Source organism: Pantanalinema rosaneae CENA516 (genome assembly GCF_050753385.1).
GTDB lineage: Bacteria > Cyanobacteriota > Cyanobacteriia > Leptolyngbyales > Leptolyngbyaceae > Pantanalinema > Pantanalinema rosaneae.
Map to the genome: position 1 here is coordinate 1 of NZ_JBLZFZ010000042.1, position 57,541 is coordinate 57,541.

The following is a 57,541-nucleotide window of genomic DNA, read 5'->3' on the forward strand; positions in this document are numbered from 1 at the left end:
AGATGTGTATAAGAGACAGCCCCCACCCTCCCACCACCTCTGTTTCTCCATCCTCGACACTGGCATCGGCATTGCCCCCGAGGATATTGACAAACTGTTCCAGGCATTTGTCCAGATTGATAGTAGTTTAAGCCGTCAGTATACGGGGACAGGATTAGGGCTGGCACTGGTGCAACAAATTACCACCCTGCATGGCGGCAGCGTCTCGGTCGAAAGTGCGGTAGGACAGGGCAGTTGTTTTACAGTGCGCCTCCCGTACCATGCCCATCCTGAGGTCAACCAGATCGCAACAGTGCTTCCTCCCAGTCATATCCTATCTTCACAGGGAAATCACTTATCCTGCGAAGATGCTGTTGCAGTTTCCAAGCCTATTGATCCTTCCCTGAGTGATCTTGGCATGACATCGCCGCCTGACTCAAAGGCTCCCCTAATTTTGCTCACAGAAGACAATCAAGCCAATATTGATACAATTTCCGGCTATCTGGAAAGTCGGGGCTATCGGTTAATTCTGGCAACCAGTGGGCAGCAAGCCGTAGAACTTGCTCGATCGCAACAGCCGAATTTGATTCTGATGGATATCCAAATGCCGGGAATGGATGGATTAGCTGCCATCCAGCAGATCCGCGCCAATGGACAAACTCAAGTTCCGATCGTCGCCTTAACCGCGTTAGCCATGCCCAGCGATCGGCAAAGATGCTTAGACGCGGGAGCTACCGAATACCTGACAAAACCGATTAAGCTGAAGCAACTAGCTGTAACGATTCAACACCTTTTGTTGCCCAGGAGTGAAACGTTGCTATGAATTCTCAAGCATCTATTTTAGTCATTGATGATGAACCTGATAACTTTGATGTGATTGAAACGCTCTTGCATAGTGCTGGCTATCAATTACACTATGTACCCAGTGGGCAGAAGGCGATTCGATATTTGCCAAGTTTCCAACCAGATGTGATTTTGCTAGATGTGATGATGCCGGATTTAGATGGCATCCAAGTTTGCCAGCAGATTAAAGCCGATCCGCAATGGCGGGCAGTCCCCATTATTATGACCACTGCGTTGACAGCCAAAGAGGATTTAGCTCGCTGTTTAGCCGCCGGAGCCGATGATTTCATCAGTAAACCTGTAAATGGCTTGGAGTTACGGGCACGAGTACATTCCATGTTGCGGATTAAACAACAGTATGACAATGTGCAAACCTTGCTGCAATTGCGGGAAGACATGGTGAATATGTTGGTGCATGATCTCCGCAATCCGCTCTCCAGTATTCTGCTCGCCACCCATATTCTCAAGTCGCCAGGATTTCCGATCGACAAGCAACTAGAAAAAATTGATCACGTTGCGATCGCGGCAAGCCAAATGGAAACGATGATCGATAGCTTGTTGATCATGGCAAAGTTGGAATCGGGCAAGCTGATACTGAATTATACCGACGTAGATCTCTATGCGATCTGTAGTTCAGCGTTGTCGAATGCCGAAGCGATCGCCACCCAAAAGCATCTAAACCTGCTGAGTCAGTTGCCTGAACCCGGTGGCATGATTCAGGTGGATGCGGCGATCCTGCGCCGAGTGCTGGATAATTTGCTCTCCAATGCCATTAAGTTCTCACCATCCCATAGCCAGGTGATGCTGCAAGCCGAGTATTTACCCACTGGGGGAGCCAAGATCCAAATTGCGGATTCTGGCCCAGGAGTACGGGCAGATCTCCAGCAACAGATTTTTGAGAAGTATGAGATCGGGACATTGATCCAGAATGTGTCGCAAATTGGACTCGGGTTAGCCTTTTGCAAACTGGCGATCGATGCCCACCAAGGCAGCATCACTGTTACCGACAATGTTCCCAAAGGCACGATCTTTACCGTTACCCTACACAATCCTGCGCAGGCATAACCGAGGGTCACTCCAGCCCCCAACCCACCTTAGAACAATATTTTATTAATCACTTAAAAGCTTTATAAGCATAAAACTATATTATGATCAAACGCATTAAACGATCGATGATCCACTGCAATCCTCTAACTCCTACACCAGTGACGGGATTGCATGGAGGCAGATGCCTCGTTTTTGAGTAAAAAAGTTTGGCTAACCCATCGCCGCAGCCCCCTAACCTCGCGATCGGTGCAGTTATGTTAAGTTATGAAAACCTTTAATCATTAAATTACCCAATAGCTATAAAGTGCTTAATAGACTTTTGGTTGAAGGAAGCTATGCCTGCAAAATGATTTCGCTGCACAGTGTCCCAACAGGCATCGCCGAACGCACTATTTCTAATGAGGTGACTAAACATGAGTCAAGATTTAGCCCAACGACTGCGCGAAGGAACCAAACACTCTCACACGGCTGCCGAAAACACTGCCTTCATGAAATGCTTCCTCAAAGGCATCGTTGAGCGGGAACCCTTCCGGAAGCTATTGGCAAATTTGTATTTGGTCTACAGTGCTTTGGAAGATGAACTGCGGCGGCATCAAAATGACCCCGTGGTAGGAGCGATGTACTTCCCAGAGTTAAATCGCACTGCCAACCTGGAGCAGGATCTGGCATTTTATTATGGTGACAACTGGCGGGAGCAGATTACCGCCTTACCCGCCGGTAAAATCTATGTCGATCGCATTCATGAAGTTGCCAATACCGATCCTGTGCTGCTGATTGCCCATGCCTATACCCGTTACATGGGTGATCTTTCCGGTGGTCAGGCGTTGAAAAATATTATCCGTTCCGCGATGAACCTACCGCCGGATCAGGGCACCGGACTGCATGAGTTTGAGCAGATTCCCACGGTAGAAGCCAAGCGGGCATTTAAGGAAAAATATCGCGACACTCTGAATGGTCTACCCCTTGATGACGCGACAATCGATCGCATTATTGATGAAGCGAACCGAGCCTTTACTTTAAATCGGGATGTCGTTCACGAACTAGAAGATGAGGTGAAAGCCGCGATCGGGGAGCATGTATTTGATCTGCTCACCCGCCAAGAAATTCCCGGTGCCACTGAGCGTCCTCCCCACGGAGCCGCTAAACCGGATGCTGCCCTGCAATATAGCATCTAGGCGCAAGTTGAGCGATCCTCCCTCGCCCTCCTGATTAACAAGGCTACCGTGTACACATCTTCTCTGCAACCTAGAAACCCTGCATTCTGCCCCCCTAGCCCCCCAATTCTGGGGGGAATTAGAACTTTCAAAGTCCCCCAGAATTGGGGGATTTAGGGGGCGGGACAGGCTTAATCATCCAACAGACAACTTGTGTGTACACCGTAACCTTAATCAGGAGGGAACCGTTCGCGAAGTGTGTGCGAAGCACATACTAAGAAGTCCGAAAGTCCCCCTTAGAAAAGGGGATTTAGGGGGATCGAACTAAAATTTGCTACTCTTCAACCCAACTTTTTCCATCATTCCTAAATCTATCCAAGAGGAAACTAGTTCTCCATGAGCTTCTCGCTGCCTACCGTTGAATTTGACCCTAAGTTGCTGCGTCAATACGATCAACCCGTTCCCCGTTACACCAGCTACCCCCCAGCCACCGAACTCAAACCGGAATTTGAAGAAGTTGACTTCCGGGCAGCGATCGCGGTGAGTAACTATAAAAAAACACCTTTATCGCTGTATTGTCATATCCCCTTTTGTGACAGTGCCTGTTATTTCTGTGGCTGCAATACCGTCATTACTCAGCGTAAGGAAATCGCTGAACCTTATTTAGAATATTTAATTCGGGATATTCAGCAGACGGGGGCATTAGTCGATCGCAATCGCTTAGTCCAACAACTGCATTGGGGTGGTGGCACACCGAATTATCTCTCGATGCCACAGGTAGAACGGCTATGGACAGCATTGCAGGAACAGTTTAGCTTTGCGCCTGATGCCGAGATTTCGATCGAAGTGAATCCCCGATCGCTCGATCGAGACTACATCTTCTTCCTGCGGCAACTTGGATTTAACCGGATTAGCTTTGGTATTCAAGACTTTAATCCAGAGGTACAACAGGCAATTAACCGAGTCCAAACGGAAGCCATGTTGTTCAATGTCATGGAGTGGACACGGGAAGCTAAGTTTGACAGTGTGAATGTGGATTTAATCTACGGCTTACCGTACCAAACCCTGGAAACTTTCAAACATACGATCGAGAAAACAATCGAACTTGATCCCGACCGGATCGCGGTATTCAACTTTGCCTACATGCCCTGGCTAAAACCCGTACAACGCCGGATTCCAGAAGCCGCGCTACCCGAACCAACCGAGAAACTCGATATTTTGAAAATGACGATCGAGGATCTCACCAAGAACGGGTATGTCTTCATTGGCATGGATCACTTTGCCAAGCCGAATGACGAACTGGCGATCGCCCAGCATGAAGGGCAACTGCACCGCAACTTCCAGGGCTATACCACCAAACCAGAATCCGATCTGCTGGGGTTTGGCATGACCTCGATCAGTATGCTGCACGATGTGTATGTGCAAAACCACAAGCGATTGAAGGATTACTACAACGCGATCGATGCAGGTATGTTACCGATCGAACGCGGGGTGTCACTGAATCAAGACGATGTGATTCGTCGCACCGTGATCATGGAATTAATGTGTCAATTCCGATTGTCGAAAGACGCATTAGAAGAGAAGTATCATCTCAGTTTTGATCAGGACTTTGATGAATATTTTGCTGATGCCCGGTTTACTTTGAAACGTTTGGCAGCCGATGGTTTAGTCGAACTCTTACCAAATCAAATTCAGGTGACTCCGGCGGGACGCTTGTTAATCCGCAATATCGCGGCAGCATTCGATGCTTACCTGAAAGAACGGGCGGGAACTAGCTTCTCTAAAGCGGTTTAATTGACTGCGATTGATTGGTGATGTTGTAGAGGCGATCGCCACTTGCCTCTACAGCCATTTGTTGCCTGAACACTACATTGGTTTTATTCGCTGGGAGACAGGTTTATGCGGATCCTGATGATTCAACCCAACTATCACTCTGGCGGGGCAGAGATCGCCGGGAATTGGCCTCCGAGTTGGGTGCCCTATGTCGGCGGAGCATTAAAAACAGCAGGCTTCACCGAAGTTCGCTTCATTGATGCCATGAGTAACGACATTGATGATGTCTCCCTGGCGGCACAAATTCAGTCCTATCAACCGGATGTGGTGTTGGCAACGGCGATCACCCCCATGATCTACAAGTCCCAAGCCACATTAAAGTTGGCAAAAACGGTTTGCCCGAATATCAAAGCAATTATGGGCGGGGTACATCCAACCTATATGTACCGGGAGGTACTGCATGAGGCTCCGTGGGTGGATTACATTATCCGAGGCGAGGGCGAGGAGATTACCGTCAATCTGCTGCGATCGATCGCCAATGGCACCGATCAACACGATCGCCGCGAGATTTTGGGGATCGCCTTCCTGGAAGAGGGAAAAGTGGTGGCAACCCCAGCCCATCCACCGATCAAGGATCTGAATACTCTGACTCCCGATTGGACGCTATTGGACTGGAGCAAATACATCTACACCCCATTGAATACGCGGGTCGCTGTGCCCAACTATTCACGGGGCTGTCCGTTCCGCTGTCGCTTCTGCTCCCAATGGAAATTCTGGCGCAAGTACCGTTCCCGTTCGCCTAAACATTTTGTTGATGAAATTGAACGGTTGGTGAAAGATCATCAGATCGGCTTTTTCATTCTGGCAGACGAGGAACCGACGATTAACAAGTCGCGGTTTGTGGCGCTTTGTCATGAACTGATCGATCGCAATCTGGGTGTCCACTGGGGGATTAACACCCGTGTAACTGACATTCTGCGGGACGAAAAGGAATTACCCCTGTATCGCCAAGCCGGTTTAGTGCATGTGTCTCTGGGCACAGAAGCCGCCGCCCAACTGAACCTGAATCTATTCCGCAAAGAAACAACGATCGCGGATAACAAACGGGCGGTGCAACTGCTCCGCCAAAACGGCATTCTGGCAGAAGTGCAATTCATTATGGGTCTGCCCAGCGAAACGCCCGAAACCATTGAGGAAACCTACCGGATGGCGCGGGACTGGAAAGCGGATATGACCAACTGGAATATGTATACGCCCTGGCCGTTTGCGGAACTGTTTCAGGATTTAGCCGACAAAGTCGAAATTCGCGACTACTCGCACTACAACTTTGTCACTCCCATCATCAAACCGGATAACATGACGCGGGAAGCAGTGCTGAAAGGCGTACTGCATAACTATGCTCGCTTCTATTCCTGGAAGTTTCTAGAATATTGGTTTGAGAAAGATCCGTTTAAGCGGCGGTATCTATTAGGTTGTCTCTGGGCATTTGTCAAAACGACCTGGAATAAACGCTTCTATAACTTGAAGCGGGTGAAGCAGAAAGGTTTACATACCGAGATTGAGTTTGGCTTCGATCAATCGAAGATTCTAACGCCAGAACAAATGGCACAGTTGAAGCAAAAAACTCAAAAGACTTCGGCAGATACCGATTTTATTGGTACAATTTCTGCTTGCGGCCCATCGGCAACGTTGCCCACGATCGACATTGAATCCGAAGTGCAATCCCATCAGTATTATGATGAAGTGCAGGTGGCTGTAATTGAAGCGGATCAACAAACTCGGGTTGATCTTCGGGTGGCGCTGCGGGCACAGGAAGGGATTGAAGTCGCCAGCGAAGCCACTAATGCAGAAACTGGATTAGTGCTACTAGAATCGATCGATGTCGAAGTCGCCGTAGTAGACAGTACCCTACCGGATATGGATCTGATCAAGTTCATCCGCATGGCGCGGAAAGTCCAAGCCAATTCCTATGTGGTGCCATCCAAAATTCTGATCTTGGTGACTCCCGACCAACAGGATTTGTTAGCTGCCGCTTTAGAAGTTGGAGTAGATGCCTTTTGCTTGAAGAATGCCCCGATCGAACATCTGGCGGAAGCGGTGCGAACCACCTATCTTAAAGGGTCATACCATGATCCCGCGATCGAACTTCCCGTTTCGTCTGTGATGTCCGTGAGCTAATGTTGCCCAATTCTAAAGTTGATGTGTAGGGAGATCATTGATCATCTTCCCAGCGTCTAAACTATATCTGTTGTTTGTGTGGTTGAGGAAATAGGAATGACCATTGATAATTCACCAACAGCACCACAAGCACCATTGAAGCTTGATTGGGTGTCTGTGATCTTTTTTAGCATCGTTCATGCCTTAGCATTGCTAGCTCCCTGGTTTTTCTCCTGGTCAGCTTTGGGCGTGTTATTAGTATTGCATTGGTTATTTGGCAGTATTGGCATTTGCCTGGGCTACCATCGTTTACTGAGTCACCGCAGTTTTCAAGTCCCGAAGTGGCTGGAGTATACGATCGCGGTCATTGGAGCCTTAGCCCTACAGGGAGGCCCGATTTTCTGGGCAGCCGGACACCGCTTGCACCATGCCTTTACGGAGGATGAGGAGAAAGATCCCTATTCGGCACGACGCGGCTTTTGGTGGAGCCACATGCTGTGGTTGTTCTATCCCAAATCGGAGTTTTTTAACTACGACGAATATCAACGATATGCCCCGGATCTGGTGCGTGATCCGTTCTACCGTTGGTTGAATCGGAACTTCCTCTGGCTGCAATTGCCTCTGGGGATACTGCTCTATGTTCTGGGCGGTTGGTCGTTTGTTGTGTATGGCATGTTTGTGAGAGCCGTCCTGCTATGGCATAGCACCTGGTTTATTAACTCAGTAACTCACATGTGGGGTTATCGGACTTTTGAGACGAACGATAATTCCCGCAATCTCTGGTGGGCAGCGATTTTCACCTATGGCGAAGGTTGGCATAATAACCATCACGCCTATCCGAATGTGGCAAAAGCCGGTTGGCGTTGGTGGGAATATGATGTTACCTGGTGGGCAATTTGGGTACTGAAAGTCACCGGATTAGCCCGGAAAGTGGTGATGCCACCGGAACAAGCGATCGCGAATCAATAGCGCGGATCATTCATCGTTCAATGTCTGTATAGGGGTGGGTCTAGCCGCTCGCTGAACTTAACCCGCCGTAGCATTAGCGGCAAAACTCACCCTTACTTTCTTCCTCTAATCCCATTTTTCCTATAATCGCCCATCGAAATGACATCATCCTTTACAGCACTGCCGGAAATTGATTTTCAAAGTGAATCGTACAAAGATGCCTACAGTCGCATCAATGCGATCGCAATTGTCGGCGAACAACTTGCCTTTGAAAATTTTTTACAGCTTGCCCAATTACTGCCTCAGTACGACAAGCCATTATTACAACTAGCCAAAGTAGAAAATCGGCATAAAAAGAGTTTTCAAACCTGTGGTAAAAATCTCAACGTCATTCCAGATCTCCACTTTGCCTGGAATTTCTTTGCCGCCTTACACCACAACTTTCAGGGCGCTGTCGATCGCGGACAGGTGGTTACGTGTTTGTTGATTCAATCCTTAATCATTGAATGTTTCGCGATCGCGGCTTACAGCACTTACCTGCCGGTGGCAGATGATTTTGCTCGGCGGATTACCGAAACGGTGATTCAGGATGAACAGGCTCACCTGACCTTTGGCGAGACATGGCTAAAGCGAAATTTTGCCACGTCCCGATCTGAACTGAAACATGCGAACCAGGCTAACTTACCGTTAATCTGGGAAATGTTGAATCAGGTGGAAGCCGATGTGCAAACGATTGGCATTGATAAAGCCGCGATTGTGGAAACTTTTATGATGCATTATGGGGAAGCGTTAGGCAACATTGGCTTCAGTACCCGCGAAATTCTACAACTCTCTGCCCACGGTCTAGCTACACCAAAGAATGACCCAAGCGAAGAAATTCATTAAACCTGGGACAGTGCAATAGCGATTGACTTAAACCTTACAGTGTACCTCAATTTAAAATTGAATGGTACATATTTCTTTATTGAGGCAAATCTGTAATTATACCCTTGTGAAAGCTTTAACAATAGCCAATGAGCAAAACAGGGTGGCGAAATCAGAACTCCTCTTTTCCGCGATCGTTGTCTGGAACCACAACAGCCTTTTGGCACCATCTGTGGAATCAAGCTGATTCGGGATTGCTGACAAGCCAGCGATCGCGCACTAGCCTGTTTGTTATTGGCATTATACTGCTGCTCGGATTCGGCGGTTGGGGCAATTATCGGCAAGTCTCGGATCGCCAAGTTGCCGATCGCTGGACTCAAGCCATCACCCAACTTAAAGCATTGAGTGTTGCCAAACGTCTATCGGGCATTGCTGCGCTCGAAACGGTGATGGTAGATGCTGCGGATAGACATTGGGCAGGCTTGGAAGTTTTAACCGCCTTTATTCGGCAAGACTCCCCCAGAGTAGAAACGCCAACAGCCCAGAAACAGCAGAGTAATCAAGTGTTGCCCGACATCCAGGCGGCATTAGCTGTGATTCGGCACCGGAATCCCCATCGCGATCCCCCCGATCGATCGCTGAATTTGCGTAGTACAGCACTCCGACAGGCAGATCTGCATGGAGCCAGCTTGAATGGAGCCGACCTGCGTAAGTCTGACCTCAGTCGAGCCAACCTGAATTTTTCCAACCTGTATCAAGCCGATCTGCGGCGGGCTGTTTTATTTAAAGCCAGGTTAGAAGGTGCCAACCTGGAAACGGCTAACTTAGGAGCGGCTAACCTGTATGGCAGTATCTTGCGGAGTGCGACTCTCAACGGGGCGAATTTGTCTGGTTCGATCTTAGAAGGGGCTGACTTGCGGGGAGCCGTGTTGAACAAAGTAAACCTCAGTAAAGCCAACCTGAGTCGAGCCATTCTGAGCAGGGCGCGTGTGAGTAAAGTTGACTTGCAGGGCGCTAACTTAAGTCGCGCTAACCTGTATGGGGCAAATTTACATGGGGCAATCTTCAGGGGCGCTACCCTCAATCAAGCCGATTTGCGGAATGTCAGTTTGCATGAAGCGGATCTGCGAGGAGCGGCTTTACATCAAGTTGATCTGCGGGGAGCCACCCTTAACTTCGCGATTCTAGATGATGATGCCCTGCGGACAGCCGTACTATGCAATACGATTATGCCCAATGGTTGGCTGAGCAATCGCGACTGTAACTCTCCTGGACGTTAACTAAGATCGGGCAATATTTAGCTTAGAGCTAAATCTATAATGTTCATTCAGCTACTTCATTCACTGCACTCTATGTAGTTTAAACAACAGAGGTATGCGGATTGTAATATTAATCAGCAATTTGCAAAACTACTTCTATCTTGTTATAAGTGAGAGGCTGGGATTTAATGAATAACCTGAGCTAAATGATCCAGGTGTAAATAATTCTAGCCTTTAAACATGCTTGAATTATTCTCCTATAATAGGAATAAATCTCTCGAATCACCTATTTTAAGGTGATTACTTTGCTCTGAATTCACAATGAGCACAGCAGCTTTGGCAAGTTTGCAAGACCAAATGACATTGGGTTAGCGAAGTCCATTACAACGCGAGCGACCTATGAATCAACGCGTCAACGGTAAACTGACCGCTGAATTTGAGGCTAGATCTCAGCCGCCGCTAAACTACTCCGCTTGGCTTAAACTATTCTCCTCTGAACACAAAGACGTAGCTGAACAGCTAGCCTATGAATCTGAGGTACTTAACTATGATCTAGGAGATACAGTCAAAATTTACGATACTCCTAATCTAACCCTTCAATCTGTTTGCAATGGACATCTTAAGGGAGATTTTTATATTGTTTGCCATGGACAGGTTCGGTTACTGAGTCATCACAATCCCCCACTGAAACCATCCTCTGTCGCCGTTTTGGTAGAGGGAGAAACCTTCGGTGCTGACCATCTATTCTGTGCCACTCCATTACCCTACAAAGCGATCGCAGCCAGTCCGCAGGTACAGGTTGTTCGGATTGCGATCGCGACTTTAGTCCCCTGGCTAGAACAACTACCCACCCTGAAAGAACAACTACAACACCATGCTGTACAGCGTGAGCAATTAATCTTCTTCAAAACGCTGACCAACCTGAAGGTCGTTCCCAGCCGCCTGATTCACGGATTTCTTTCCTACCTGGTAGAAGTCTCTGTTCCCGCCAACACTCTACTGACAACCTCAGAGCCATATCAATCTGGGTACTTTTGGCTGCGGCAAGGCGAGATCCAGAGTTTAGATCATGCCACAATGCTGCCGGAGGTGGGTAGCGGCTGGTACTATCCTGAGCCGCCTTCTACGGAATGGATCGCGGCTACGGATGTCCGACTCTATCATCTGCCTGCGGAGCATTGGAGTGTTGCGACTGCCCTGTTTCCACACCTGTTTACCACCCTACTAAGTTCATCCGAACCAAATGGTGAGTCGTTGGCAGCAAACACTAATTCGCCCATATCGTCACAACTACAGACCTATCGCCAGTCTTTGCTTGCCGCCAAACCTCAACGGCTTAGCCGTGACCCGCTACCGACCCCACCAGGTTCTGGTGCGGAGTTGGTTGCTCCGTCAGCAACTGAGATCAACTTTCCTCGACCTAAACCGCACCGACGACTGCGCCTCTGGCATCGGTATCCGTTGATTGAACAGCAAAGCTCATCTGACTGTGGGGTTGCCTGTCTGGCAATGATCGGACTGTACTGGGGTAAACGCTTAAGCCTCAATACTTTACGCACCCTGGCCGATGTTGGCAGATCAGGCGCGTCCTTAAAGAACCTGGCAAAAACGGCTGAAAGTATTGGGTTTCATGCCCGTCCGGTTCGAGCCAGCTTAAGTCGGTTAGTTGAGCAGAAACAGCCCTGGATTGCACATTGGCAAGGCGATCATTACATTGTGGTGTACTGGGTACGGGGCGATCGGGTGTTAGTGGCTGACCCTGCCCGTGGCAAACGGATCTGTTCTCGCCAGGAATTTCTCTCCCATTGGACGGGATATGCCCTTCTGTTAGAAGCAACGCAAGAGTTAAAAGCGGTAGAAGCAAAACCCGCTCAATCCCTGTGGCGATTTTGGAGCCTCTTAATGCCCTATAGCTCAGTGCTATGGCAGATCATAGGCATTTCTTTATTGATGCAGGTATTTGGGTTATTCACTCCCTTGTTTACCCAGGTCATTCTGGATCAAGTCGTGGTGCAGAAAAGCCAGGATATGCTACTGGTATTTGCCTTGGGATTAGTGCTGTTTAGTGTCTGGCGGGTTGGCTTAACAGGAGTCCGACAATATTTACTGGATTACTTCTCGAATCGAGTTGATCTCACGTTAGTTAGTGGCTTTATTAGCCATACATTAAGACTACCGTTGAAATTCTTTGAGTCTCGCCAGGTGGGAGATATCCTTACCCGCATTCAGGAGAATCAGAAAATCCAATTATTTCTAGTTCGTCATGCGGTTTCAACCTGGTTAGATGCCCTGATGGCGATCGTCTATGCCGGACTGATGTTTTACTACAACTGGCAATTGGCATTATTAGTGCTGGGGTTAATTCCCCCCATTGTCTTGCTGACACTCTCCACTACACCATTTCTCAAGCGATTATCACGAGGGAACCTCGATTAATTGAGGTTTTACAAATTTCAAGTCTCATTCCAGTCTCAAAGTCGATTATCAGTCCTCTATGCCGTCAAATCTGCTGTGGATTCTCCGCTCCACTTGCTGCCATGCCGGATGTTGGATAGATCTATCCGTCAGCTTCAACCGGGCGTGTTTGCCAGAAGACCAAACGCAGGAAGTTGTAAGTCAAATTCTTCAACCCTAACTGCACCTTAGCCCGCTCCAGTCCAATCGAGCGTACCAGTTTGCCACCCATTTGCATCACCCAAGCCCCAAAGACATGCTCGACCTTGGCCCGGGTTTGAGAGCGCTCTCGGTTGGCGGCTTTTTGTTCCTCGCTTAAGGGGCGATTGCGATAGGCGCGTTCATGGATGTGACTGATGAAGGTTAAGACCACGAGCAACCCTTCGAGGGCGACGGAACGATAGGCACTGTCCGCCCACACCTCATCGCCTTCATTGTCAGCATCGAGCACTGCCGTGAAGGCTTGACTATCGTGCACGGCGGCATCGGTCACGGCATAGCGACGAATAAAGCCATGGTTGGCATCAATACTCAGGTGATCCTTATAGCCGAAGTAACTCTTGCCGTTTTTCTTCGTCCAGGTCGCATCGCCATCTTTTTGTGCCCCCTGATGCGGATTCTCTTGCCATTGGGGTGGCCTTTTTCCAGCCTCCAGATGGGCTTTTTCATCCTGGTCAAAGTGCTGTTTTGGCACCGGGATCAAGGTCGCATCAATAATTTGCCCCCCTTGGGCTTGATAGCCTTGCGCGCTTAAGTATTCTCCAAAGGACTCAAACAACGGCTCTACTAATTGATGCGCTTGCAACTGCTGACGAAATAACCACACTGTGGTCGCATCCGGCACCGAATCTTCAATTCCTAACCCCAAAAATCGCATGAACGAGAGTCGGTCTTTGACTTGATATTCCAACGCTTCGTCACTGATGTTGTACAACTGCTGTAACACTAACAGCTTAAACATCAAAATCACATCCATAGGCTTGCGTCCAGCGTTGCTTTTGCGCGGTTTGTCATGGATCACGGCAAGTTGTGCCCGAAACGATTCCCACGGAATTAACCGGTCTAAATCTTCTAAAGTGCTTTTCTTGGCGGCTAATTCTTGCTGGCGCTGTTCTAAATCCCAGAACCCTTGTTGTCCCATTGCTGTCCTTGGATGGCCTGACTGCTGCTATCTTATCTCTCTGATCTCAGAATGAGACATCCTTTTTTCGATTTTTCGAGGTGCCCACGAGAAATTTTTACTGAAGCGGCAGAACAAAATTCGTTGGTCGTCGAAATGATGACCGGAGTGGCAACGGTCAAAGCGGTGGCGGCGGAACAGGAGATTCGTTGGCGGTGGGAAGATCGCCTAACCAGTATGCTCAATGCCCGATTTAAGGGGCAGAAACTAGCCAATGGGCTGCAAATTGTCACCGGGTTGATTAATGCATTGGGTAGTGCGGCTCTACTCTGGTATGGGGCGACTCTCGTGATTCAGGATCAACTAACAATCGGTCAGTTTGTTGCCTTCAACATGCTGATTGGTAACGTGATTACGCCTGTCCTTTCAGTCATTGGCATTTGGGATGAACTACAGGAGGTTTTAATTTCTGTTGAACGATTGAATGATGTATTTTCGGCAGAACCAGAGGAACATCCCGGTAGCTCCATGCTGCTCCTGCCCCTCATTCGGGGACAGGTTGTGTTTGAGGATGTGACGTTTAACTACAGTCAGTCGGATGAGCGCAACACCTTACAGAATCTCTCATTTCAGGTTGAAGCGGGACAAACGATCGCCATCGTCGGACGCAGCGGTTCCGGTAAAACCACGTTAGTCAAGCTACTGCAAGCCTTTTACCACCCAAATCGCGGACGTATCCTAATTGATGGACATGACATTCGGCATGTTTCTCCCCATTCATTGCGATCGCAACTGGGGGTTGTACCGCAGGAATGTTTCCTGTTCTCCGGCACTATTCTGGAAAATATTCAAATCTACCGTCCCGAATTTACCTTGGATCAGGCAATTGAGGTCGCCAAGTTAGCTGAGGCTCATGCCTTTATTCAGGACTTGCCCCTGGGCTACAACACCAAAGTAGGAGAACGAGGCACAAATCTATCAGGTGGACAACGACAACGTATCGCGATCGCGCGAGCCTTGCTGGGTAATCCAGCGATTCTGCTGTTAGATGAAGCGACCAGTTCATTGGATACGGAATCAGAGCGTCGGTTTCAACAAAACCTGGCTCGGATCAGCCGTAACCGCACAACGTTTATCATTGCCCACCGATTATCTACTGTTCAACATGCCGATCGCATTTTAGTGCTGGATCAAGGTGTTTTAGTAGAACAAGGAACCCATTCAGAATTAATTGCTTTGCAGGGACTTTACTACCACTTAGCCCAACAACAACTTAGTTTATGAAGAACATTTTTAATCAGAAAACTGCCAAATTGGCAGAATTCAGCCATGTCAAACCTTATCATGGAGTCCAGACTGTTGTTTCAATTTTTTCTTTGATAGATCTCTTGTAAGCTCAATTTAGGTTTAATTCATTTACCCCTCTGTTTCCTGAACCATTCAGCCTCAGTTTGAACCATCGCTCCCTAACTAGAATTAGATAGCCTGGAATCGTCACTAAATGCCCCTATTTGAGGTTGCGATCGAGCACTTCCGATCTCTCACCTGCATTGTCCATTGACTTTGATTGTGAACGCCCCCTACACGAAAGCACTTGAGACAAGCTATGGCTTCTCTACCTGAACGTGGTACTCAAACTACCTCTGAACCTGCTTTAGCATCTGCAAAAACGCCCCATTGGTCTGCATCCCTACAAACCGTTTTAGATCAGCCCCCACCAAGCTTGCCATCTCGGTTGGCATTGGGAGGAACACTGTTTTTCCTCATCTTTGCCACATGGGCATGGTTTGGGCATATCGACGAGGTTGCTAAAGCCCCTGGCAAGTTAGTTCCTAAAGGTCAGGTTTACAAAATCAATCCCATTGAACTGGGAAAAGTCGTCAATATTGCCGTTAGAGAAGGGGAAACCGTTAAAGCGGGGCAGCTTCTGGTTGAGCTAGATACAGAGGTTGTTACGAAGGAAGTAGAACGGCTAGAAAAGGCGTTACTGGCAACTCAAATTGAGATTGTTCAAGCGGAGGGAATGTTGGATAAAAACCAACTTCAAGCAAAAACTCAAGCTGAGATTGCCCGAGCCGCTATTCAAGAACAACAGGTGACGATTAATCAGGCAAAACTGACTGCCGAAAATAACCGATCGATTGTTGCACAACTCCAAGAGGATGCAGCAGCCCAAAAACAACGGCTAGAACGTCTCAGACCCTTAAGAGAGATTGGGGCAATTCCTGCCGAACGCTTGTTTGAGGGGGAGCAAATGTTACGCGATCGCCAACGGACAATCACCGAAAGTCAGGGTAATCTTGAGCGAGCGGCAGCCGAAATGCAGCGTTTACAGGTGGGACTAGAAGAGCGCCGATCCAATGCTGAACGCGTCCGATTAGAAGCCCAACAAAACATTCAAGAACTAAAGGTAAAACTAACAGGGCTACAGGCGAAATACAGTGAAACCCAAGTGCTATTAGCAGCGGCTCGGGCAAAGCTAAAGCAACGTTACTTATATGCGCCTGCCGACGGAGTTATCCTTACTCTCAACGTTCATCGTCAGGGTGAAGTTGTGCAAGCCGGACAGGCGATCGCTGAAATTGCACCAACGGGTGAGCCATTAGTATTATCTGCCCTTCTTCCCAGCCAAGAGGCTGGTTTTGTGCGACCAGGGATGCCTGTGCAGATTAAACAGGATGCTTACCCATTTCAGGATTACGGGATGAGTCTGGGTCACGTCAGTTCCATTTCTCCAGACAGCAGACCAGATGAACAGTTAGGGCAGGTGTATCGGGTCGAAATTGATTTAGCCCAGGATTACATTAATGTCAAAGGAAACCCGATCCAATTTAAACCAGGACAAACTGCGATCGGTGAAATCATAACTCGGCGGCGGCGCATTGCAGATGTGTTACTCGATCCACTAAAGAAACTTCAAAGTAGTACAAGCTTATAACTTGCACTGATCACTTGTAGCAACGGGTCAATAGTACGTCATTTGAAGGAGAGAAGCATGGTTCATCAAGGAGTTAATTCCCGAGATCCACGTAGTCGTCTAGATCGCGTTATGGAACCTGAACAGTTTAACCAAGTGATTGAAGCAATTTTGGCAGGCAAATACTCTTGGGCATGTGTGTTGATCTTGCAATTTGGTGGCTACAATCCACTCCACTATATTCCCTACCGGACGTACAACCGAATTGTAAAGGATCAACGTCAAGCAGGACACCGAACGCGATCGTCGGATAGTTCATTAGAATTAGACAATTCTGAGTCTAAATCAGGTTCTAAGCGGCACGCACCCTCAACCCGAAACCGCCAACTCCAGGATTTAAATTATCTGGAAGTGGTTAACTCACCTGATTGCTCGATCGAGGGTGGAGTGTTAAGAAGAATGGAATACTGGCTAGACCAGAGGCTACAGGAATCGTATTCTTTGAATATCCGATTCAACAAATAGAGAACAAGCTTCAGAACCCCATTTTCATATCTCTCTTTAAGATTATCGTATACACACAGGGCTCCTAATGGTTAGTGAGACTGAGTAATAGCCTAATCACCTCTCACTTAATTTCTCCCAATTCTGGAAACCAGGGGAAACCATGGGTATACGGTAGTCTTTTTAAGAGGATTTAGAGACAAGCGAAAGACTTTAGTTCTCCCCAGCCTGAAGGATTTAGGGGGCAACTTCAGCTACCTTTAAACTAAGTAGTGTGTACATAATACAGCCTAAATCAAGAGCGAAAAGTAGTTTTTTATAGGCTTATATGAATAAAATCATCTAATAAATAAATCTAAAAAACTGCCAATTTGGCAACCTATTTATTGAGCAATCGTTAAATTAAATAAGCAGTGAATCTCAGGAGTAATTGTATGCAGGTTCAAGATCTATCACATTTTGAAATGCTCCATAATTCATCAGGCATTTATGGCAGTAGTCATGTAGGTAGTAGCCCACTCACTATCTCATTGGATCTGGGTGGCAGCCTAGTGATTAGCCATGGTGATGAACAGATCTATAGCACAACGTTAACCGGAATTCCCACGGGAATTATTCTAGCGTTAGATGGTATTTCTAGTGTGATTACTTCAACGACAACCCAATATCTCCATGGGTCTGCTCAGACTATTCTCGCGATCGGTTTAGGTGGCGGTCAAATTGGTACTTCAGTCTCTGCAACCACCTCAACGATCATATCCAGCCTCTAGGAGTAGATAGAAATACTTTCAACTGCGATATTGGGAGAAACATCAATCGCTCGCTTTTTGGAGAGAGTTGCTAATACTGTAAGAGCGCACTAAATGGTGCGCTTTTTAATTTTATGACAGGTCAGCCATATTAAAAAATAGTAGTTAGACCAGACTAAAACATTGCTAACTTATCTGCCATTATGGCAACCTCAAACAAATTACTAAGCCTAGAATTCTAATATCAACTGATAAAGGTTGATGCAAAAAAGAGTGTTCTTGAAGGAGAAACCCAATGCGTATTACTGACTTAAGCTACGTAGAAACTGTTGAGACAACTCACGTAAAAGGTGGATTAGGAAACTTCTTTAGCACTCAAATTAACTTTAGTGCTATCGGTCAAAGCTCTAATGCTAATGCTGGCAACTTTGCTGGGATTTCCGTCCTGAATCTGGCAGCTTCAGCAAATAATGCCACAGTAACTCAGGTCAATATCTAGTTCCTACATCCAGGAACAATCAAGCTTACCTCAAATCAAGTTCAACGTTTTCAAGGAGACTTCCAATGGTTATTTCTGATCTAAACTACCTAGAAACAGCTACTTCTTCCTCTGAAGTGAAAGGTGGAATCCTGAATTTTGCTTCATTCCAGGCTAATATTAGCCTCATTGGTCAAAGCTCCAATGCTAATGCTGGTAACGTTGCTCTCTTTTCGCTAGGGAATACAGCTCTTTCTGGCAACAATGCTACTGTTACTCAAGTAAACGCTTAGTTTTTGAGTAACGCATAAAAGTACCTTGAGGCAGATTAGTTATCATAACTAGCGATCGCATCGCTTGCTAATCTGCCTCTGAATCAGGTATTTTTTACTAGCACTTAAGTAGACACCAAATCTGAAAGTCTTGCTCAGACTGATGATGCTTTGCCAAACATTGGCAACTTAATGAAGGCTTGTTCCTTGTAAAAACAGATTACGATCGAGGAGAAAATGATGGTTATTGCTGATTTGAACTACCTTGAAAGCACTACTGAGCTCTCTAAAATTGAAGGTGGGAGAAGAGGACTTGTACGATTCAACACTAACCAATTCAATATTAGTTACCTTTCTCAGTCTGCTACCGCAAACGCTGGCAATAGTAGCGGTATTTCAATTGGCAATACAGCCATAGCGCTTAATATTGCAACCATCATTCAAATTAATGTTTAATCTGAACTAACAGTGCCTATGCAATGAGAATACGGCAATCTTTGATACGGTTTCAGAGATAGGCAACTGAGCAAAATGCTCTAGTTTTGAACGTGAATATGAGTTCTGAGTGAATCCATATTCACGTTTCGTTTTTGTAAAAAATATGTTTACACTTAGCAATAGAAACCTTTGATATTATGTGGTTAAAAAATATACAGTTCCTGTTAGACCTCTACACAAAGTGATATTGTATACAAGTAATTTTTTATACTCTCTAAAACCACTTAACTGTAGGTCTCTAACTTTAGATTTAAAGTATTAACTTTTAATATTTGCTTGTATATGCATTTAAACTTATTATTTAATCTATTGATGTAATCATGATATGAATTAATCATTAGGGCACCTCGAAAAATCGAAAAAAGGATGTCTCATTCTGAGATCAGAGAGATAAGATAGCAGCAGTCAGGCCATCCAAGGACAGCAATGGGACAACAAGGGTTCTGGGATTTAGAACAGCGCCAGCAAGAATTAGCCGCCAAGAAAAGCACTTTAGAAGATTTAGACCGGTTAATTCCGTGGGAATCGTTTCGGGCACAACTTGCCGTGATCCATGACAAACCGCGCAAAAGCAACGCTGGACGCAAGCCTATGGATGTGATTTTGATGTTTAAGCTGTTAGTGTTACAGCAGTTGTACAACATCAGTGACGAAGCGTTGGAATATCAAGTCAAAGACCGACTCTCGTTCATGCGATTTTTGGGGTTAGGAATTGAAGATTCGGTGCCGGATGCGACCACAGTGTGGTTATTTCGTCAGCAGTTGCAAGCGCATCAATTAGTAGAGCCGTTGTTTGAGTCCTTTGGAGAATACTTAAGCGCGCAAGGCTATCAAGCCCAAGGGGGGCAAATTATTGATGCGACCTTGATCCCGGTGCCAAAACAGCACTTTGACCAGGATGAAAAAGCCCATCTGGAGGCTGGAAAAAGGCCACCCCAATGGCAAGAGAATCCGCATCAGGGGGCACAAAAAGATGGCGATGCGACCTGGACGAAGAAAAACGGCAAGAGTTACTTCGGCTATAAGGATCACCTGAGTATTGATGCCAACCATGGCTTTATTCGTCGCTATGCCGTGACCGATGCCGCCGTGCACGATAGTCAAGCCTTCACGGCAGTGCTCGATGCTGACAATGAAGGCGATGAGGTGTGGGCGGACAGTGCCTATCGTTCCGTCGCCCTCGAAGGGTTGCTCGTGGTCTTAACCTTCATCAGTCACATCCATGAACGCGCCTATCGCAATCGCCCCTTAAGCGAGGAACAAAAAGCCGCCAACCGAGAGCGCTCTCAAACCCGGGCCAAGGTCGAGCATGTCTTTGGGGCTTGGGTGATGCAAATGGGTGGCAAACTGGTACGCTCGATTGGACTGGAGCGGGCTAAGGTGCAGTTAGGGTTGAAGAATTTGACTTACAACTTCCTGCGTTTGGTCTTCTGGCAAACACGCCCGGTTGAAGCTGACGGATAGATCTATCCAACATCCGGCATGGCAGCAAGTGGAGCGGAGAATCCACAGCAGATTTGACGGCATAGAGGACTGATAATCGACTTTGAGACTGGAATGAGACTTGAAATTTGTAAAACCTCAATTAATCGAGGTTCCCATTAGTAACTCCAACTTCATGCCGTTTACGAAATGAGCGATGGTTGACATTTCAGGGATAGCCGTTCTAGCAGAGGATATTCTATTTGCCTTGAAAAAGGACATGCTGTTGAAAGACGTATGCTACAAAGTTTTGGAACAGCGAGTGATTAATGAAGCGGCGCACAGCCGAGGAATTATCGTTACGGCGGAAGAGATCCAAGCAGAAGCCGATCGCTTACGCCATGAATTGCACTTACAAAAAGCATCGGATACTCTATCTTGGTTGGCAGGACAGTTGGTAACCGTAGAAGAATGGGAAGCCGGAATCCACGATCGGTTGCTGGCTCAGAAGCTGACTGAGGCTCTGTTCTCTGAAGAGGTAGAGCGCTTTTTTGCCCAACATCGCCTCGATTTTGAGCAGGTTTTACTCTATCAAATCATTATTCCCTATGAGCAAATCGCTCAAGAAGTGTACTACGAGATTGAGGAAGAAGAGATTAGTTTCTATCAAGCGGCTCACCTGTATGACATTGACGAGCAACGCCGATGTAAATGTGGATATGAAGGGAAAATTTATCGATGGAACCTCAAACCCGAATTCTCAGCAGTCATTTTTGCGGCAAATCCTAAATCTGTTTTAGGCCCAATTCAGACCGAGCAGGGGTTCCACCTATTTATGGTCGAGGAGTTTATTCCAGCCCAGTTAACCACAGAAGTGCGACAAGATATTTTACGGCGGTTATTTCAGGAGTGGCTACAGGCTGAGTTAAACCATGCTCTGCATCATCAAGATCAAGCAGGGGCGGACTTTACAGTAACCGAAATAATCTAGCAAGCATCGTCTAAAATTCAAGCAGACCTCTCTGACAGGACGATCGCCATGTTAGTGCTGAAGGCTGTGCAACCAACTTTTATCAAACGAGATCCCACGAAACAAGCGGCAAACCTGCCCCCTGAAGCCAAGTATTTTATGGCAGTGGGGGCGACGATCGAGGTTACGGGCGTTGTATTAGCCGCCAATCAGCATATTCAGGTGACACTGAAGCAACCATTAAATGGGTTCGTGACCTGGTTTGCCTTTAGCCCCCATGTGCAGGTCGTAGAACAAGTGGTTGATCCCCTGGAAGCCGCTAGAGATCGGCAAAAAGTGTTTAATGATTTCCTGGCGATCGAGGTACAGCAGGGAGCCAACCAGGACAGATTAGTGTTTCTAGATCGAGGCATCAAAGGTTCACTGATCGAAAATCAGATTGATGTCTATCCCGATCGCCTGCGGCAAGCCCCGGATGGTCGAACAGTAGTATCGTTAGGCGAAAAGCTTCAGCTATCAGGAAGTAGTCAGGTTGTCACGTTTAATTCATATCCCAAAGTTGGGACAGTTCCGTCGATCGATCAAGCCGCATTAACTTTTCTCCATCCAGATATTCAGGAAGCCTGTATTTGTGTCGGGAGTTATGTGAATGGGCAAATGCGATCGCGGTGGTTAGGTCGCAATGCCCTAACAAAAGGACAGTTTTGGAGTGCAACTAAAATTGTGCCAATTCTAAATGTGGTTTCCCAGGCAAACGCCAAAGCAATTACAACCCAGATTAAGAACTGCGTGATTCGGGATTCTCAAGGCAAAGTCAATGATTTAGCATTTACAGAAGCCGCGATCGATGTGATTAGTTATCGCAAAGATGACATTGCTAATGATATTTTGATTTCTAACCAGTTATCAGATACCTTCAAACGCTTTAGCTCCTTAGCAAATCTAGAAACATGGTTCAAGAATATTACTGGCAATCAGCCCCTGGAATTCCGAGGTTACTATAGCGGTAAACCGTTGATCACTGAACCCCTTTTACAAACAGGAAGCACCGTTTTGCTGCGATCGTCGGTCGCCGGAACCGCAGGCGAGAATTTAGTTTCTGCCTATGATTTAACGCGGATTGTCTCTATGTTGGGCTGGCACTTTCACATTCCTGCTGACGCGAAGCTACCCGCCGCCCAGTGGCATAGTTTAGAAACCGTAGTACGGGCAATGGGCTATGATTCAGCCCGGTATGTGGATGCCGCCCTTCAGGTTTTGGGATTGGAGAAGCGGGTGAGTGCTCCAGTAATTTTGTCCAAGTTAGGATTCGGACCCTCGCAACTGCGGCAACGCACCGAATTATGTTACACGGCACTGGTGCAGTTGATTGACGATCGCCCCAAAGCCAACGGACAACCGGCAAAATTACGCACGATCGCCATGACCTTACGCGCTGCTGTCCAAAAGCTGAATAGCTCCGGTAAACGAGATTTAGACGAAGAAGCCCGTTGGCTGGATGCCCGAATGGCAGCGGAAGTCACCGAAATTCTGCGGCGAATCATTACCGAAGAACTAGCTTAAATCGACGCATATTCCCTGGGAGCAATAAACCAAAATGGCCCCGTTTCGGTGCATTCTCCCCGGCAGGTATGGTCATAAACCACGATGCCCTGGCGGGTCAAAATTAAGGCTTCACCCAGATTGACAAAGGAAATAAAGGGTTCTAAATATTGCACCAGATCGCTTTGACGACAGGCCGGTAACACAGTGTTCACGAAGTATTCGTAACCCACATCTCGGACATCGTCATAGTAGCGAATGGTGAGTTCACTAAACGGGCGATCGGGAAAGCGTTGGTGAATCTTTTCCACTACAGGTTGCGGAATCGTTTGAGTTAAATCATGTGCCGTTTCAGATTGCATAAACGTTGCGCTCCTTGCTTCCTTAGCCAGGAAACCTCTGCAAACTAAACGTTGTCCAGCAAGTACATTGGTGTGGAGCAACCGATCTTGCTTCTGTCACTGTTACTGATGCAGTTGCTCAATCAAGGCATCCGCTAATTGGACTGACCAAGCCGCGATCTCCTGTACGTCCGCTGCGGGAGCTTCGCCATAGCCATAATGGGCAATTAACCCTTGCATCGCTAACGCCGCGAAGTGTTCTCGTTTCGTGATGCCCTGGCTCTCTAGCCCTGCGGCGGGAACCTCTTGGTTGTTAAGCGGATAGATCGGATTGTGGGGTTGACTTGGCATAGGACACCTCCCAAAGTTACCTGAACACCAAGCAATGTAGCGGCGGGAGCTTCGCTGCCTTCCTGAACCTTATAGCTCGATCGTACCGTGAAATCGAGTGATCCTAAAATTCTTGTAATAGGACGTAAGCAAACCAGCGATCGATATTCTCAAATGGGAATACGCTTCTTGCTTCGTTAGATCAGTTAAATCTTGTAGTGCTAAATCTCGTAGTGCCATACGTCGGTTTCTGACAACACAATTCGGCGGAGAGACAGCCGATGAATCAGTTTTTGCTGTTCTAGCTGGCTTAAGGTGCGAGTGACTGTAACCCGCGTTGACCCCAGGAGTTCTGAGAGATCTTGGTGGGTTAATCGCAAATCAATTAATTGACCCTGTTCCACAGATCGCCCAAAGCGTTGCGCTAACCAACTGAGTAGCTGAAGCAACATCACATCGATTTTCTTGTGGCTGCGAATTACCATTAATTCTTCTGCCTGTTGGAGGTGAGCCACCAACGCTTGGGTATAGAGCGGATCATGGGGGGCTAACGGAATTGACACAACCTCTACGGCGGTCAGGCACTCGATCGCGAAGTAATTTGAGCTTGGCATTAGTTGACCGACTAAATCGCCACTGCTCCAGATTCCGGTGGTAATCACTGTGCCATCCTCCAAGCAAATTAAGGTGCGGATGGTTCCCGTTTGAATCTGCCACAGGCGATCGCAGGTTAAGGGTAGGGTAGCCCGACTGGAAAAGTGGCGACTGGTGAGCGGTAGCGCCTCTGATGAAACGGGGTTGGCGGGAAGCGATGAGGTCAGCATGGGGGATGGAGCCACAAAAGCACCTAAGGCTTAAAATACGTTATCTCGATAGGTTAACCGTAGTTTACAAAAATGTCAAATTTTTCCAGTCCCAGCCCTGAGAATCCTCGGCGGGTGTTTAAACTTCCTGTTACAGTTCTTATAAAGACGTTAATTTTTCTGATATTGCGTCACGATCGCCTAAATTATCTTTGTGACCGTGGCGACCCGTTCCCTACACTCACCATCCCTTGCTCAGCCCAGCCGCCTAACCCCATGACCATTTTTTTACTCGCGTTGGCAAGTTTTATTGCCTGGTTTATCAGTAGTTTGGCTGGTGGGGGCAGTCCCTATATCATCATGCCGATGGTGAATCTGCTGTTGGATGCCCAGGCAATTCCGCCGATTGTGACGATCGGGATGTTGTTAGGGAATCTGCAACGCACCTGTGTTTACTGGGAGGATGTGGATTGGCGACTCACCGGATGGTATCTGCCAGGGGCGATCGTGGGGGCAGTGTTAGGCTCATTTGTGTTTACCCAGACCAAGCTGCAATGGTTGCAAGTGCTGCTAGGCGTGTTTTTGGTGGCTTCAGCCGTAGGCTTTTGGTACAGACCGAAACAAGCCTATTTACAAGTCAAAGGGTGGTTTTTCCTGCCAGCCGGGTTTGTTTATGCCTTCCTATCCGGGTTATTGGGTAGCATTGGCCCCATCCTGAATCCGTTTTATTTAAACTATGGCTTGGTGAAAGAGAACATGATCGGTACGAAGTCGGCTCACGTTCTGGTAGTTCACATTGCCAAACTGATCACGTACATGCTGTTAGGGGCAATGACCACCTCTTACCTGGGATATGGACTGGTGATTGGGCTAGCGGCAATTCCAGCCAACTGGTTAGGACAAATGGCGTTAAAGCGGATGAGTGAACAACAGTTTCGGCAATTTGTCTTAGCATTAGTCACCATTAGCGGTGTGTTCATTCTGTGGGATCAACGGGACTTTTTCGGACAATGGTAATCCACCCGTCAACGCCTCTGAGGATTAGCTGAGCGATCGCCAACGATTTAGCGCCGCTGCCAGTTCCAGACGACGAAAGTAGGCAAAATCGCCTGGAGGACAAAAGCTGAGGGCATCAAATCCGGCGGCAGCTAGATCGGCTAAAGTGTAGTCCAAAATTTCATCGATCGTATATTTGCCATCCAGATAGTGCTGTTGGAGATAAATTAAGGTTGCCGCGATCGCTTTTAGTTGAGCCGGATCGACCAGTTGTTCAACGGCGGCTAAATCAAGGTCTTCGTGTCCCAGGACGATCGTTTGCCGCTCCCGTACCTTCCACTTCAAGGGCGATCGGTCTTCGCTAGTTGGCGGTTGTCTTGATAGGTAACGGGGGGTCAACGTGCCAAAGTGCTGTCCTCCTTCCGGGGTGCGGTGAGTCGTATAGTCTTGGGCGATCGCCTGAGCTTGTTGGGTGACATCCTGGGGTTGAAACTCCTGCATGGCAATTACGGTATCGGCAACATCAAAATAATCACCACTACCCCCCATGACCAGAATGGTTGACACGCCATAGTCGGCATAAAGCTGGCGCACCTTATCGATAAACGGGGTGATCGGTTCTTGATCTTTGGCGATCAAGGCTTGCATCCGTTGATCGCGGATCATGAAGTTAGTGGCAGAAGTATCCTCATCGACTAACAACAACCGAGTTCCGGCTTCTAATGCCTCAATGATGTTTGCCGCTTGGGAAGTGCTGCCACTGGCATTGGGGGTCGAGAACTGTATGGTCGATCGTCCCAAGGGTAATTGATTAATAAACGGAGAAATATTGACATTGGTAACACTACGTCCATCTTCGGCACGAATTTTGACTGCCGTTGGCTCAGTGACAACAAATTCGCGCCCATCCCCCGGAATATGGTTATACACACCCAGCGCGATCGCCTTCAGCAACGTGGATTTACCGTGATAGCCGCCGCCGACAATCAGGGTAATCCCTGCTGGAATGCCCATGCCCGTAATTCGTCCCCGATTGGGACAGGTGAACTCTAGGCGCAGGGAAGCCGGAGACTGAAAGGGAATTGCTGCTGCCGTTAAGGGACGATCGTCTACACCACTCGATCGCGGTAACACTGCCCCATCAGGTATAAAGGCAACGAGATTGTGACGGGCTAATTGCTGCCGTAACCAATCCGCATCTTCCGCCGTTTCCACATGGGCTTGCAGTTCCTGGGCATCCAGCGCGGTATAGCGTAACGATCGATCGATCAAATCTGGCAAATCCTCCCCTAGCATCTCGATCGCCTGCAAACCAGCCACCCGGCGACCAAAGGCAGGCAACCCGACCACAAATCGCACTTCTACCCATTGATCAGTCACAAAGGCGGAGGTGCGCTCCAGAATGGTTTGTCCCGGTTGGGCGATCGCAATCAAACCACTCCTGCCACTGCCCCGCCGCTGTCGCAACTCCTGGGCAACACGATCGCATTGGCGAGTCAGGTAATCCCGGAGGGCAATGGTACGACTGGGCGAACGATAGAGGTCAGGCGGAAATCCGGCTTGAGTCTGGGGAATTTCTACCCGACACTGGCTGGGTGACGCGAAGGGATCTCCCTGAATCCGATCGAACCACAACGTAAAGCCCGGAAACTGATAACAGCGTTCCAGGTCTTTGTAGGCTTTATAACTTTGTTGATCGATCCGTTGCAGCAAGCGGCGCAGGTCAGTAGAGGTTGCCATAGAAAAACCTGTGATCACTCTAGAGGTGCGATCGTCGCATATTTAGGCCACCCAGGTTGGCAATTTATTTCACCAATTTTGGTACAAACATCGAGAAAATCATTGTTAGTTTTGGTAGATAAAACTATAATTAATCTACCTGTATTCTGAAACTAACGATTGTGTTTACAACTGTATTTTCTTCCTCTAAGGTGAATTTGCCGATCGATTTGTTTGACGCGATCGAGCAACTGAAACGGGAATTGAACGCGGTGATCCTGGCACATTACTACCAGGATCCAGATATTCAAGATGTGGCAGATTACCTGGGTGACTCACTGGGACTCTCGCAGCAGGCGGCACAAACCAATGCCGACGTGATCGTGTTTGCGGGAGTACATTTTATGGCGGAAACCGCTAAAATCCTCAATCCCGATAAGTTGGTGTTGCTGCCCGATCTAGATGCCGGATGTTCCTTAGCCGACAGTTGTCCACCAGAAGCCTTCGCTGATTTCAAGCGGCAATACCCGGATCATTTGGTAATTTCTTACATAAATTGTTCGGCAGAAATCAAAGCCATGAGTGACATTATTTGCACCAGTGCGAATGCCGTCAGGATTGTTAATCAAATTCCAGCCGACCAACCAATCATCTTTGCCCCCGATCGCAACTTAGGACGCTATGTGATGCAGCAAACCGGGCGGGACATGGTGCTGTGGCAGGGCAGTTGTATGGTGCATGAAACCTTCTCTGAGCAGAAGATGGTGCAATTAAAACTGCAACATCCCAATGCTGAAGCGATCGCCCATCCCGAGTGTGAGACTGCCGTATTACGTCATGCCAGCTATATTGGTTCCACCACGGCGTTGCTGAACTATGTCCAGAACAGTCAGAGTCAGTCCTTTATTGTGGCAACGGAACCGGGCATCATTCATCAGATGCAAAAAGCGGTACCCAACAAACAATTTATTCCCGCTCCCCCGGTGAATAACTGTGCCTGTAACGAGTGCCCCCACATGCGATTGAATACGTTAGAGAAACTGTATCTGTGTATGCAGCAGCGCACTCCAGAGATTACACTCCCCGAGGCAACTCGATTAGCGGCTTTGAAGCCCATTCAACGCATGTTAGCCATGAGTGCTTGACGATCGTCCAGCAAGTATTCCACTTCAGCCATGGGTTTGAGGTTCAAGCCGGCAATCGGTAATGGGGTGACAATGCCCAATTACCGATTGCCGTTAAACCATGAAGGAAGCTTGAGGTTGAGTTGCTTGCCACAGTTTGTAAACAAAGAACTCCGAGCGATCGCTAAATGCCGTGATAAAGGTTCCTTCTTCGGCATCGATCGTTTCAGCCAGCCAGCTTCCCTGCACACCCACTTCCAGACACTCCTGATCCACTGGAGCCACGCTAATGGTGTCGTTGTGTTCCAGTTTGAGGGCGAGTTCCAGTTGGACTAAACCGGGCGCATCATTCGGAATCAAAAAGGAAGCGCGACCCGGTTGCACAAACAGAGTTTTTCCGGCTCGCAGGGCAATGACAACTCGTTGGGCGACCAACACTTCCAGTGGGGCAGCCACACGTTCCATATACAGTCCAGATTCAGTGTAGTTCAGCTTTAGCATCCTGCTGCTCCTGCATGATCTAAATTTCGGCAAAAAATGACCCCCGCCTCTACATCCAGAAGCGGGGGTGGGAAGTCTCTAGTCGCTGGGTTCCCTATGTCAGTACAGACCGAAGTCGCCTATACCTCCCGCTCTGGATTAATCGATCTGGATTTTGTTCGCCTAAAATTGCGACACAAATTCCTACCCAAATTCCCTCAAGGGCTGTTCTACCGTTGGCTAGATTGCCACCAAAGGGTTTGCCGCTAAACCGGAAATTTATATCAGCTAACCCACCGACAAACGCCAATAGCGCCACTGCTGCCATCGAGCCACGACTGGGCTGGCAATGCAAAGCGCTACGGGAGTTCTGGGTGAGGTGCATGATCATTGAAGGTAGGGAGAATTAAACTCGACTGTTTACATACTACACATGTAGTATTTGATTGTCTAGCCCGTCGATCGACAGAGATGAATGAAATCACCCTGTCAATCTACAGTTAATCTGAACATGCCTACACCAGACAGAATTTAGATTCCGGAGGAATTACAGCAGTTTTCGCCCCCCTAGACCCCCAACTTTGGGGGGAACAGGAGCCAAAGTCCCCCAGAATTGGGGGATTTAGGGGGCTGACCGAATTGACAAGTGTGGTGCATTTATTTGAGAACGGCTGTAATTGAATTCAACCCAGTTAAAATGAATCTATTAAGAGTCCGCAGTGACGCAACGGGCTGTGCTCTAAACCCATCTATGCTGTATGAGCGATCGAGCTTGCAACGACGAAACCTTTCCCTGTGCCCTGGGACGTTGGGATCGAGGTCCCTACAATTTAAATAATGTTAATTTTACGGACACCCTGGCATTAACAGAAATGGGACTGGAAGCCCAGCATAATTCAGCCACGGGGATTGTCTATCGCACCTATATTCCTTACAGCAAAATCTTTGTGTTTCGGATTGATTTTCCGGTTCGGGATACCTTTGGCTATCGGATTGCCATTAATGATCCTCGAAATTATGGTGATGGCTATCGTATGGAGATTAGCCATTTAGATATTTTGTTTGCTCCGGGTAGTGTCGATAGTGTCAAGCGGATTGAGCAGGTCTTGAAAGCAAAAATTAGCTGACCCAAACTAACGCCAGAGAGCGGCGATCGTGGTAAACCACTGCTGTAATTCCGGTAAATGGCGGGCCGTCAGGACACCACCCATGCAACCAAATAAATGTCCCTGCCAGGAAATCCCCCGCCGAAAGGGGAGTACGCCCCAAATTAAAGGCCCGTACAACAATGCCACCAGCAGAGATAGTCCTGCCGAGACGACATCATATTCAAAGTAACTGCGGGACAGCAGAAAGCCAAAATAGCCAAACACTAAACCACTGGCACCAATATGCAGGGTGTTAGAGCCACCGAATAACCACACGCCCAAGCCGCTAATGATCCAGGTCATGACCGTCGCGATCGCAAACTGCTGCATCCCACCCAGCATGACTAACCAACCCAGTACCAGCAATGGCACCGTATTAGCGGATAGGTGTCCCCAGTTGCCATGTAATAACGGGGCAAATAGAATGCCACGTAAGCCCTGTTTGTGACGAGGACGAATTCCCAAGCGATTCAGGCGATTTTGCAACAGGAATTGATCAATGCCCTCCAATACCCAGAGCAACAGGACAAAGCCTCCGAGCAGCATAGCTTGGGTCTGAAAAGCATCTGGAATTGACGGCATTGCACTCATCCATAGCGATCGATTTAGAGCAATGGGCTAACTGGATTAGCACGACAGTAACTATCCAAAATAGTTGCCTCAGAGGCTCAAACTTGTTTATTTTAAGCCAGTTCAAAACTGGATTCGCTAGAGAAAAATTTAATTACAACACGCGAAAGGTTAAATTAATCCGAGGAGGAACGGGTCGCTTTGTTTTGGGAATGTGATGCTGCCAATACTGTTGGGTGGTGCCCTGCATCAAGAGAAAACTACCTGATGTTAGCTCCAATTGATGCTTCCAAGTTTTTTGCGATCGATGCCGCAATAAAAAGCGTCGCGTTCCTCCTAGACTAAGCGAACCAATCACCGGATTCTTGCCCAACTCAGGCTCATCATCACTGTGCCAGCCCATACTGTCATTACCATCCCGGTAAAGGTTCAGCAATACACTGTTGAAGCGGACATCCGTCACAGATTCTACGATCGCCTTCAGGTTTAATAGAAGATCTGTCCAGGGAGAGGGAACCATGGTAATGCCAGAGTAGGTATACACCTTACCTGGATCACCATACCAGGCGGTAAGTCTGGGTTGTAGCACCGATCGTCCGTAGATGGTAATGCGATCCTGCCGCCAGTCAATCGTCTGCGTTAGTTCTGTGAATGCCCGATTGCTGTAGACCTGATCCAGTAGGGTGGGGTAGAACTGAATATCAGCATCGGGTAATTGGAGCGGCAAGCACAGCATAGCAGGAACAAAAACAGCCAATCACGATCGCAGTTATTTTATGATGGCAAGCATTGATCGGTAATAGGTACTTCTAATGGCAAAGCTGGGCAAGCTCATGGCAATTGGACTGTTAGCCGCCCTAGGGATAGTTAGCTGGTTTTATTTCAGTCATTTCGTTGCGATCGTGGGGTCAACGGTCAGTTATGGCTTGAAGTTTTTTGTTGACCTGACCCAAATTGGTTTAATCGCGTTGATCTTTGCCGCCTTTTTAGCCCCTCTGGAAGCTCTGGGATGGTGGGCAGGGTGGTATGGCGATGCCGTAGAGGAGATGCAGAATCCGGGGGTAGTGGGACGATCGATCGCCCATCCGTGGGCAATCAACCGATTTGTGATTTATCTGGATGGAATTGGTCAAGCCACCACCAGCTATTTACCCGATGTCGAGGAATTTCTTAATCAGTTAGAGGATCGCTTACCCCACGATATTGTGCTGGTGCGGGGGATTATGCCCTACTCAGCGATTAATCGCACGTTAATTGATAGCGATCGCCCGTTGTCCTGGTTATGGCGGGCAGCAGATTATCTCCAAGTGTCCCACTATGGCAGCATTATGGGGACATTAACCAGTGTTATTATTAATATTCGTAATATTCTCTCAGTCGCCGTATCTGCCGATAAGCGGTATGGACCCATTTACAACCAGGGCATTGCTCAGGTGATCTACAACAGCCTGATGTATTACGGCTACGAACCGGAGAGCCGCACTCCCATTACCTTAATTGGGTTTAGTGGTGGGGCGCAAATGTCCTTAGGCGCAGTCCCCTTTTTGAAACAAACGTTGGGTTCTGCGATCGAAGTTGTTTCCATTGCTGGTGTATTCAGCGGTAGCACCAATGTCTTGGAATTAGATCATCTCTATCACTTTGTCGGCGATCGCGACATTATGGAACGGTTTGGGCCGATCATGTTTCCGAAACGCTGGAAAATCTTTTTTCTGTCTTATTGGAATCGGGCAAAACGCAAGGGCAAAGTCACCATTATGTCATTAGGAAAGGTGGGACATAATGGCTCCGGTAGCCCGATCGATGCCAGCCAGTTTTTACCGGATGGGCGGAGTTATTTACAACAAACCCTGGACTTAATCACGGCGATTTTACAAGAAGGTGAATTTACCCTGTTGCGTAAACCGATTCCCCGTAAACCTAGCCATTACGAACACTATTGGCAAGCTGCCTTTAATCGTCCCGATTACTATCCCATTCCCCACTCCCTTGACCCAGACTTGTACCATCCGATCGCACCCTGGATGGGACGATTGATTCTGCCCAGGTTAGCCCAACGCTACATGGTGCGGGGAATCTGGTTTGAGGTTTACCACACTCCCCCCGAACATCAGCATTTAATTGGACAAATTGTGCCGCTGCGATGGAACCGAACAGCCGCCGTTCAGGAGTATGTCCGTAGTGTTAAAACGGATATTTATTTCAATGCAGAGGCAGAATATAGCACTCAGCAGGGCATGATTCATCCCGATCGCTTGAATCGTTGGCGGCAGGTTGATCCATTAGAGTCCCTGGCTGGAACTAGACCCTATGACGATATGATTGTCAGCCTGGATGAACCATTAGTAGTGAAGCAAATTAATTCTGATGATAATGGTGATGCTGAAGCCACTCCAAGCTACTTCCTCTTGATTCACTGTGATCCAGTGCAAATTAGTGGACGATTTTATGCCTTAGTGCGATTTCTGGAACCCGTCGTTGATCCTGTCATTGAACGCATTGACACCGCTGAGAGCGATCGTTTTCGCGTAGTGCATTTCAATCCAGCCTCCCAGCAATTTGATGGCGTGGAAACGATCGTGCATCTACCCCAGGTCGTGGCGGATTCCACGGGGGTTTGTAATTCTACCAGCCGAGCGATCGCCCAATCCCCTCTGAATCAGCAGGGTTGGTACATCTATGGGGCACAGGATCAAGCTGGAACATTTGTGGTGCAGGCAATTGCCCCGCGATCGTTATTTCAATTATCCCCTGAACAAATTATTGTGGGTGAGCAGCCTGCCTTTCGCTATCTGAAACAGCAAGCCTGGTCAGACTCAGAAGTGTCCAAAGGTGGCATCAAATCCGTTCTTCTCTGTGCAGAAGGTCATCAGACCCCCTTGCCTGCAAATCCAGTAGCACTGTGGCAGGAGGGCGATCGGGCGTTAGTCGTGCATACCTACGGGGGGATTGGTGGCAAGAAAGCGGAACCGGCAACGCAAGGCCCAGTCTATTTTGGGCATTTTGCCTATGGATTAGCCCAGGTGATCCGAGAACCAATTACTCAAGAGTTACAATTTGACATTCGCTATTATCAAGTCTATACGCATAACTTAGAAGGAGTGGTTGCTGGAACGTTGCACTGGTCAAGGTTTTTGGGCGATCGCCAGTTTGGTTGGGTTGGAGTTCGCCCAACCTGCGATCTGCTAATTAAGCTGGATACGATCAGCGAACCTTACGATTTTGGCGACTTTCAACGATCGCCGTTAGATAGCTTGATCCATGAGTTAGAAATTATGACCGCTCGCTATCGCACTGGAGACGGTACAGGCGGCACGTATGTCGGTTTGGCCAATAACTGCACCCAAGACTCTAACCAAGCCCTCTATGCCAGCTTAAAACGCTTCCGACAACAGATTGAAGCCAATCCGAATGTCCTAAATTGGCTTCGCCAGGAACCTGCTCGTCGCGATCGGTTTCGGCGGTTAGTCAAATTGTCTCTAGCCCTACGGCGACAACTGATGCCCTTAGGAACGGCTCGGGCAGACTGGCAATCGAATGCCGAAATGCTAGGGCTAAGTTTGGAAGACGAACCGATCGAAAATATTCTACGGGGCTTAGTCAGTTGGCGGACGATTTTTCCCCGTGTGGCTAGCGATGCGATCGCCCATGTGGTGCTGAAACATGGCGGTTCAATCTGGGTCTTGCGGACGAATCAGATTGGCGGTGATGATCCCAATATCGCTCCCGTTGCGCCCATGACGTTCTAAGACAATCGAACCTCTGGGGGATGTAAGTTGCTGATGTCTCATCTATCTCTGAATAAAGTAGCTTTTAATGAAACCGATGGCGAATTTATTAGAGACGGTGGCAAAGAATCAACGATTGACAACTTTAATTTCGGCGGTAGAAACGGCGGAATTAACGGAAATGTTGCAAAGCCCAGGACCTTTTACCATTCTGGCTCCCTCCGATGAAGCCTTTGCGCGATTACCCGAAGGCACAATAGACGCATTACTGCAAGATATTCCGAAGCTACAACGGGTGTTACTTTATCATCTGCTACCGGGAGATGTGCGATCAGACGATTTAGCCCAGATTGATGAAGCGCCAACAGTAGAAGGTTCAGTGATTGCAGTAGAACAGCAGGAGCAACGCATTACGGTGAATCAAGCTAAAGTGATTGAACAGGATGTGTTAACGGATAACGGCGTAATTCATACCATCGATCGCGTATTAATGCCTGCACTGTTAGCCGGAGAATAGGAGTCGTCACATTGCCGGAATTAGGATTAGTTTGTATTACCGCCTCCAATCAGGTGCGATATCGGACATTGACCCGGAAACGCTTATTGCAGCTAGAACCGGCTGCCCAGCACCAAGCGCTACGGGAGCTATATGCCGAGAACCTGCGCCGATTTGAGTTGGCGATCGACTTTTGTCAAGCCCAGCAAATTCGGTTATATCGGTTGACCTCAGCCCTGTTTCCCTTTGCGGATGATTCGTTGGGAGAAGCGGTATTAACGGAGTTCGCTGAACCACTGCAACAATTAGGCGATCGCATTCAGTCAGCGTCAATTCGTGTGGTACTCCATCCCGATCAATTCGTTGTCCTCAATTCCGATCGTCCGGATGTGATTGCCAACAGTATCAAAATTCTCACGACCCATGCCCGGATATTTGATTTGATTGGCTTACCTCAGTCCCAGTGGGCAGCGATGAATATTCATGGGGGCAAGGGCGATCGAGCCGATCGCTTAATTAGCGTGATTCGGGATTTACCAGCCGCGATTCACTCCCGTCTGACCCTGGAGAACGACGAATACACCTATAGCGCTGAAGCAATTTTGGCGATTTGTCAGGCAGCACAGGTCGCGATGGTGTTTGATGCCCATCACCATGTGATTCATGCACATCTTGATAGCTACGAACATCCCAGTGTTGCCCAGATGTTAGCGGCGGCTCAAACCACCTGGACGAATCCAGACTGGCAATTAGTGCATATTTCCAATGGTTGCGAATTTTTTACCGATCCACGTCATAGTGATGTGATCACCGAAATGCCCAGTGCTTACTGGAATGCCCCCTGGATCGAAGTAGAAGCTAAGTTAAAAGAACAGGCGATCGCCGGTTTACGCCAAAACTGGTTGCCCAATGCCTTAACCCAACCGACGATTCCCCGAGCGATCGCCAAGTCCTGACTCTAGAGGGTTAGCGATCGCAATTTTCGTCAAATGGCTTGCCTTGAAAGGGCTGTATGCCTGATGGCTGGATGATCATCTGGGGCATGGTTGTCCGATCGTTAGCTTTGTTTGCACCGCTATACAGATAAACTGAGTGGAATACCTACTGCTTAGCTAATCTGTGTACTTGTAAGGACAAACTCAAGATGAAGATGGACGTTATCGCTTCAGCGGGACTCATGGCAATGTTTGTGATTACCACTTCCCAATATGCGATTGCTCAGGAGAATCAATCTACTCCAGTGTCACCCCAGCAAAATGATCAGCGGAGTGCGGTGGCTAAAATTAATCCTCAGCGACCCATTCAAATCCGGGTCGTTAGTCAGACCAGTGTTCCTATCGTTGCTTCATTAACCCAAGCTGCTAGCGATCGCCCAGTTTTACCAGGTAAAAGTGTGACGTTTGGTCGGTTGCATACGAGTTATTTGACCTTGCCGATCGATATGCAAGTGTCATTACAAACAACGCCTGATCCAGACAAACCCACCCGTGTGTTTTTAGATATTAAATCAGCAGGAAACGAGATTATTGTAACTGTGAGAACATCACCAACGGGTGTCGGCAATTCTTCCCAAACCATCAACGTAGATGAAAAAGGCTTAATTTATCTCTACTGATTACTGGCTTAATCTCTCAAAGACATCTTTTGAAGTCATCTTTGAGAGGGTGTTTGAAAAGGTGTTAGCTGTGATGTTAAGCACTCGGAGATCCCCCCTAGCCCCTCCTTAAAAAGCTACGGTGTACACCCAAGTCCAGCCTGACTTCGTTTGAATTCTTTTAGCCCCCTAAATCCCCCAATTCTGGGGGACTTTGAATAGGTTTGGCTCCTCCAGAATATAAATATAGCCTAACGGCATCGTAGAAAGGGGGCGGGGGGCGGTTCGTCAGGATTTTGGCTAGGTTTATCACTTGTGTGTACACGGTAGCCTTAAAAAGAGGGGAAGCAGGCTCATAGTCCCCCTTTTTAAGGGGGATTTAGGGGGATCGTGTCTATTACTACTTGCAAAAGGACTTTTAAAACATCCTCTGAGAGATCTCAAGCTTTTACCTAAATGTTATCACCCCTTTTCTTACTAAACGATGAGGAGCAATCGATTCTAAAACCAATCCCGAATATATACCCATATCAAACCGCCTCCTAACAGGATGAGAGTCAAACCAAGCGGATAGAATACCCAACGACTGTCTTGCTGCACCTTTAAAGTCGTAGCTGTTGAGTCCTGTAAAAAAGCATTAATCTGCTGAGCGCTGTTCTCCGCCGAATTAAACCAACTATTGATCGGAAAGTAGAGTTTCTGCTCAGAGGTGAGTAAGACAATCCGCCTGGATTTCCCTTGCCGATGGACAACGGCCCGTTCTATAGTTGCCATCGGTACAGGAGTGACCGTTTCTCCCTGTAGGCTAGACAGCACGAATCTACACATCCCCCCAGCATGACGACGATCGCAGTCTAAGTCAGCCAGGTGCGAGTCGAGCAGGAACATACTTCCCTGGACAATTAGAAAAATACCGAACAGGGTGAGGCAAACCGCTCGTTGTCGTTCTGTAGAAACGCCTTGAAGTTCAAAAGATGTAGCTCGTAACCTGGAGCTTCTAGAACGTTTGTCAGACTTTCCCATACTTGGTTCCCCTTAAAGAGATGGCAAACCCTTGCTTAAGGTAATCACGCTCTGCCTGAACCTTTCCCGATTTCCCCTAGATATTTTGGCTATTACCGAGTCCGATCAACGTTTACAGACAGGTGAAGAGTGTGCCAAAAGTTAGATTTCTGCGATCGAGTAACTCAACGCTCCATAAATTTTCTACGATCGCACCAGTAGAGGACAAATTGACTCACTGTTTTATTCTGATGGGAATATTTTTGTAATCATGACTATCTTAAACCCACAACACGAAAAAATTCTGACTGCGTTTGTAACCGCCTTAGCTCAGCAAGAGGCAGCGCTACCCCAAGGACTGCAACAACAGCTTTATTCGATTGGTCAAAACTTAGAGGCTCGGGTGGTAGAACTCCCAGTGATTGCCGCTAGCCTACCGAGCTTAAATCAGGCTTACCAGTCCGCGCTAGCAGATGCCCAAGCTCCAGGGCAACCCGGAGCAACACTTGTGTCCGTGAATCAAGATCACAACAACAAACTGCGTGATCGGGCAGTGCAAATCCTGACCGATGCCGATCCAGTGCAAGCGGCTCAGCGAGCCATGTCTCCAGGGTTAGGGCAAATCGCGTTTAACCCCTTGAAACGCCTTTTTGGCAAGGGTTAAAGCAAGGACACTGCTAACGTGCGATCGTGGGAGGAATTCAACTCAGCGAAGTGTGTGACTGCTCCGTAGAGTGTCACAATAGGGATAGATGAACCGGGACATGATTGAACGATTGCCCCAAGGAACAGTTTACCGATGATTGCTTCCCCGCAACCGCCCTACCTGACTCCCGCAGAATACCTCCAGATGGAGGGGAATAGTCCAATCAAGCATGAATACGTTGATGGGCAAATCTATGCAATGGTGGGAGCAAACGATACCCATGTGACGATCGCCGGAAACCTCTTTACTCTTCTGCGTAATCACATTCGGGGTACGGGTTGTCGGGCTTATATTTCAGACATGAAGGTCAGAATTGAATCACTGAATCGGTACTTCTATCCCGATATCCTCGTGACCTGTGACCCCTGTGACCAGGAAACTCCCTTGGAGAAACGCTATCCTCGTCTGATTGTTGAAGTGTTATCTGACTCCACGGAAGCCTTCGATCGAGGAGACAAATTTGCCGACTACCAAACCCTAGACAGTTTACAAGAATACGTCCTCATCAACACCAAGCGTAAACGGGTTGAGTGCTTTCGACGGAACCAAGCTGGATTATGGGTATTACAGTTCTACACTGACCAACAAACCACCTTTCGCCTCGACAGCATTGATTTTGAAGCCGCGATCGACCTGCTATACGAAGATGTGAGATTTGCCTAAGGATCGCGAACTAAATCACCTGAGCAACTGCAACTTCTTACCTGTATGGGTGCGGCATACCCTCCGGGAAGCAAGCTACGGCAGAGGGTGCGTCAGGCAGTTGGTAGGCTCCGTCACCCGTCTGTCGGAAGAATGATTTTTGCTGAAGTTAGATTAGTCCGGCTCATTCCAACCATCGCCCGTAAGGCGATCGAGGATCTCCTGAATCCGTTGACATTCCGCTGCATTGCCCTGAGCTGTAAATCGCTCGGTTGCCTGCTGTAGATCCGCTAACGCCCCAGTCCGATCGCACAATCCCTCTCGCGCCAAACCCCGATACAGATAGGCAGGGGCAAATTCGGGATCGGTGTGCAGAATCATGTCGAAATCCGCGATCGCGCCCTGTCGATCGCCTAATTCCGTCCGGATTTTACCCCGGTGTAAATAGGCATTCGCTGCACTGAAATTTGTTTGTAAGGCTCGGTGTAAATCCTGTTCTGCCTCGGCTAGATGCCCCAGAATCAGTAATACGGCACTGCGATTTAAGTAAGCGGTTGCCGACATGGGATTCAGTTCTAACACACGGCTGAAGTCCTCCAGGCTTGCCATCGGGTCTGCCATAGTTGCCCGCAACATGCCGCGATGTAAGTAGGCCATCACCGAATGGGGATTAATGCGTAGCGCCTGATCAAAGTCGGCGATCGCGGTCGCTTTATTGCCTAACTCTGCCCGGACAATGCCCCGCAGCGCATAGGCAGACACCGAATGGGGATTAATTTGCAAGGCTTGGTTAAAGTCCTCTAATGCCCCTTCTTTATTGCCTAACTCCGATCGCGCCATGCCTCGATGCAAAAAATCTTCGATCGAATTCGGTTGAATCCGTAATGCCTGACTGAAATCATCGACCGCCGCCTGACGATTTCCCATCTCCAACAGCGCTTTTCCCCGTTGCACATATCCGGCAATCGAGTGAGAACTAATTTCCAGCACGCGATCGAAATCGGCGATAGCTGTTGGGTAATCGTGCATTTCAGTGCGTACCATGCCCCGATGCAAATAGGCGGCAACCGAGTGGGGACTAAGTTGCAAGATCTGATCAAAGTCCGCGATCGCCCCCTGCCAATTGCCTAATTCCGCCCGGAGAATGCCGCGATGCAAATAGGCTGGCACTGAATGATCATTTATTTGCAGTTCGTAATTGAAGTCGTTAATCGCCGCCTGTTGCTCTCCCAGTTCCGCCAGAATCATACCTCGATGTAAATGGGCGGCTGCCATCTGGGGATTCATTTGCAACGCTTGATTGAAGTCGGCGATCGCTTTTTGTTCATCTCCTAAACGAGACAGAAATACCCCTCGGTTTAAATAGGCTCCGGCAGGATTGGGGTTAATTTGTAACACCCATTTCAGGTCTTCTAAGGCTCCTTGTTTATCCCCTAGTTCTAACCGCACCGCACTGCGATCGAGATAGGCAGTGGTTAAATTTGAGTCGAGTTGCAGCGCTTGATTAAAATCGGCGATCGCGGCTTGATGTTCGCCTAATTCAGCCTGGGCGGCTCCTCGATTTAAGTAAGCAATAGCAGAGTTTTCATCCAGTTGTAACACATCGTTAAAATCTTCGATCGCGCCTAACCGATCCCCTAACGCCGATCGGGTTAAGCCCCGTTGTAAGTAACCTGTGACCGAATGGGGACTCAGCCGTAAGCCGCGATTAAAGTCCTCTAACGCTTCCCGTTTATCACCTAACTGCGATCGAATGGCTCCCCGTTGGATGTAAGCCGCTCCCGGATTGGGCATAATTTGCATCACCCGACTGAAGTCTTCGGACGCTCCCGGTTTATCGCCTAATTCCAGCCGCACCGCACTGCGATAGAGATACGCCATGCCGGAATTTGGATCGAGGTGAATCACTTGATCGAGATCCTGTAAGGCTGCCCGTCCATCCCCTAACTCCGCTTGAATCATGGCGCGATTTAAATAAGCCAGCGTATCACTGGGATCGAGTTGCACAGCGCGATTTAAGTCGGCTAATGCCCCTTCCTTGTCCTCCAATTGCGATCGAGCAATGCCTCGTTGCACATAGGCAGGAACGGTGCGGGGATTCAGGCGGATACTCTGGTTAAAGTCTTCCAGTGCTCCCTGCGGATCGCCTAATTTGACCCGAACAATGCCGCGTTGGACATAGGCAGATACCAAATTCGGATTCAGTTTGAGTGCTTGATCGAAGTCTGCCATTGCACCGGGTTGGTCATGCATCTCTGCCCGAACTCTCCCCCGATGCACATAAACCGGAGCCGCTTTGGGTTTTAGTTTTAACGCTTGATCAAAGTCAGCGATCGCCCCCACTTGATCGCCTAATTCCGATCGCACAATCCCCCGTTGAATATAGGCTAAGACTAGATTTGGGCTATGATGCAAGGCTTGATCAAAGTCCTCAAGAGCGATTTGTTTTTCCCCTAATTCCGCCCGGACAATGCCACGTTGAATTAACGCTAGAACGGAATGAGGACTAATCTGTAAAGCTTGATCAAAGTCCGCGATCGCCGCCTGTTTCTGACCTAACTCCGAGCGAATCATCCCCCGATGAATATAAGCTGTGACGGAATTCGGGCTGAGTTGCAATGCCGTTTCAAAATCCGCTAGTGCCCCTGGTCGATCCTTGAGTTCGGCTCGGACAATGCCCCGTTGCACATAGGTCGGGGCTGACTTGGGTCGGAGTTGTAAGGCTTGATTGCAATCCTCGATCGCCCCTGATTTATCCCCTATTCCAGCTTTAGCGGTAGCCCGTCCCAGTAACGCTTCCGCCGCTTTAGGATTTAATTGCAACACATGATCGAAATCCGCGATCGCACCGGGTAAGTCCCCTAACTCCAAGCGAGCATGACCCCGATTTAAATAGGCTCCCACAAACCGGGGATACATCTGGATGGCTTCCGTTAAATCCTCAACGGCTCCCCGGTAATTCCCCTTTTGCAGCTTCATTAAACCCTGGTTAAAGAAGTCTTCAGCGTTCATAGCCGGATAGCTCCTGGACGATCGTCACGAACTGCAAACACCCCTACTGCTCGAAACAGCGTCCCAGTAGTGACATGGAAGGATGAGGAGGTGTTATGAACGGATCGTTCCCAGGCTCCGGAGGAAAAGTGTGCTTTTGCAAATAAAAGTAATATTTGCCATTTAACTACAGTCTGCCAACGGGACTGGAGTCGGTAGCGTAAAGTAAAAGGTACTACCGCGATCGAGACGACTTTCTGCCCAAATTCTGCCCCAGTGTTGCTGAATAATACTACGACAGATCGCTAATCCTAACCCTGTACCACATTCCTTTCGGGCATCGGAGGCATCCACCTGCTGAAACCGTCCAAAGATCGTTTCTAATTGGTGGCAGGGAATCCCCCGCCCTTGATCCTGAACCGAAAACAGGATAGTGGTCGGATCAGATGGCATCATTTCTGCCGTTACTACTGCCCTGGAACCTGAGGGAGAAAACTTGATGGCATTTTCTAACAAATTTGTTAGCACTTGCACAATATGGTCAGGAGATGCCCAGACTTGAGCGGTCGTTGGCAGTACAGTAATGGTTATTGCCGCATTAGTTGCCTCTCGTTGGATGGCATTCAGCGATCGCCTGAGTAACTCGTTAGCATGACAGATCTGCTTGGGTAATATGATCTGACTGGACTCTAACCGTTCTAAATCAAGAATATCGTTGACTAACTGCACAAGCCGTTCGGTGTCGATCGAGGCAATTTCGATCATGCGTTGAATTCGTTCGGGATGGTTGCGTAGCGCACCACTGGTCAGCAGTCCTAATGACCCGCGAATCGCCGTTAACGGAGTCCGTAGTTCGTGACTCACCAACGAAATAAACTCTGTTTTAAGTTGTTCAATTTCCCGCCGCGCTGTCACATCTTGAATTTGAGCCATCAAATACAAAGGTTGCCCTGCCGAATTCCGAACGAGTGAATAATTTAGTGTCCCCCAAATCAGATAGGTTTGCTTGTGAAAGTAGCGTTGTTGGATTTCCGCAGTCGTGATTTCCCCCCACAACAGTCGTTGAGTTTGGGTCAGATACGCTGAGAAATCATCTGGATGCGTAATGGCACGAAGAGTCGTGGTCAACAGTTCCGCTTCCGTATAGCCCAGAATCTGACACAGTGCCGCATTCACTTTCAAGCAGCATCCATCTAACCCCAGCAGCGCCATGCCGATCGCCACCTGTTCAAACGTACCCCGGAAAAACGCTTCACTATCCTGTAATACCCTCTCCCTACGCTGACATTCATTCAGCTCAAGCTGACGTTGGACTAGCTCCTGCTGGAGTTGAGTATTCAGTTGCGTAAGTTCCACCATTCGTTGCACCTCAACGGGTCGATCGTGCCACCTGCCTCTGAACAGGTAATAGACCGCTATCAGGAACAGAGTAATGCCCCAACCAACGCTAATCTCATGCCATGCAATAGCGTTCATCATACTGATCCTATCCTCAGTGAAGCCATTCATTCACCCTGAAGTGTTGCGCCTTCTTACCCTAAAGAAAAAATATGAGGAAATCATAAATGTTTCAGGTGAGCAAACTAGTTTAAATTCCTTAAAATCGGTTTGCAAACGAATATAAACGGAACGGCATCACCATCTGTAATTAGAGCATCCCTAACCCTCATAGAGATACGGGTGTTTGCATCAATCAGAGGGCGATGGGTAGATTTTCAAAGCTGCCTTTACAGTCGCGGCATCAGTATACGCTGTTAAAAACACAATGGGTAAATCAACCTGCGATCGCAATTGTGCTGCAATTTCAATTCCACTAACATTTCCCCGCAACTGAATATCCATTAGCACTAAATCAGGGTGATAGTCCGCGACTAATTGCCATACCTTGTCCGCCCGGTCAGCAATGCCAACGACACCATACCCAAGCTGGAGCAACCGCTCTTGTAGATCTAGAGCAATGATGCGTTCATCCTCGACAACCAGTACATTTACACCACTCATGGCAACACTAAAACAAACGGTGAACCGTTGCTCCCCACGGGGGATTCTAAACCTCATCCCCATGCTGGTGAGGATAGAAAAGTTCGGGCAAGGGGATACCTGCTGAACTGGTTCTACTGCTTCAGATCGATCGCAATAGGGGGGGTAGGCAGCCAAACAACCGTATTTTCGCGGAGACGATTCATTTTTGTTAACAAATTTAATTACGTTTCGATAATTTTACGAATTCTTTCAATCTATCTTTAGAGTAAAGTTTTTAAGAGGCGAAAACTAGATTTTCTTCATAAAAATATTTTCAGTTTGAATTCACACGTCCTTGAGAATTCCGCCATCAAATCATAGATTGATGCTTCGGTGAATTGGCAGCTTAGTAAACCCAGCTTTCATATTGGCGCACTACTACCCAACTCAGTCTCCTGTCACCATGAAAGGAAACCCTATTTTGCCAATGACAACCCCGACCTTGATTGCTGTCCCCCCATCCCGATCGTCAGTAGTTAAGCTACCGCACCTCCGAGCCGAACCCGTGTCTTCCCCTCCTGCTCCTGCCAAATCAGCCTATCCGGTCACGGTGCTCCTGATTGATGATCAAATCATCATTAGTGAAGCGGTGCGGCGGATTTTAGCGGCAGAAACCGATATTGCGTTTCACTATTGCAGTGATCCCACCCAGGCAATTCAACAGGCGATGACCCTGAATCCATCGGTAATTTTGCAGGACTTAGTCATGCCCGACATTGATGGCTTAATGTTACTCCGCTGGTTTCGCAACAACCCTGTTACTCAGGACGTTCCCATGATTGTGTTATCGACCAAAGATGACCCCAATTTAAAGGCGGAAGCATTTGCCCAGGGAGCCAATGATTATTTAATTAAATTACCTGATCCGATCGAGTTGATTGCTCGAATCCGGTATCACTCCCAGGCTTACAACAATCTCAAAGCCCTGACAACTGCCACCAAAGCGGCTCAGCAACAGGCTCAGACTCTGGAACGAACCTTACAGGAACTACAAACGACGCAAGCCCAACTGATTCAGGCAGAAAAAATGTCCACGATCGGGCAAATGGTCGCAGGAGTTGCCCATGAAATTAATAACCCGGTCAATTTCATCTATGGCAATCTCAAACATGTGGATGAATGTGTTGAAGGATTGATGGAGTTGGTACAGATTTACCAACAGGAATATCCCGAGCCAACGGCAGTCATTGCCGAAAAAGTCGATGAAATTGACCTGGAATTCATTACCGACGATCTGCCGAAAATGCTCGCTTCTATGCGGATTGGTGCCGATCGCATTCGGGATATTGTTTTATCGTTACGCAACTTCTCGCGGTTGGATGAAGCGGAGAAGAAAAAAGTCAATATTCATGAGGGCATTGATAGTACCCTATTAATCCTGAATCACCGCATCAAGCAACATATAGAAATTATTAAGCGATACGAAAGTTTGCCACCGGTAGAGTGCTATCCGGCTCAGCTCAATCAGGTGTTTATGAATATTTTGAATAACGCGATCGATGCTTTGATGGAAATGCCAGACACCACTGCTCGATGCATCAAACTTCATACTGAACTGGTAGGAGACGATCGCGTTCGGATTCGCATTCAAGATAACGGCACTGGTATGCCTCCAGAGGTGCAGAGCCAGTTATTTACTCCCTTCTTTACCACTAAACCGATTAATCAAGGTACAGGACTTGGGTTGCCGATCTGTTACCAAATTATGCAAAAACACCAGGGCACGATCATGGTCAGTTCGGAACCGGGCAGCGGGAGCGAATTTTGCCTGGAACTCCCGATTCGGCAAACCTCTCCAGACCCTGACACCCTGTAAATTGCAGTTCTGTATCCGCATCAGCCTCTTGGCTCCAAAATTGACTATAGTAAGGAAGCTCACTCCCCGTTCGGGGGTTTCCTTGAATGACTATGGATCAACAATCAACCCGTTCCCGCGCTAACGACCAGTCCTTTTCAATGGACGATTTCGCGAAAGCCCTGGAGCAACACGACTACGAATTCCAGAAGGGACAGATTGTTCAGGGCAAAGCCTTTAGCTACGAGCCGGACGGAGTCTACATTGACATTGGGGCTAAATCCCTGGCGTTTTTGCCTGCCAATGAGGTCAGCTTGCAGGGCGTGACCGATCCCTCGGCGATTCTGCCCCTACATGAGGAGCGAGAATTTTTGATCATTCGGGATCAGGATGCCGATGGTCAACTCACCCTGTCACTGCGACAGCTAGAAATCCGCCAAGTCTGGGAACGGATGGCAGAGTTTCAGGACAGTGGTCAAAGCCTATCGGTGCGGGTCACTGGCAGCAACAAAGGCGGCGTAACGGTGGATGTCCAGGGTTTACGCGGGTTCATTCCCCGATCGCACCTGCTGGAACGGGAAAATCTGGACGCTTTAAAGGGGCAAACCCTGTCTGCCAGCATTCTGGAATTGGATCGCGATCGCAACAAGCTAGTGTTATCGAATCGGTTAGCCACGCGATCGGTCACCTTTAGCCAGTTAGAAGTGGGTCAACTGATCGAAGGCAAAGTCACCAGCATCAAACCCTTTGGCGTATTTGTAGACTTCAATAACACGACGGGATTACTACACATTAATCAAATCAGTAAGAGCTATATCGAATCGCTTGCCGCTCTGTTCCAGGTAGGGCAGGAGATCAAAGCCATGATTGTGGAATTGGATGAGGGGAGAGGTCGCGTGTCGTTGTCCACCCGGGTATTGGAGAATTTTCCAGGCGAAATGTTGGAAACCATGGGCACTGTGATGGCAGAGGCAGAATCCCGCCAAGATCGCGCGAGAAAGGGTTTGTTAGGAGAATAACCAGTCCTATGGCAGTGATTTGGGAACTCGACTTCTACTCGCGCCCGATTCTGGACGAGCAGAACAAAAAAGTTTGGGAAGTATTGGTCTGTGAAAGTCCCCTCAGTCTCGATCGTCAGCCCGACCAATTATTTCAGTATCAGCAGTTTTGTCCCAGTACCCAGGTAAACTCAGTCTGGCTGAAAACTGCCCTGCAAGAAGCGATCGCCCAGGCTGCCAAGCCGCCCAGCAAAATTCGCTTCTTCCGGCAGGCGATGAACAATATGATTACCAAAGCCTGTGATGATTTAGGGATTCCGGCACAATTGAGTCGGCGCACCTTTGCCCTCAACCAATGGCTGCAACAACGGTTTCAGGCAGTGTATCCCACGCTTCCCGGCTACCAGGCTAGCAGCAATCCTTCAGTCAGTTTTGCCACTACCCCACCCCAACCCCTACCGGATGCCTTAATGGGGCAGCAATGGGCATTTGTGACGCTAGAGGCAAGTGCCTTTGCCGACATGCACGAATGGAAAATTGATTTTGGCGAGTCATTTCCCCTGAGCCTGACCGGAGTCACCCCCGAAACCCCAATTCCGGGTCTGGTGATCTTTTCCTCCCGCGCCCTACCGCTTGCCGCCTGGATGTCCGGGTTGGAACTTTCCTGCTTAAAGTTTGACAGCGAACCCGCGCCCCGCCTCTTACTGGAAACGGGCATCAACGATCGCTGGATGCTGGCGAATCTGGCAACTTCTGCCCTGCAAACCGAAGCCAAAAATTTTGAAGCCACCAAGCAACAAGCACAAAACGTCCACTTTTTAGCGATTCAAGCCAATCCAGATAGCGAAGCTTTTGCAGGATTCTGGTTATTACAGGAGGTCAATTTAGCGTAAGTTAGTTGTTAGCTCTTAGTTGGATATTTCAGTCCCCTAACAACTAAGAACAACTGACTCGTAACGTTAAATCTTATGACTTCTGACGATTTGCACCATGAAACCCTGGCAGAACAGCTTCTTGAATCAGCAATCAGGTCAGGCGCAGAAGCCGCTGAGGTCTTTTTGTCGCGATCGCTGTCTCGCCCTGTTTTTTTTGAGGCAAATCGCTTAAAGCAACTGGAAAGTGCCCAGGCAGAGGGCATGGCATTACGGCTCTGGCAAGATGGTCGTCCGGGGTTAGCGGTTGCCTATGGGCCGGTTGAACCCCAGGCGTTAGTCGATCGGGCACTGGCACTGAGTCAACTGAATGAACCGGAAGCGATCGAACTGGTGGAGGGGTCTAAAGCCATCTATCCGGATCTGGGAGAAGCGGTTCCGGTGGAACAACTGGTGGCATGGGGCAAGGAAGCGATCGCCTGTGTGCGCGATGTCTATCCCGACCTGATCTGCACTACGGAATGGGAGTGTGAAGCAGAAACCACCCGCCTGATCAACTCCCAGGGACTGGACTGTGGCTACACGGATACGACCCTCAGTTGCTACCTGGAAGCCGAATGGGTGCGAGGAGATGACTTCCTCAGCATCTCGGATGGGCAAACCCAACGGGGCAGTCTGGATCCACAAGCCCTTGCCCAGCAAATTCTGCATCGACTCAGTTGGGCACAGGAATTAGCGCCACCTCTCAATGGACGTGTGCCGATTTTGTTTACGGCTAAAGCGGCAGATATGCTTTGGGGTACTGTACAAGCCGCCCTTAGTGGTAAACAGGTGATCGAAGGAGCCTCACCCTGGAGCGATCGCCTGAATGAACCTGTGATTTCAGAACGGTTAACCCTATCCCAGCAACCGAATATTGGGCCCTTTAGCTGTCCTTTTGACGATGAAGGCACTCCCACTCGACCCATCACCTTTATTGATCAGGGTATTCTGACCCTGTTCTATGCCGATCGCACCACCGGGCGATTACTCGGTAGCGGCACAACCGGCAATGGGTTCCGTCCAGGGTTAGGCAGTTACCCCACTCCTGGCATGTTCAACCTCCTGGTAGAGCAGGGCACTCGATCGCTGCCAGAATTAATTGCCAGCCTGGATGATGGGCTGATTGTGGATCAAATGTTGGGGGGGGGAGCGGGAATCTCCGGCGATTTTTCAATTAACGTAGACCTGGGCTACCGAGTCAAACGGGGACAGATCATTGGTCGAGTCAAGGACACGATGGTATCCGGGAATGTTTACACTGCCCTCAAACACCTGATTGAGTTAGGCGGCGATGCAGACTGGAATGGCTCCTGCTATACGCCATCGCTAATTGTCGGGGGGTTATCGGTAACAGGGCGCAGTTAATTCGGCTTCCTGAGCACAAAGAGCCACGATCGCTGACGATCGTGGCTCCCAACAGAATTCAACCTGAAATACAGAGCTTAAGCTCCCCGTTCGATCGACTGTTCTACTTGCTTAAACTCCATTTCCAGTCGATCTTTTAATTTCTGGGGCACTGGACGGTTGGGATAGGAGCTATAATGCCCTGCCAGGGAGTTTAAAGCCGTTCGCATCGTTGTGAACGAGGGCAGCTTACCAACCGATGCTTCCCGCCGATACCGAGACGCAAAATCATTAATCAATTGACGCGCTTGTGCCTGAGCCGCTCCCTTTTCAGGAGAGTTATCTGGCAATTGCAGGGCAGTTCTAAGACTACTAACGACTGCCAGGGTATCTTGACGGTAGTCTCCGGTCATACTCATCGACCCGTCTGGAGCTGAAGCACAGCCCATCAAGCCGATACAAACAACCAGAACTAGCGAGAGCAGACGGGCTATATAGCGCTTCATAGACAAACTTTCACCAACTACAACATTAACTCTCTAAGCAGAGATTTTCAGGGCAATTCCACCTTAAAATCTCTCTAAAATGAGTTTGGAAGATTTAAAGGCAGCTTAAATCCATCAGATGGACGATTTACAGTCCACCTCTAGCCAGAGAGAATGACCTGATCCTACCGTGATTAGGGTCGGGGACGGTAGCAGATTAGCCGAAACGACCACTGACGTACTCTTGGGTTGCCTGATGCTTCGGACTTTGGAAGATCGCCTCGGTGCGATCGTATTCCACAATATACCCCGTCCGTTGCCCTTTCTCGTTGGCTTGCACATTATAGAATGCCGTGTAATCCGAGGCTCGCGATGCCTGCTGCATATTGTGCGTCACGATGACGATCGTGTACTTTTCCTTCAGTTCTTGAAGCAAATCTTCAATTTTCAGCGTCGAGATCGGGTCAAGTGCCGCGCAGGGTTCATCCATCAAAATCACCTCTGGCTGGACGGCGATCGCCCGAGCAATACAAAGCCGTTGCTGTTGTCCTCCCGATAAATCTGTCCCCAGCGCTTTCAGTTTGTCTTTGACATCCTCCCAGAGCGCCGCACTCTTCAGCGATCGTTCCACCAGTTCATCCATATCCCCCTTATAACCCAGGAGCCGGGGCCCAAAGGCAATATTGTCGTAGATCGTTTTCGGGAACGGATTGGGCTTCTGGAACACCATGCCAATCTGCCGCCGGACTTCAACGGGATCGATATCTGAGGCATAGAGATCTTGCTGTTTATAGAAGATCTTGCCATTAATATGAAAGGTTTTAATCAGATCATTCAACCGATTAAAACACCGTAATACCGTACTTTTACCACAGCCCGAAGGCCCAATGAAAGCTGTAATCGCATTTCTGGAAATGCCAATATTGACATCTCTAACCGCTTTGAAGCTCCCATAAAAGATGTCCAGGTTTTCAGTATGCAGGACAGTGTCGGTTTGTAAGGGAGTCTGTACTTCAGGAGTCATAGGTTAAGGTAGGGTAAAGAATAGTTCATGTCGATCAATTGCTCAAGTCTGATCAAAGGGGGCTAGTCACAACGGCTGAATCACTTCTAAGTCACCGATCGTTAGCGTCGGCGAATAATCCAACGGGACAGAATATTCGTAATCAACACCATCGCCACCAACACCAATGCGGCTGACCAGGCAAGTTGCTGCCAGTTTTGATAGGGAGTCACAGCAAAATTAAACACCAATACGGATAGGGTCGCCGTCGGTTTCCAAACATCCCAATTCCAATAGTTGTTAAACAATGCTGTAAATAATACAGGAGCCGTTTCTCCGGCAGCGCGAGCCACCCCTAGCATCACCCCCGTAACGATCGCCGGAATGGCAGCCGGTAACACTACCTTCAATACCGTCTGGTAGCGGGTCGCTCCTAATCCGACCGCCGCTTGCCGGATTTCACTGGGAATCGCTTCTAAGGCTTCTGTGGCAGTACGCACGATCGTGGGTAACATCAACACCGCCAGGGCAAATCCGGCTGCCATCGCGGAATAGGACTTGGTGGTTAACACAATCCATCCGTAGGCAAACACCCCCATGACGATCGAAGGCACACCACTTAAAACATTCGTAAAGAAATTAATCCAACGAGCCAGTTGCGTTCCCCGAGCAAACTCAGACAGGAAAATTGCCGCGAGAATGCCGAACGGAATACTGATCAGCGCCGCAATCCCCACTGTGATTAGGGTGCCAACAAAGGCATTCCCAAACCCACCCGTGTTGAACTGGGGGGAGGTCGGTTGATACGGTGGGGGCGGTAATTGGGTAAACAGTTGCGGTCCGAGCCGAGCCGCTCCATTCACCACGACATAATACAGAACGGCGATTAACGGAATCAGAGCCAGAATCGCACAGGCAAACGCCAACCCCGTCATCAGGTTAGAGAACAGGGTTTTGGGAGATAAATGCGATCGCGTCAAGCTTCTCCCAGACAGCATGGCATCAGAAAATTCTGGACTGGTCATAGGACATTCCCCCCTGCTAAACCTTCATTCGGACGCGGCTAACAATCATTTCCGCCAGCACATTCACAACTAGCGTCAGCCCAAATAACACCAGGGCAGCATACATCAGAGCCGCAATTTGTAGCCCATCCGCTTCGGCAAACTGGTTCGCTAGCAGTGAAGAGATCGTTGACCCCTGGGCAAGCAGTGAGGGCGAGGGCACAGTGGAATTCCCAATCAACATCGTCACTGCCATGGTTTCTCCCATCGCTCGCCCCAACGCCAGCATCGCGCCGCCAATAATGCCAGAGATCGCCGTGGGGATAATCACTTTAAATAGGGTTTCCCACCGGGTTGCCCCTAACCCATAGGCAGCCTGCCGTAGTTCTGAAGGCACTGCCACGAGCGAGTCCCGCGAAATTGCTGCAATAATCGGCAGAATCATAATCGCTAACACGATCCCGGCAATATAGATTCCTCTACCTGTAGGCGGAGTGCTAAATAACGGAATCCATCTAAAGTTTTGATACAGCCAGATTGAGGGGCCTTGCAGCAGGGGTGCCAGCACAAAAATGCCCCATAACCCATACACCACACTGGGAATCGCTGCTAATAGCTCGATCATAAACACCAGTGGTTTCTGTAGACTGGGAGGAAGAAAATCTTCGCTGAGAACGATCGCGACACCCACGCCAATCGGCATAGCAATCAGTAGCGCCATAAAGGAAGTCACTAACGTTCCGTAGATTTGAGTCCAGGCACCATAGATACTTTCTACAGGGTTCCAGCGACTCGTGGTGAGAAACGCTAAGCCAAATGCTTGAATTGCCGGAATCGCATCTCGCCCCACCTGGAGCGCAATCAGTACCAGAGTTAGGGCGACACCCAACGCAAAAATTACGGTCAGAGTCACAAAGCTGTTGTCTATGCCCCGCGACAGTGGAGTTTGGCGGTAGGACATTAACGGTTGGTCAGAGGAAACATCACGGGATGGTAAAGCCATAAATTCTGATAGAGAGCAACGGCAGACGATCGAACAAGCAGGATAGAACGGGCAACGTCGGCAGTAAGCGGGTTAGGTCAAATCTTTTCAGTGCAATACCATCACAGCGATCGCTGCCAGTCGTCATCTACGTCCTAGCAGCGATCGCTATCCGCAGCAGATTACTTCGCGGTAGCTACTTGGATCGAGTCCAGCTTAGCGGCAATTTCCGACACCAGACTATCCGGTAAGGGCAAATATCCCAGGTCAGTTGCTGCCGTCTTACCATCCTTCAGCGCCCAGTTCACCACTTTTTTCAGGGCTTCTGCTTTCGCCGGATCTTGATACTCTCCATATAACAGCAGATAGGTCAAACTGACGATCGGGTAAGCATCCTTCCCATCGGGATCCGGGACAGAAACCACAAAGTTTTCCTTTGGCTTCACCCCTTCTAACGCATTGGCAGCCGCTTCCGGCGATGGCGTAATAAACTCACCGGCTTTATTCTGCAATGCCGCCATCTTCAGGTTGTTTTCCTTCGCATAGGAATACTCAACATAGCCGATCGCGCCAGGGGTTTGCTGCACTTGAGCCGTTACCCCTTCATTACCCTTCGCTCCGGTACCAATCGACCATTCCACGGATTTACCTGCACCCGCTTTCCAGTTAGGGCAGGCTTCAACAAGATGATTCGTAAAGATCGCCGTGGTGCCACTACCATCCGAGCGATATGCCCAGGAAATCGGGGCATCCGGCAGCGTTACACCGGGATTATCTTGCACCAACTTCGGATCATTCCAGGTTTTAATCGAACCATCTACAATACCACAATAGGCTTCCCGCGACAGCCGCAGATTATCGACTCCGTCTAGATTATAGGCAAATACCAGGAACAAGCCAGTGGATGGAATTTGCACTGGGTTCCCCCCCCGATCTTGGGGATACTTCGAGCGATCAGCATCCTTCAAGGGGTCATCCGACGCACCGAAATCAACCGTCTGTTCTAAAAACTGTTTAACGCCAGCCCCACTCCCAACGGACTGGTAACTAATCTGCACTGCTGGATCAACTTTGTTGTACTCTGCAAACCAACGCTGGTAGAGCGGGTTAGGTGCTGTAGCTCCAGCGCCATTAATTGTCAGAGTGGCTCCTCCAGTAGACTGGGTAGCAGTATCCGTTGCCGTACCTCCACCGGCTGTAGGCGAACCAGGAGGAGAACTAGGAGCACAGGCAGCCATACCTGCCGCTAAGACAACAGTGGTTGCCGAGATCGTCCAACGGGGTAACTTGGAGAGGGAAATCATAAACCTCAGTAAATTTACTCTACGCGTCTCTCTAACGCTACAACCTGTCCGTAAAGGGAAGGTTAAGCACACCAAGAATCCCAATCTGAAACCCAGATTGAGTGAAGAAAAATCTGTGTGCAATTTAACAATCTTAATCGCAGAAACAAAGTCCTGGTGACGAATAAACGATCGCCGAGTGACAGGCTACCTAGAGAGCACGCTAATGCTTCAACAAATGTTCTAGGCGAACAAATTAGTCTGTTTCTATCCTAATCTACGAGCCAGGAAATAGGAAATAGGCAGATTACGCTTGACAAAGAACTTGCCGCATCTGCCGCAAATTGCTGGGTAAATCAAATTGAATCGCTTGCTGAATCAATAGGCTAGGGACCGGAATCGTGGGAGTTGCCTGCACATAGTATCGAACCAATGTACCATTGGCATAATCGTGCAAAGTCAGGTCAGCAGCAAAATCCGTAAAACTGCCAGCAGAATTGCCATCTAATTGAAATTGAATCCGTTGCAAAGCCGTTTCCCGAACTCTGAGATAAATTTCAACCTGCACCGTTAAAAAGACAAAAGTCTTGCTGGCCGCCTGATACAGTCGAGTATAGGTGGGATGCGCCACCACTCGGCTCTCCGTTAGATCAGGGAAGTATTGTGTCCAGCGGGGATAATTTGTCAAGCCCTGCCAGACGATCGCGCGATCAATAGGTAAATAAAGTTGAGCCAGGACGGCGGATCCCCAAGCCGTGTGCGATCGCGTATCTAGCAAAATCTCGCCATTCAGGAGTGCTGCCGCACCACGATCGTTCCCCTCCGGGTAAACTACAGCCGCCGTCGAGTGGGATGAGGTAGAAGCTATCATGTCGATTTCGCAACTCCAGGTGAATGATGAACAGGGAAACCTAACAGTTTCTTCACAAACGTAGCTCCATCTTGATGAAAAAGGGGTAAGCGAAACGATGAAGATTTAAAGATTTCATGAGTCAATCAAAGGATTGCCGATGTGGTTCCCAGCTCATTCTTCAATGTTAAGGCGGCGGTGGCTCAACCAAATCCCCATTAGGTTATGGCTAGAATTCCCCGTTTCGGCACAGGAGACGACAATTAAAATTCTGCTTACTTCCCGACAGCCCAATGCCACAATAGGGGCTGTAGTGCTACAGAAATCTAAGTATTCGTGAGCAGACCGCCTGACCTGTTGGTTTCCATTCTGTTGTATATCGTCGGCATTATGTTGGTGATCACCGCCGTATTAATCCTCCTCAAGGGGTTAGGCTGGTTAACGGTACTACCCGACTATGCCATTTGGGCGATCGTTCTCCTGGCTATGGGCATCGGGATTATTGCCGGTGTTCGCAGCTACAATACCCCTCGCCAATAATGGGAAGCAGCCAGAATAGGATAGTTTATCTCCCTATGACCCGATCTATCAAACCGACCACACTAGCATTTTTGCTGACTCTTGGAATGACCCTCCTGATCTGGGTACTCCGAGGAGCCCGACTATTATCCTTTATTGAAGGTTGGGTGCTGTGGGTGCTGATTTTTCTCTGTATCATCCTGGCAGTAATCAGTAACCTACGCTAGGGTGGGCTTCTGGCGACGCATGGCTTCTCCCACCACCGCATTCAGTTGGGCACCAATCAGCATCATCAATGCCCCTAATTGCAACCAGACCAGAAGAATCATCACCGCCCCTAAGGCACCATAAATCCGGTTATAGCTGCCAAAGTTGCGGATATAGAGGCGAAACAAGCTGGACAATAGCGCCCAAGAAATGGTGGATAATACCGCCCCGGATAGGATCGGAGTTCCTGGTTGCCAACGGCTGATGCCAAACCGATAAATAAAGCCGAATGCCAGCGCCACCAGCCCTAATGCCAGGGGTAAACTCAGGCGTTGCCATAACTGTAATAATTGCGGTTCCATGACATTGGGACGTTTAGCGATCGTTTCTACCAGTTGATCGCTTTGACTGGCAACCAATTGCACAATCCAATCACTCACAAACAGCGTGATAGAAGCCACCAGCATCAGCAGGAGTGTCCCGATCGTCAGCATTAACGAGACTAACTTGGCTTGCCAAAACGATCGGCGGCGGGCAGCAGGAATCTGATGGATTTGATCTAAGGCATTCATTGCCGCACTAATGGCAGCGGAGGCAATCCAAATTGAGGCAATAAAGCTAATAGAAAATAAACTCTGGCTACTATACGGACTAATCTCCTGAATAAATCCTTGAATTAACGCCAAGACTTCATCGGGTGACACTCGCCCTAGTTGATTAATTAACTGATCAAAGGCACGTTGAGACGAACCGAGCATACCGATCGCCGTCAAGAGGGAAACGATCGCTGGGAACATTGCCAGAGTTGCGTTAAACGCAATTTCAGCCGCCAGTCCCGGTAAGCGTTGCTGTCCACTCCGGACAATCACTTCCCGCAAGGTAGCCATGTTCAGATAACGAAAGAAGCGAAAGAAGCGATTGACTCGCATGGCTTAAGGTTCGGTGCCCGGTTTAAATGCAGTTTTCCAGTCCGCCCCGATCCGAATCGTCAGGTCAGATTCCAACTCGCCCGTCGAAGCTGCTTCTACCTTACCAAACCCTAACTTGTCCCGAATTTGTTGAGCCGCATCTAGATCTCCCTGCTGCACAATAATCCGGGTTTCCTGGCGAACCGAAATAGCTTGCTCCACAATATAGACATTGTTAAATCCGAGCGCTGCCAGTTCCTCCCGCACTTCGTAGGCAACCCCCGGAGTTCCAGAAGCATTCTGAAGGGCAATTCGCAGTGTATCAGCCGCCCGCGAGGTCACAGCATCGGTAACAGGATTAACCTCAAAATACTGTTTCATCACGCGATCGCGCCCTTCCAGATTCATGATCCAGTAACTGGCAACAAACTCATCGGGAGCACTAAAGCGTCCCGGCAACATCACCATTTTGAAGTCTCCGTCACCAATGCGCCGACCTGCTGTGACCAATGCCAGCATTTCTTCTACACTGAGGTTGGTATCCACATATTTCTGCATTGCCTGAATCAAACTAGGGATACGCGGAATAATCATAGGGTTAAGCATCCGTTGGCGCAATGCCCGGAGCAATGCCTGTTGCCGCTGTACCCGCCCAATATCGCCATAGCCATCGTAGCGAAAGCGGGCAAACTGTTCTGCCTGGTCGCCATTCAACGTCTGTAGTCCAGGGGCAAGATCAATCTTTAGCTTCTGGGTTTTATCCTCATAGGACATGGCTTGGGGCACATTCACCTCGACCCCCCCAATCAGATCCACCAGTTCCCGAAAGGCATCCGTACTCACCCTCACGTAGCGATCGATCTGTACCCCATTTAACGTACTGCTGACGGTCTGAGCTGCCAGGATCGCCCCCCCCCGCACATTGGCATCATTAATTTTGGTCATGCCAACATTTTCCAGTTCCACCTGAGTATCCCGAGGAATCGACAGCAGGCTGACCGAGTCATTCAGGGGATCAACTCGCAATAATAATAGGGTGTCGCTCCGCCCATCAAAGATTTCTGGAGAACCCGGTTGAGCTTCTGGTACCCGATCGATGCCCATCACCAAAATATTCACAGGGCGGGAGACTTGATAGCCAAATCCACTTTTCCAGACCTGATCAGGTTTGCTGATTTTTTCTCTGGATAGAATTCCGGTCGGCAAGGGGATTAAAAATGCCATCACTAAGCCCATCGCAGCTGAAGTCATTGCGGCTGCCACGATCGCTAACCCCTTGACAATCCAAGGAGTGGAAGAGGGGTGTTTGGTTGAAGGCGAAGACATCATGGGTTGGTAGGGGACAGTAGAACGGAGCGGCTCACCTGATTCATTCAATCTTGGAGATTCTAACTTACTTTCAATTTGTTCCACGTCCGCTCACACCTCTTGGCAATCTCTGGTTGTTTTCGCGAATTTAACCGTTCTTCGTCAAACTTCATCAAACACTTGGGATTATATCGTGATGGCAGGCTTTATCCCATCTTTAGGTTGATGGAGATCAGCGGAACTGGAAGGTAGGTAAAGGGTGGGGCGGTGGGGAGATAGGCTGTCTCTTATACACATCT

General features: G+C 48.6%; 55 protein-coding genes. 34 read left to right on the top strand and 21 right to left on the bottom strand.

Annotated features, from left to right (window positions below):
- The 9 genes from ACN4EK_RS21490 to ACN4EK_RS21530 form a co-directional block, all read left to right on the top strand.
- Window positions 1-802, top strand: an 802-nt coding sequence (locus tag ACN4EK_RS21490; RefSeq protein WP_431660261.1) for a response regulator, incomplete at its 5' end; no start/stop codon positions are given.
- A complete protein-coding gene (locus ACN4EK_RS21495; protein WP_431660262.1) occupies window positions 799-1,887 on the top strand; it encodes a hybrid sensor histidine kinase/response regulator in 1,089 nt (362 codons plus the stop codon). The genes ACN4EK_RS21490 and ACN4EK_RS21495, both read left to right, overlap by 4 nt.
- 395 nt (window positions 1,888-2,282) lie before the next feature.
- Window positions 2,283-3,044 carry a biliverdin-producing heme oxygenase gene (locus ACN4EK_RS21500; protein WP_431660264.1) on the top strand — a complete coding sequence of 254 codons (762 nt, stop codon included), beginning with the start codon at window positions 2,283-2,285 and terminating at the stop codon, window positions 3,042-3,044.
- 375 nt (window positions 3,045-3,419) lie between these two features.
- Window positions 3,420-4,817 carry an oxygen-independent coproporphyrinogen III oxidase gene (hemN, locus tag ACN4EK_RS21505; RefSeq protein WP_431660265.1) on the top strand — a complete coding sequence of 466 codons (1,398 nt, stop codon included), beginning with the start codon at window positions 3,420-3,422 and terminating at the stop codon, window positions 4,815-4,817.
- A gap of 105 nt (window positions 4,818-4,922) precedes the next feature.
- The gene (gene bchE / locus ACN4EK_RS21510; protein ID WP_431660266.1) at window positions 4,923-6,974 is read left to right on the top strand and encodes a magnesium-protoporphyrin IX monomethyl ester anaerobic oxidative cyclase; all 2,052 of its coding nucleotides are present in this window, start codon (window positions 4,923-4,925) and stop codon (window positions 6,972-6,974) included.
- Between the two features lie 96 nt (window positions 6,975-7,070).
- On the top strand, window positions 7,071-7,922 hold the full coding sequence (locus ACN4EK_RS21515; RefSeq protein ID WP_431660268.1) for an acyl-CoA desaturase: 852 nt from the start codon (window positions 7,071-7,073) through the stop codon (window positions 7,920-7,922).
- Window positions 7,923-8,060: 138 nt separating this feature from the next.
- Window positions 8,061-8,786, top strand: coding sequence for an aldehyde oxygenase (deformylating) (locus ACN4EK_RS21520; protein ID WP_431660270.1), 726 nt, complete (start codon window positions 8,061-8,063; stop codon window positions 8,784-8,786).
- Between the two features lie 128 nt (window positions 8,787-8,914).
- Window positions 8,915-10,045, top strand: a complete 1,131-nt coding sequence (locus ACN4EK_RS21525; RefSeq protein WP_431660272.1) for a pentapeptide repeat-containing protein — start codon at window positions 8,915-8,917, stop codon at window positions 10,043-10,045.
- Window positions 10,046-10,423: 378 nt separating this feature from the next.
- On the top strand, window positions 10,424-12,460 hold the full coding sequence (locus ACN4EK_RS21530; RefSeq protein WP_431660274.1) for a cysteine peptidase family C39 domain-containing protein: 2,037 nt from the start codon (window positions 10,424-10,426) through the stop codon (window positions 12,458-12,460).
- Between the two features lie 121 nt (window positions 12,461-12,581).
- On the opposite strand, the gene ACN4EK_RS21535 is transcribed toward ACN4EK_RS21530, so the two are convergent.
- The gene (locus ACN4EK_RS21535; protein ID WP_431655305.1) at window positions 12,582-13,619 is read right to left on the bottom strand and encodes an IS5 family transposase; all 1,038 of its coding nucleotides are present in this window, start codon (window positions 13,617-13,619) and stop codon (window positions 12,582-12,584) included.
- 51 nt (window positions 13,620-13,670) lie between these two features.
- Here ACN4EK_RS21535 and ACN4EK_RS21540 point away from each other — a divergent pair, with 51 nt between their 5' ends.
- From ACN4EK_RS21540 to ACN4EK_RS21585, 10 genes are all read left to right on the top strand, one after another.
- Complete coding sequence (locus ACN4EK_RS21540; protein WP_431660275.1) at window positions 13,671-14,882, top strand: peptidase domain-containing ABC transporter; 1,212 nt, start codon at window positions 13,671-13,673, stop codon at window positions 14,880-14,882.
- A gap of 322 nt (window positions 14,883-15,204) precedes the next feature.
- A complete protein-coding gene (locus tag ACN4EK_RS21545; RefSeq protein ID WP_431660277.1) occupies window positions 15,205-16,536 on the top strand; it encodes an HlyD family efflux transporter periplasmic adaptor subunit in 1,332 nt (443 codons plus the stop codon).
- A 57-nt stretch (window positions 16,537-16,593) separates the two neighbouring features.
- The gene (locus tag ACN4EK_RS21550; RefSeq protein ID WP_431660279.1) at window positions 16,594-17,040 is read left to right on the top strand and encodes a HetP family heterocyst commitment protein; all 447 of its coding nucleotides are present in this window, start codon (window positions 16,594-16,596) and stop codon (window positions 17,038-17,040) included.
- 413 nt (window positions 17,041-17,453) lie between these two features.
- Entirely contained in the window at window positions 17,454-17,789 is a 336-nt protein-coding gene (locus tag ACN4EK_RS21555; RefSeq protein ID WP_431660280.1) for a hypothetical protein, read from the top strand.
- 274 nt (window positions 17,790-18,063) lie between these two features.
- A complete protein-coding gene (locus ACN4EK_RS21560) occupies window positions 18,064-18,267 on the top strand; it encodes a hypothetical protein (protein WP_431660281.1) in 204 nt (67 codons plus the stop codon).
- A 65-nt stretch (window positions 18,268-18,332) separates the two neighbouring features.
- Complete coding sequence (locus tag ACN4EK_RS21565) at window positions 18,333-18,539, top strand: hypothetical protein (protein WP_431660283.1); 207 nt, start codon at window positions 18,333-18,335, stop codon at window positions 18,537-18,539.
- Between the two features lie 219 nt (window positions 18,540-18,758).
- A complete protein-coding gene (locus ACN4EK_RS21570; protein ID WP_431660285.1) occupies window positions 18,759-18,974 on the top strand; it encodes a hypothetical protein in 216 nt (71 codons plus the stop codon).
- A 468-nt stretch (window positions 18,975-19,442) separates the two neighbouring features.
- Window positions 19,443-20,480 (top strand): IS5 family transposase, encoded by a 1,038-nt coding sequence (locus ACN4EK_RS21575; protein ID WP_431655305.1) that lies wholly within the window; start codon window positions 19,443-19,445, stop codon window positions 20,478-20,480.
- A gap of 175 nt (window positions 20,481-20,655) precedes the next feature.
- The gene (locus ACN4EK_RS21580; RefSeq protein WP_431660287.1) at window positions 20,656-21,429 is read left to right on the top strand and encodes a peptidylprolyl isomerase; all 774 of its coding nucleotides are present in this window, start codon (window positions 20,656-20,658) and stop codon (window positions 21,427-21,429) included.
- Between the two features lie 48 nt (window positions 21,430-21,477).
- On the top strand, window positions 21,478-22,971 hold the full coding sequence (locus ACN4EK_RS21585; RefSeq protein ID WP_431660288.1) for a hypothetical protein: 1,494 nt from the start codon (window positions 21,478-21,480) through the stop codon (window positions 22,969-22,971).
- On the opposite strand, the gene ACN4EK_RS21590 is transcribed toward ACN4EK_RS21585, so the two are convergent.
- The 3 genes from ACN4EK_RS21590 to ACN4EK_RS21600 form a co-directional block, all read right to left on the bottom strand.
- On the bottom strand, window positions 22,968-23,312 hold the full coding sequence (locus ACN4EK_RS21590) for a hypothetical protein (RefSeq protein WP_431660290.1): 345 nt from the start codon (window positions 23,310-23,312) through the stop codon (window positions 22,968-22,970). The two genes, ACN4EK_RS21585 and ACN4EK_RS21590, sit on opposite strands and share 4 nt — an antisense overlap.
- A gap of 102 nt (window positions 23,313-23,414) precedes the next feature.
- The gene (locus ACN4EK_RS21595; protein WP_431660291.1) at window positions 23,415-23,642 is read right to left on the bottom strand and encodes a hypothetical protein; all 228 of its coding nucleotides are present in this window, start codon (window positions 23,640-23,642) and stop codon (window positions 23,415-23,417) included.
- A 200-nt stretch (window positions 23,643-23,842) separates the two neighbouring features.
- The gene (locus tag ACN4EK_RS21600; protein ID WP_431660292.1) at window positions 23,843-24,460 is read right to left on the bottom strand and encodes a Crp/Fnr family transcriptional regulator; all 618 of its coding nucleotides are present in this window, start codon (window positions 24,458-24,460) and stop codon (window positions 23,843-23,845) included.
- Window positions 24,461-24,700: 240 nt separating this feature from the next.
- Here ACN4EK_RS21600 and ACN4EK_RS21605 point away from each other — a divergent pair, with 240 nt between their 5' ends.
- Window positions 24,701-25,441 carry a sulfite exporter TauE/SafE family protein gene (locus ACN4EK_RS21605; protein WP_431660293.1) on the top strand — a complete coding sequence of 247 codons (741 nt, stop codon included), beginning with the start codon at window positions 24,701-24,703 and terminating at the stop codon, window positions 25,439-25,441.
- Between the two features lie 24 nt (window positions 25,442-25,465).
- Here ACN4EK_RS21605 and ACN4EK_RS21610 read toward each other — a convergent pair whose 3' ends face one another.
- Window positions 25,466-27,160: an ABC-ATPase domain-containing protein gene (locus ACN4EK_RS21610; RefSeq protein WP_431660294.1), complete on the bottom strand. Its 1,695-nt coding sequence runs from the start codon at window positions 27,158-27,160 to the stop codon at window positions 25,466-25,468.
- A 161-nt stretch (window positions 27,161-27,321) separates the two neighbouring features.
- On the opposite strand from ACN4EK_RS21610, the gene nadA reads away from it, so the two are divergent.
- The gene (gene nadA, locus ACN4EK_RS21615; protein WP_431660295.1) at window positions 27,322-28,284 is read left to right on the top strand and encodes a quinolinate synthase NadA; all 963 of its coding nucleotides are present in this window, start codon (window positions 27,322-27,324) and stop codon (window positions 28,282-28,284) included.
- 93 nt (window positions 28,285-28,377) lie between these two features.
- Here nadA and ACN4EK_RS21620 read toward each other — a convergent pair whose 3' ends face one another.
- Together ACN4EK_RS21620 and ACN4EK_RS21625 are read right to left on the bottom strand one after the other, a co-directional pair.
- Window positions 28,378-28,764, bottom strand: a complete 387-nt coding sequence (locus tag ACN4EK_RS21620; RefSeq protein ID WP_431660296.1) for an alr0857 family protein — start codon at window positions 28,762-28,764, stop codon at window positions 28,378-28,380.
- Between the two features lie 94 nt (window positions 28,765-28,858).
- Window positions 28,859-29,134 carry a hypothetical protein gene (locus tag ACN4EK_RS21625; protein WP_431660297.1) on the bottom strand — a complete coding sequence of 92 codons (276 nt, stop codon included), beginning with the start codon at window positions 29,132-29,134 and terminating at the stop codon, window positions 28,859-28,861.
- A 367-nt stretch (window positions 29,135-29,501) separates the two neighbouring features.
- Here ACN4EK_RS21625 and ACN4EK_RS21630 point away from each other — a divergent pair, with 367 nt between their 5' ends.
- On the top strand, window positions 29,502-29,870 hold the full coding sequence (locus ACN4EK_RS21630) for a hypothetical protein (RefSeq protein ID WP_431660299.1): 369 nt from the start codon (window positions 29,502-29,504) through the stop codon (window positions 29,868-29,870).
- A gap of 6 nt (window positions 29,871-29,876) precedes the next feature.
- On the opposite strand, the gene ACN4EK_RS21635 is transcribed toward ACN4EK_RS21630, so the two are convergent.
- Together ACN4EK_RS21635 and ACN4EK_RS21640 are read right to left on the bottom strand one after the other, a co-directional pair.
- A complete protein-coding gene (locus ACN4EK_RS21635; RefSeq protein WP_431660300.1) occupies window positions 29,877-30,473 on the bottom strand; it encodes a rhomboid family intramembrane serine protease in 597 nt (198 codons plus the stop codon).
- A 142-nt stretch (window positions 30,474-30,615) separates the two neighbouring features.
- Window positions 30,616-31,197: an alpha-ketoglutarate-dependent dioxygenase AlkB family protein gene (locus tag ACN4EK_RS21640; RefSeq protein WP_431660301.1), complete on the bottom strand. Its 582-nt coding sequence runs from the start codon at window positions 31,195-31,197 to the stop codon at window positions 30,616-30,618.
- A gap of 76 nt (window positions 31,198-31,273) precedes the next feature.
- Here ACN4EK_RS21640 and ACN4EK_RS21645 point away from each other — a divergent pair, with 76 nt between their 5' ends.
- From ACN4EK_RS21645 to ACN4EK_RS21660, 4 genes are all read left to right on the top strand, one after another.
- Complete coding sequence (locus ACN4EK_RS21645; protein ID WP_431660302.1) at window positions 31,274-34,210, top strand: CAAX protease; 2,937 nt, start codon at window positions 31,274-31,276, stop codon at window positions 34,208-34,210.
- A 76-nt stretch (window positions 34,211-34,286) separates the two neighbouring features.
- The gene (locus tag ACN4EK_RS21650; RefSeq protein ID WP_431660303.1) at window positions 34,287-34,706 is read left to right on the top strand and encodes a fasciclin domain-containing protein; all 420 of its coding nucleotides are present in this window, start codon (window positions 34,287-34,289) and stop codon (window positions 34,704-34,706) included.
- Between the two features lie 11 nt (window positions 34,707-34,717).
- Window positions 34,718-35,641 (top strand): UV DNA damage repair endonuclease UvsE, encoded by a 924-nt coding sequence (gene uvsE / locus ACN4EK_RS21655; RefSeq protein ID WP_431660305.1) that lies wholly within the window; start codon window positions 34,718-34,720, stop codon window positions 35,639-35,641.
- Window positions 35,642-35,829: 188 nt separating this feature from the next.
- Window positions 35,830-36,300 (top strand): hypothetical protein, encoded by a 471-nt coding sequence (locus tag ACN4EK_RS21660; RefSeq protein ID WP_431660307.1) that lies wholly within the window; start codon window positions 35,830-35,832, stop codon window positions 36,298-36,300.
- A 480-nt stretch (window positions 36,301-36,780) separates the two neighbouring features.
- On the opposite strand, the gene ACN4EK_RS21665 is transcribed toward ACN4EK_RS21660, so the two are convergent.
- Complete coding sequence (locus ACN4EK_RS21665; protein ID WP_431660309.1) at window positions 36,781-37,302, bottom strand: hypothetical protein; 522 nt, start codon at window positions 37,300-37,302, stop codon at window positions 36,781-36,783.
- Between the two features lie 250 nt (window positions 37,303-37,552).
- Here ACN4EK_RS21665 and ACN4EK_RS21670 point away from each other — a divergent pair, with 250 nt between their 5' ends.
- Both ACN4EK_RS21670 and ACN4EK_RS21675 read left to right on the top strand, forming a co-directional pair.
- The gene (locus ACN4EK_RS21670; protein ID WP_431660310.1) at window positions 37,553-37,945 is read left to right on the top strand and encodes a hypothetical protein; all 393 of its coding nucleotides are present in this window, start codon (window positions 37,553-37,555) and stop codon (window positions 37,943-37,945) included.
- Between the two features lie 135 nt (window positions 37,946-38,080).
- Window positions 38,081-38,650 (top strand): Uma2 family endonuclease, encoded by a 570-nt coding sequence (locus ACN4EK_RS21675; protein ID WP_431660312.1) that lies wholly within the window; start codon window positions 38,081-38,083, stop codon window positions 38,648-38,650.
- Window positions 38,651-38,803: 153 nt separating this feature from the next.
- On the opposite strand, the gene ACN4EK_RS21680 is transcribed toward ACN4EK_RS21675, so the two are convergent.
- The 3 genes from ACN4EK_RS21680 to ACN4EK_RS21690 all read right to left on the bottom strand — a co-directional run bounded on the left by ACN4EK_RS21680 (window position 38,804) and on the right by ACN4EK_RS21690 (window position 43,621).
- Entirely contained in the window at window positions 38,804-41,641 is a 2,838-nt protein-coding gene (locus ACN4EK_RS21680; protein WP_431660314.1) for a tetratricopeptide repeat protein, read from the bottom strand.
- A 162-nt stretch (window positions 41,642-41,803) separates the two neighbouring features.
- A complete protein-coding gene (locus ACN4EK_RS21685; protein WP_431660315.1) occupies window positions 41,804-43,099 on the bottom strand; it encodes an ATP-binding protein in 1,296 nt (431 codons plus the stop codon).
- A 210-nt stretch (window positions 43,100-43,309) separates the two neighbouring features.
- A complete protein-coding gene (locus ACN4EK_RS21690; RefSeq protein ID WP_431660316.1) occupies window positions 43,310-43,621 on the bottom strand; it encodes a response regulator in 312 nt (103 codons plus the stop codon).
- A gap of 424 nt (window positions 43,622-44,045) precedes the next feature.
- Here ACN4EK_RS21690 and ACN4EK_RS21695 point away from each other — a divergent pair, with 424 nt between their 5' ends.
- The 4 genes from ACN4EK_RS21695 (at window position 44,046) to ACN4EK_RS21710 (ending at window position 48,714) form a co-directional block, all read left to right on the top strand.
- Window positions 44,046-45,458: a hybrid sensor histidine kinase/response regulator gene (locus ACN4EK_RS21695; protein WP_431660318.1), complete on the top strand. Its 1,413-nt coding sequence runs from the start codon at window positions 44,046-44,048 to the stop codon at window positions 45,456-45,458.
- Between the two features lie 92 nt (window positions 45,459-45,550).
- Entirely contained in the window at window positions 45,551-46,456 is a 906-nt protein-coding gene (locus ACN4EK_RS21700; protein WP_431660320.1) for a S1 RNA-binding domain-containing protein, read from the top strand.
- Window positions 46,457-46,464: 8 nt separating this feature from the next.
- Window positions 46,465-47,328: a Tab2/Atab2 family RNA-binding protein gene (locus ACN4EK_RS21705; protein WP_431660321.1), complete on the top strand. Its 864-nt coding sequence runs from the start codon at window positions 46,465-46,467 to the stop codon at window positions 47,326-47,328.
- A 75-nt stretch (window positions 47,329-47,403) separates the two neighbouring features.
- A complete protein-coding gene (locus ACN4EK_RS21710) occupies window positions 47,404-48,714 on the top strand; it encodes a TldD/PmbA family protein (protein WP_431660322.1) in 1,311 nt (436 codons plus the stop codon).
- A 77-nt stretch (window positions 48,715-48,791) separates the two neighbouring features.
- Here ACN4EK_RS21710 and psb27 read toward each other — a convergent pair whose 3' ends face one another.
- The 6 genes from psb27 to ACN4EK_RS21740 form a co-directional block, all read right to left on the bottom strand.
- Window positions 48,792-49,199 carry a photosystem II protein Psb27 gene (gene psb27 / locus ACN4EK_RS21715; RefSeq protein ID WP_431660324.1) on the bottom strand — a complete coding sequence of 136 codons (408 nt, stop codon included), beginning with the start codon at window positions 49,197-49,199 and terminating at the stop codon, window positions 48,792-48,794.
- 196 nt (window positions 49,200-49,395) lie between these two features.
- Window positions 49,396-50,202: a phosphate ABC transporter ATP-binding protein PstB gene (pstB, locus tag ACN4EK_RS21720; RefSeq protein WP_431660326.1), complete on the bottom strand. Its 807-nt coding sequence runs from the start codon at window positions 50,200-50,202 to the stop codon at window positions 49,396-49,398.
- Window positions 50,203-50,303: 101 nt separating this feature from the next.
- Window positions 50,304-51,206, bottom strand: a complete 903-nt coding sequence (pstA, locus tag ACN4EK_RS21725; RefSeq protein ID WP_431660327.1) for a phosphate ABC transporter permease PstA — start codon at window positions 51,204-51,206, stop codon at window positions 50,304-50,306.
- Window positions 51,207-51,222: 16 nt separating this feature from the next.
- A complete protein-coding gene (pstC, locus tag ACN4EK_RS21730) occupies window positions 51,223-52,188 on the bottom strand; it encodes a phosphate ABC transporter permease subunit PstC (RefSeq protein ID WP_431660329.1) in 966 nt (321 codons plus the stop codon).
- Window positions 52,189-52,349: 161 nt separating this feature from the next.
- Window positions 52,350-53,471 (bottom strand): phosphate ABC transporter substrate-binding protein PstS, encoded by a 1,122-nt coding sequence (gene pstS / locus ACN4EK_RS21735; RefSeq protein WP_431660331.1) that lies wholly within the window; start codon window positions 53,469-53,471, stop codon window positions 52,350-52,352.
- A 286-nt stretch (window positions 53,472-53,757) separates the two neighbouring features.
- Window positions 53,758-54,321 carry an SRPBCC family protein gene (locus ACN4EK_RS21740; RefSeq protein WP_431660333.1) on the bottom strand — a complete coding sequence of 188 codons (564 nt, stop codon included), beginning with the start codon at window positions 54,319-54,321 and terminating at the stop codon, window positions 53,758-53,760.
- 315 nt (window positions 54,322-54,636) lie between these two features.
- On the opposite strand from ACN4EK_RS21740, the gene ACN4EK_RS21745 reads away from it, so the two are divergent.
- Entirely contained in the window at window positions 54,637-54,840 is a 204-nt protein-coding gene (locus ACN4EK_RS21745; protein WP_431660335.1) for a hypothetical protein, read from the top strand.
- A 35-nt stretch (window positions 54,841-54,875) separates the two neighbouring features.
- Complete coding sequence (locus ACN4EK_RS21750; RefSeq protein WP_431660337.1) at window positions 54,876-55,046, top strand: hypothetical protein; 171 nt, start codon at window positions 54,876-54,878, stop codon at window positions 55,044-55,046.
- On the opposite strand, the gene ACN4EK_RS21755 is transcribed toward ACN4EK_RS21750, so the two are convergent.
- Window positions 55,038-55,955, bottom strand: a complete 918-nt coding sequence (locus tag ACN4EK_RS21755) for a YihY/virulence factor BrkB family protein (protein ID WP_431660338.1) — start codon at window positions 55,953-55,955, stop codon at window positions 55,038-55,040. The two genes, ACN4EK_RS21750 and ACN4EK_RS21755, sit on opposite strands and share 9 nt — an antisense overlap.
- A 3-nt stretch (window positions 55,956-55,958) precedes the next feature.
- Window positions 55,959-57,263 carry an LCP family protein gene (locus tag ACN4EK_RS21760; RefSeq protein WP_431660339.1) on the bottom strand — a complete coding sequence of 435 codons (1,305 nt, stop codon included), beginning with the start codon at window positions 57,261-57,263 and terminating at the stop codon, window positions 55,959-55,961.
- Between the last annotated feature and the right edge of the window lie 278 nt (window positions 57,264-57,541).

Coding starts and splice junctions, on each gene's coding strand:
- ACN4EK_RS21495 (WP_431660262.1), top strand. CDS start 799: ATGAATTCTCAAGCATCTATTTTAGTCATTGATGATGAACCTGATAAC.
- ACN4EK_RS21500 (WP_431660264.1), top strand. CDS start 2,283: ATGAGTCAAGATTTAGCCCAACGACTGCGCGAAGGAACCAAACACTCT.
- hemN (WP_431660265.1), top strand. CDS start 3,420: ATGAGCTTCTCGCTGCCTACCGTTGAATTTGACCCTAAGTTGCTGCGT.
- bchE (WP_431660266.1), top strand. CDS start 4,923: ATGCGGATCCTGATGATTCAACCCAACTATCACTCTGGCGGGGCAGAG.
- ACN4EK_RS21515 (WP_431660268.1), top strand. CDS start 7,071: ATGACCATTGATAATTCACCAACAGCACCACAAGCACCATTGAAGCTT.
- ACN4EK_RS21520 (WP_431660270.1), top strand. CDS start 8,061: ATGACATCATCCTTTACAGCACTGCCGGAAATTGATTTTCAAAGTGAA.
- ACN4EK_RS21525 (WP_431660272.1), top strand. CDS start 8,915: ATGAGCAAAACAGGGTGGCGAAATCAGAACTCCTCTTTTCCGCGATCG.
- ACN4EK_RS21530 (WP_431660274.1), top strand. CDS start 10,424: ATGAATCAACGCGTCAACGGTAAACTGACCGCTGAATTTGAGGCTAGA.
- ACN4EK_RS21535 (WP_431655305.1), bottom strand. CDS start 13,619: ATGGGACAACAAGGGTTCTGGGATTTAGAACAGCGCCAGCAAGAATTA.
- ACN4EK_RS21540 (WP_431660275.1), top strand. CDS start 13,671: ATGAGACATCCTTTTTTCGATTTTTCGAGGTGCCCACGAGAAATTTTT.
- ACN4EK_RS21545 (WP_431660277.1), top strand. CDS start 15,205: ATGGCTTCTCTACCTGAACGTGGTACTCAAACTACCTCTGAACCTGCT.
- ACN4EK_RS21550 (WP_431660279.1), top strand. CDS start 16,594: ATGGTTCATCAAGGAGTTAATTCCCGAGATCCACGTAGTCGTCTAGAT.
- ACN4EK_RS21555 (WP_431660280.1), top strand. CDS start 17,454: ATGCAGGTTCAAGATCTATCACATTTTGAAATGCTCCATAATTCATCA.
- ACN4EK_RS21560 (WP_431660281.1), top strand. CDS start 18,064: ATGCGTATTACTGACTTAAGCTACGTAGAAACTGTTGAGACAACTCAC.
- ACN4EK_RS21565 (WP_431660283.1), top strand. CDS start 18,333: ATGGTTATTTCTGATCTAAACTACCTAGAAACAGCTACTTCTTCCTCT.
- ACN4EK_RS21570 (WP_431660285.1), top strand. CDS start 18,759: ATGGTTATTGCTGATTTGAACTACCTTGAAAGCACTACTGAGCTCTCT.
- ACN4EK_RS21575 (WP_431655305.1), top strand. CDS start 19,443: ATGGGACAACAAGGGTTCTGGGATTTAGAACAGCGCCAGCAAGAATTA.
- ACN4EK_RS21580 (WP_431660287.1), top strand. CDS start 20,656: ATGGTTGACATTTCAGGGATAGCCGTTCTAGCAGAGGATATTCTATTT.
- ACN4EK_RS21585 (WP_431660288.1), top strand. CDS start 21,478: ATGTTAGTGCTGAAGGCTGTGCAACCAACTTTTATCAAACGAGATCCC.
- ACN4EK_RS21590 (WP_431660290.1), bottom strand. CDS start 23,312: ATGCAATCTGAAACGGCACATGATTTAACTCAAACGATTCCGCAACCT.
- ACN4EK_RS21595 (WP_431660291.1), bottom strand. CDS start 23,642: ATGCCAAGTCAACCCCACAATCCGATCTATCCGCTTAACAACCAAGAG.
- ACN4EK_RS21605 (WP_431660293.1), top strand. CDS start 24,701: ATGACCATTTTTTTACTCGCGTTGGCAAGTTTTATTGCCTGGTTTATC.
- ACN4EK_RS21610 (WP_431660294.1), bottom strand. CDS start 27,160: ATGGCAACCTCTACTGACCTGCGCCGCTTGCTGCAACGGATCGATCAA.
- ACN4EK_RS21620 (WP_431660296.1), bottom strand. CDS start 28,764: ATGCTAAAGCTGAACTACACTGAATCTGGACTGTATATGGAACGTGTG.
- ACN4EK_RS21625 (WP_431660297.1), bottom strand. CDS start 29,134: ATGATCATGCACCTCACCCAGAACTCCCGTAGCGCTTTGCATTGCCAG.
- ACN4EK_RS21630 (WP_431660299.1), top strand. CDS start 29,502: ATGAGCGATCGAGCTTGCAACGACGAAACCTTTCCCTGTGCCCTGGGA.
- ACN4EK_RS21635 (WP_431660300.1), bottom strand. CDS start 30,473: ATGCCGTCAATTCCAGATGCTTTTCAGACCCAAGCTATGCTGCTCGGA.
- ACN4EK_RS21640 (WP_431660301.1), bottom strand. CDS start 31,197: ATGCTGTGCTTGCCGCTCCAATTACCCGATGCTGATATTCAGTTCTAC.
- ACN4EK_RS21645 (WP_431660302.1), top strand. CDS start 31,274: ATGGCAAAGCTGGGCAAGCTCATGGCAATTGGACTGTTAGCCGCCCTA.
- ACN4EK_RS21650 (WP_431660303.1), top strand. CDS start 34,287: ATGGCGAATTTATTAGAGACGGTGGCAAAGAATCAACGATTGACAACT.
- ACN4EK_RS21660 (WP_431660307.1), top strand. CDS start 35,830: ATGAAGATGGACGTTATCGCTTCAGCGGGACTCATGGCAATGTTTGTG.
- ACN4EK_RS21665 (WP_431660309.1), bottom strand. CDS start 37,302: ATGGGAAAGTCTGACAAACGTTCTAGAAGCTCCAGGTTACGAGCTACA.
- ACN4EK_RS21670 (WP_431660310.1), top strand. CDS start 37,553: ATGACTATCTTAAACCCACAACACGAAAAAATTCTGACTGCGTTTGTA.
- ACN4EK_RS21675 (WP_431660312.1), top strand. CDS start 38,081: ATGATTGCTTCCCCGCAACCGCCCTACCTGACTCCCGCAGAATACCTC.
- ACN4EK_RS21680 (WP_431660314.1), bottom strand. CDS start 41,641: ATGAACGCTGAAGACTTCTTTAACCAGGGTTTAATGAAGCTGCAAAAG.
- ACN4EK_RS21685 (WP_431660315.1), bottom strand. CDS start 43,099: ATGATGAACGCTATTGCATGGCATGAGATTAGCGTTGGTTGGGGCATT.
- ACN4EK_RS21690 (WP_431660316.1), bottom strand. CDS start 43,621: ATGAGTGGTGTAAATGTACTGGTTGTCGAGGATGAACGCATCATTGCT.
- ACN4EK_RS21695 (WP_431660318.1), top strand. CDS start 44,046: ATGAAAGGAAACCCTATTTTGCCAATGACAACCCCGACCTTGATTGCT.
- ACN4EK_RS21700 (WP_431660320.1), top strand. CDS start 45,551: ATGGATCAACAATCAACCCGTTCCCGCGCTAACGACCAGTCCTTTTCA.
- ACN4EK_RS21705 (WP_431660321.1), top strand. CDS start 46,465: ATGGCAGTGATTTGGGAACTCGACTTCTACTCGCGCCCGATTCTGGAC.
- ACN4EK_RS21710 (WP_431660322.1), top strand. CDS start 47,404: ATGACTTCTGACGATTTGCACCATGAAACCCTGGCAGAACAGCTTCTT.
- psb27 (WP_431660324.1), bottom strand. CDS start 49,199: ATGAAGCGCTATATAGCCCGTCTGCTCTCGCTAGTTCTGGTTGTTTGT.
- pstB (WP_431660326.1), bottom strand. CDS start 50,202: ATGACTCCTGAAGTACAGACTCCCTTACAAACCGACACTGTCCTGCAT.
- pstA (WP_431660327.1), bottom strand. CDS start 51,206: ATGACCAGTCCAGAATTTTCTGATGCCATGCTGTCTGGGAGAAGCTTG.
- pstC (WP_431660329.1), bottom strand. CDS start 52,188: ATGGCTTTACCATCCCGTGATGTTTCCTCTGACCAACCGTTAATGTCC.
- pstS (WP_431660331.1), bottom strand. CDS start 53,471: ATGATTTCCCTCTCCAAGTTACCCCGTTGGACGATCTCGGCAACCACT.
- ACN4EK_RS21740 (WP_431660333.1), bottom strand. CDS start 54,321: ATGATAGCTTCTACCTCATCCCACTCGACGGCGGCTGTAGTTTACCCG.
- ACN4EK_RS21750 (WP_431660337.1), top strand. CDS start 54,876: ATGACCCGATCTATCAAACCGACCACACTAGCATTTTTGCTGACTCTT.
- ACN4EK_RS21755 (WP_431660338.1), bottom strand. CDS start 55,955: ATGCGAGTCAATCGCTTCTTTCGCTTCTTTCGTTATCTGAACATGGCT.
- ACN4EK_RS21760 (WP_431660339.1), bottom strand. CDS start 57,263: ATGATGTCTTCGCCTTCAACCAAACACCCCTCTTCCACTCCTTGGATT.